Here is a 57,671-nt window from a genome sequence, read left to right on the forward strand (position 1 = left end):
GCCCTCACCGAACTGCTCGAGCAGCTCCTTGGGGATTTTTGGTAGGTCACGCAGGGGTTTCTTCTTGGTTGGCATACATGCACCTCTTGCTCATTTTATGCCCGAACACAAAATTTCTGACATACCCAAGAGTTGCAACAAAAATCCCCAATCCCCGCCCCCAATCCCCGCCCACAATCACCCCAAAAAACCCCCGAGCCCCCAGTTACCCGTAACGCCCCCCAACAGCCCACACTGTTACCAATCGCCCCGAAATAGCGCAAATCCCCCAACCCCCCCCCTCCCGACACCCCCAAAAAAAACCTTCTCCACCCCACCAACCACAAGGCCCCCAGCCACCCCACCCACCCCCCCAAAAAAACTTGGCAATCCAATTGCATATGCTTGTATGTACAAGTAAAGCCAAGCGCGCCACAGTGGACTGGCTGTCCCCCAGCGCAACAGTGACACCCCGGCCCGCCACTCTCATCGGGTTCGCCCAGATCGCTCAAGGAGCATTGTTCGTGACTGACCAAAAGCCCACCACCTTCCGTGACGTCGAGATCCGTGCCCCCCGTGGCACCCAGCTGAACGCCAAAAGCTGGCTGACCGAAGCCCCCCTGCGCATGCTGATGAACAACCTCGACCCCGAAGTGGCCGAGAACCCCAAGGAATTGGTGGTGTACGGCGGTATCGGCCGCGCAGCGCGCAACTGGGAGTGCTACGACAAGATCGTGTCCAGCCTCAAGGCACTGAACGACGACGAAACCCTCCTGGTGCAGTCCGGCAAACCCGTCGGCGTGTTCAAGACCCACCGCGACGCACCACGGGTATTGATCGCCAACTCCAACCTGGTGCCGCACTGGGCCAACTGGGAACACTTCAACGAACTCGACGCCAAGGGCCTGGCCATGTACGGCCAGATGACCGCCGGCAGCTGGATCTACATCGGCAGCCAAGGCATCGTCCAAGGCACTTATGAAACCTTCGTCGAGGCCGGTCGCCAGCACTATCAGGGCAACCTCACCGGCAAGTGGGTGCTCACCGCCGGCCTGGGCGGCATGGGCGGTGCCCAGCCGCTGGCCGCCACCCTGGCCGGCGCCTGCTCGCTGAACATCGAGTGCCAGCAGACCAGCATCGACTTCCGCCTGCGCACCCGCTACGTCGACGAACAGGCCAGCGACCTGGATGACGCCCTGGCGCGCATCGCCCGCTACACCGCCGAAGGCAAGGCCATCTCCATCGCCCTGCACGGCAACGCTGCCGACATCCTCCCCGAACTGGTCAAGCGAGGCGTGCGCCCGGACATGGTCACCGACCAGACCAGCGCCCACGACCCACTCAACGGTTACCTGCCCAGCGGCTGGACCTGGGAGCAGTACCGCGAGCAGGCCAAGCGCGATCCCGCCGGCACCGTCAAGGCCGCCAAGCGCTCGATGGCCGTGCACGTGCAGGCCATGCTCGACTTCCAGAAGGCCGGCGTGCCGACCTTCGACTACGGCAACAACATCCGTCAGATGGCCCAGGAGGAGGGCGTGAGCAACGCCTTCGACTTCCCAGGCTTCGTACCGGCCTACATCCGTCCGCTGTTCTGCCGCGGCATCGGTCCCTTCCGCTGGGCGGCGCTGTCCGGCGACGCGCAGGACATCTACAAGACCGACGCCAAGGTCAAGGAACTGATCCCCGACGACGAGCACCTGCACCGCTGGCTGGACATGGCCCGCGAGCGCATCGCCTTCCAGGGCCTGCCGGCGCGCATCTGCTGGGTCGGCCTGGGCCAGCGCGCCAAGTTGGGCCTGGCGTTCAACGAAATGGTGCGTAGCGGCGAGCTGTCGGCGCCGGTGGTGATCGGCCGCGATCACCTGGACTCCGGCTCCGTGGCCAGCCCCAACCGCGAGACCGAAGCCATGCAGGACGGCTCCGATGCCGTGTCCGACTGGCCGCTGCTCAACGCCCTGCTCAACACCGCAGGCGGCGCCACCTGGGTTTCGCTGCACCATGGCGGCGGCGTGGGCATGGGCTTCTCCCAGCATTCGGGCGTGGTGATCGTGTGTGACGGCACCGACGAAGCCGCTGCGCGTATCGCTCGGGTGTTGACCAACGACCCCGCCACCGGGGTCATGCGCCACGCCGATGCCGGGTATGAAATCGCTGTCGAATGCGCCAAAGAGCAGGGATTGAACCTGCCGATGATCACGGGTTGATCGGAAGGCCTGGGCGCGCCATGCAGCCCAGGCCATCCCACTTCTTTGCAAGGACTGCCGAATTCCACTTCTAAAGTTTGGGAGCGTCACGCAATGAAAACCAACAAGACCTTGCTTGCTTCGCTGTTCGCCGTTGGCCTGCTCGGCACCGCCGGTGCCACGCAGGCAGCGACCTGGTGCGAGTCCGGCAAACCGGTGAAGTTCGCCGGGCTGAACTGGGAAAGCGGCATGCTGCTGACCGACCTGATGCAGTTCGTGCTGGAAAAGGGCTACGGCTGCAAGACCGACAGCCTGCCGGGCAACTCCATCACCATGGAGAACGCCCTGGGCAGCAACGACATCCAGGTGTTCGCCGAAGAATGGGTCGGACGCAGCGAGGTGTGGAAGAAGGCCGAGGCGGCCGGCAAGGTGGTGGGCGTCGGCGCCCCGGTGGTCGGGGCGGTCGAGGGCTGGTACGTGCCGCGCTACGTGATCGAGGGCGATGCCAAGCGCAAGCTCGAGGCCAAGGCGCCTGACCTGAAGAGCGTCGCCGACCTGGGCAAGTACGCCAGCGTGTTCAAAGACCCTGAGGAACCGAGCAAGGGCCGCTTCTACAACTGCCCGGCCGGCTGGACCTGCGAGCTGGACAACACCCAGATGCTCAAGGACTACGGCCTGCAAGACACCTACACCAACTTCCGCCCCGGCACCGGGCCTGCGCTCGATGCTGCCGCGCTGTCGAGCTACAAGCGCGGCGAGCCGATCCTGTTCTACTACTGGACACCTACGCCGCTGATGGGCCAGGTGGACCTGGTCAAGCTCGAGGAAAAACCGGGCGTGGACAAGACCGTGTCGATCAAGGTCGGCCTGTCGAAAGCCTTCCACGACCAGGCCCCCGAATTGGTCGGCGTGCTGGAGAAGGTCAACATCCCCATCGACCTGCTCAACCAGAACCTGGGCCGCATGAGCAAGGAGCGCATCGAGTCGGCGAAACTGGCGAAGATCTTCCTCAAGGAACATCCTGAGGTGTGGCAGGCGTGGGTCAGCGAAGACGCTGCCAAGAAGATCAACGCGGCGCTGTGAGCGTCCTCACCCTGATGAGTGCAGCCTATGTTTCCTGACAACCTCACGTTCTCCATCGCCGACTGGGTCAATGGCTGGGTCGATGCGTTGGTGACCCACTACGGCGATGTGTTCCGGCACATCTCCGACACCCTGCTGTGGGCCATCGTCAACCTCGAAGGCCTGCTGCGTGCCACGCCCTGGTGGCTGATGCTGGCGCTGGTTGGCGTGCTCGCCTGGCACGCCATTCGGCGTCTACTGCCCACGCTGGTAATCGTCGGCCTGCTGTTCCTGGTCGGTGCGGTCGGGCTGTGGGACAAGCTCATGCAGACCCTGGCACTGATGCTGGTGGCCACGTTGATCTCGGTGTTGATCGGCATCCCGCTGGGCATTCTCTCGGCGCGCAGCAACCGCCTGCGGGCGGTGCTGATGCCGCTGCTGGACATCATGCAGACCATGCCCAGCTTCGTGTACCTGATTCCGGTGCTGATGCTGTTCGGCCTGGGCAAGGTGCCGGCGATCTTCGCCACCGTCATCTACGCCGCGCCACCGTTGATCCGCCTCACCGACCTGGGCATCCGCCAGGTCGACCGGGAGGTGATGGAGGCGATCAACGCCTTCGGCGCCAATCGCTGGCAGCAGCTGTTCGGCGTGCAGTTGCCGCTGGCGCTGCCGAGCATCATGGCCGGGATCAACCAGACCACCATGATGGCCCTGTCGATGGTGGTGATCGCCTCGATGATCGGCGCCCGAGGCCTGGGCGAAGACGTGCTGGTGGGCATCCAGACCCTCAACGTCGGTCGCGGCCTGGAAGCGGGCCTGGCCATCGTCATCCTCGCGGTGGTGATCGACCGCATTACCCAGGCCTATGGCCGGCCCCGTCACGAGGTGAACCCATGAGCGCCCAGCCGATCGGCAAGATCGAAGTGAAGCACGTCTTCAAGATCTTCGGCGAGCGTGCCGCCGACGCGCTGCAACTGATCCGCGACGGGCGCAGCAAGGAGCAAGTGCTGAGCCAGACCGGCTGCGTGGTCGGGGTCAACGACCTGTCGCTGTCGATCGGCAGCGGCGAGATCTTCGTCATCATGGGCCTGTCCGGCTCGGGCAAGTCGACCCTGGTGCGTCACTTCAACCGCCTGATCGATCCCACCAGCGGGCAGATCCTGGTCGATGGCCAGGACATCCTGCAGTACGACATGGACGCCCTGCGTGATTTCCGCCGGCGCAAGATCAGCATGGTGTTCCAGAGCTTCGGCCTGCTGCCGCACCGCAACGTGCTGGAGAACGTCGCCTACGGGCTGAAGGTGCGCGGCGAAAGCAAGGCGACCTGCCAGGCCCGTGCCTTGCAGTGGATCGAGACCGTGGGCCTGAAGGGCTACGAGAAGAAATACCCGCACCAACTCTCCGGCGGCATGCGCCAGCGTGTGGGCCTGGCCCGGGCATTGGCGGCCGACACCGACATCATCCTCATGGACGAGGCCTTCAGCGCCCTCGACCCGCTGATCCGTGCCGAGATGCAGGACCAACTGCTGGAGCTGCAGAAGACCCTGCACAAGACCATCGTGTTCATCACCCACGACCTGGACGAGGCGGTGCGCATCGGCAACCGCATCGCCATCCTCAAGGACGGTCGTCTGATCCAGGTGGGCACGCCGCAGGAAATCCTGCACTCGCCGGCCGACGAGTACGTCGACCGCTTCGTCCAGCGCCGCGCCGTCGCGGTATGAGGAGCCCCATGTCGAACCCTGAAGTGGTGCTGCTCGGCGACGGCCCGGTGCGCTGGCAGGACATCGCCGCCGTGGCCCGGCACGCGGCGCGCCTGGCATTGACGCCGACGGTGTGGGCACGCATCGACAAGGCCCAGGCCATCGTGCGCCGCATCGTCGACAGCGGCGAGCGCGCCTATGGTGTCAACACCGGCCTGGGGGCGCTGTGCAACGTGTCGCTAGCCGGCGAGCAATTGAGCGCGCTGTCGCGCAACACCCTGCTCAGCCACGCCTGCGGTGTCGGCCCAGCGCTGCCGGACGAACAGACCCGGGCGATCATCTGCGCGGCCATCGTCAACTACAGTCATGGCCATTCGGGCGTGCAGCGGGCGGTGGTCGAGGCGCTGCTGGCGCTGCTCGAACACGGCATCACGCCGCAGGTGCCATCCCAGGGCTCGGTGGGGTATCTCACGCACATGGCCCATGTCGGGGTGTGCCTGCTGGGGGTGGGGCAGGTCAGCTATCGCGGGCGCATTGTCGCGGCTGCCGAGGCCCTGGCCGACGCGGGCCTGGCGCCCGTGCAACTGGGCGCCAAGGACGGTTTGTGCCTGGTCAACGGCACGCCCTGCATGACCGGCCTGGCCTGCCTGGCCCTGGACGATGCCCAGCGCCTGCTGGACTGGGCCGACGTGATCGGCGCCATGAGCTTCGAGGCGCTACGCGGCCAGATCGCCGCGTTCGATCCCGAGATCATCGCGCTCAAGCCGCATCCGGGGATGCAGGTTGTGGGCGAGCACCTGCGCGCGCTGCTGGCCGGCAGCGAGGTGATCGCCGCCAGCGAAGGCATCCGCACCCAGGACGCCCTGAGCATTCGTTCGATCCCCCAGGTGCACGGCGCGGCCCGCGATCAACTGGCCCACGCGGTGCGCCAGGTCGAGGCCGAGCTCAATGGCGCCAACGACAACCCCCTGCTGCTCGGCACCCCCGATGACTTTCGCGTGGTCTCGCAGGCCAACCCCCATGGTCAGTCGGTGGCGCTGGCCAGCGACCTGCTGGCGATCGCCATGGCCGAGATCGGCGCCATCGCTGAGCGGCGCCTGGACCGGCTGGTCAACCCGCTGGTCAGCGGCCTGCCGGCGTTCCTGGTCAGCGAGCCCGGCGTCAACTCGGGGATGATGATCGCCCAGTACGTGGCCGCCTCGCTGTGCGCTCAGAACCGCCAACTGGCGCAGCCGGCGGTGCTGGACAACTTCGTCACCTCGGGGCTGCAGGAAGATCACCTGAGCCTGGGCACCAATGCCGCACTGAAGCTGCACCAGGTACTGGAGAACTGCACGCAGATCCTCGCCATCGAGTACCTGCTGGCGGCCCAGGCCTTCGAGTTCCACGCCGACCACCGCCTGGGCGCGGGCACTGGGGCCGCGTGGCGGCAACTGCGCGCGTGCGTCCCAGCCTATTGCCAGGACCGCTGGCTGGCGCCGGACATCGCCACCGCCGCGCGCCTGCTCAAAGACCCTCGACTGCCGCAGCCGCTGCTGGCGGCACGGCACTGAACACAATAACAAGGAGCTATCACATGGACGCTTTGACCCTGACCCCCGGCCAGCTCAGCCTGGCCCAACTGCGCCGCATTCACCAGGCGCCGGTGAGCCTGAGCCTGGATGCAGGCGCCGCCGAAGCCATCGACGCCAGCGTCGCCTGCGTCGAGCGCATCCTCGCCGAGGACCGCACCGCCTATGGCATCAACACCGGCTTCGGCCTGCTGGCCTCGACCCGCATCGCCAGCCACGACCTGGAAAACCTGCAGCGCTCGCTGGTGCTGTCCCACGCCGCCGGTATCGGTGCGCCGCTGGACGATGCACTGGTGCGGCTGATCATGGTGCTGAAGATCAACAGCCTGGCGCGGGGTTTCTCCGGCATCCGTCGGCAGGTCATCGACGCGCTGATCGCCTTGGTCAACGCCGAGGTCTATCCGCACATCCCGCTCAAGGGCTCGGTCGGGGCCTCGGGCGATCTGGCGCCGCTGGCGCACATGTCGCTGGTGCTGCTGGGCGAAGGCAAGGCGCGCCACCAAGGCCAGTGGCTGGACGCCCGTGAGGCGCTGGCGGTGGCGGGACTGCAGCCGCTGACGTTGGCCGCCAAGGAAGGCCTGGCGCTGCTCAATGGCACCCAGGCATCCACCGCCTATGCCCTGCGCGGGCTGTTCCAGGCCGAAGACCTGTTCGCCGCAGCCATCGCCTGCGGCGCGCTCACCGTGGAGGCGGCACTGGGCTCGCGTGCGCCGTTCGATGCCCGCGTGCATGCGGTGCGCGGCCAGCGTGGGCAGATCGACGCGGCGGCCTGCTACCGCGACCTGCTGGGCGATTCCACCGAGGTGTCGCAGTCGCACAAGCATTGCGGCAAGGTCCAGGATCCCTATTCGCTGCGCTGCCAGCCGCAGGTGATGGGCGCCTGCCTGACGCAGATGCGCCAGGCCGCGGAGGTGCTGGCCATCGAGTCCAACGCCGTGTCGGACAACCCGCTGGTGTTCGCCGCCGAGGACGAAGTGATTTCCGGCGGCAACTTCCACGCCGAGCCGGTGGCCATGGCGGCCGACAACCTGGCCCTGGCCATCGCCGAGATCGGCGCGCTGAGCGAGCGGCGCATCTCGCTGATGATGGACAAGCACATGTCGCAGTTGCCGCCCTTCCTGGTGGAGAACGGCGGGGTCAACTCCGGCTTCATGATCGCCCAGGTCACCGCTGCCGCGCTGGCCAGCGAAAACAAGGCCCTGTCGCACCCGCACAGCGTCGACAGCCTGCCCACCTCCGCCAACCAGGAGGACCACGTCTCCATGGCCCCGGCGGCGGGCAAGCGCTTGTGGGAAATGGCCGAGAACACCCGTGGGGTGCTGGCCATCGAATGGCTGGGCGCCTGCCAGGGGCTGGACCTGCGCGAAGGGCTGAAAACCTCGGCGAAGCTGGAGCAGGCGCGTGTCACCCTGCGCCGTGAAGTCCCGCACTACGACCGCGACCGCTTCTTCGCACCAGACATCGAGGTGGCGGTGGACCTGCTGGCCGAGGGGCGTCTTACCGGCTTGTTGCCGGCGGGGGTCTTGCCGAGTCTGTGACCGCTTTCCAGGCCCTTTCCAGCAGCCCAACGATAAGGACGACTCATGCAGCAGGCACAAGGACTCAAACGCGGGCTGACCGCCCGGCACATCCGCTTCATGGCCCTCGGTTCGGCCATCGGCACCGGGCTGTTCTACGGCTCGGCCTCGGCGATCCAGATGGCCGGGCCGGCGGTGCTGCTGGCCTACCTGATCGGTGGCGCGGCGGTTTTCATGGTCATGCGCGCGCTCGGTGAAATGGCCGTGCACAATCCTGTGGCCGGCTCATTTGGCCAATACGCCAGTACCTATCTCGGGCCGCTGGCCGGGTTCGTCCTGGGCTGGACCTACGCCTTCGAGATGATCATCGTCTGCATCGCCGACGTCACCGCCTTCGGCATCTACATGGGCTTCTGGTTTCCCGAGGTGCCGCGCTGGATCTGGGTGCTGGGCATCGTGTTCCTGATCGGCGCGCTGAACCTGTGCAACGTCAAGGTGTTCGGTGAGCTGGAGTTCTGGCTGTCGCTGCTGAAGGTCGGCGCCATCGTCGCGATGATCCTCGCCGGCTTCGGCATCATGGCCTTTGGCCTGGGCCAGGCGGGCGGCGACCCGGCACTCGGGGTTGGCAACCTGTTCGCCCACGGCGGTTTCCTGCCCAATGGCGTCGCCGGGCTGATCGCCTCCTTTGCGGTGGTGATGTTCGCCTTCGGCGGCATCGAGATCATCGGCATCACGGCGGGCGAGGCGCAGGACCCGCGACGCGTCATTCCCAAGGCGATCAACGCGGTGCCGCTGCGCATCCTGCTGTTCTACGTGCTCACCCTGTTCGTGCTGATGTGCCTGTACCCCTGGCCGCAGATCGGCACCCAGGGCAGTCCGTTCGTGCAGATCTTCAGCCACCTGGGCATCGGCTCGGCAGCGGCGGTGTTGAACGTGGTGGTGATTTCGGCAGCGGTGTCGGCGATCAACAGCGACATCTTCGGCGCCGGACGCATGATGTACGGGCTGGCCGAGCAGGGCCAGGCACCACGCGGCTTCGCCCGGTTGTCGCGGCACGGCGTGCCGTGGCTGACGGTGCTGGTGATGGGCGCCGCGCTGCTGCTGGGCGTGCTGCTCAATTACCTGATCCCGGAGAACGTGTTCCTGCTGATCGCCTCGATCGCCACCTTCGCCACGGTGTGGGTGTGGCTGATGATCCTGCTGACCCAGGTGGCCATGCGCCGACGCCTGGATCGCGAGCAAACCGCCGCGCTGGCCTTCCCGGTGCCGTTCTGGCCCTGGGGGCCGGCGCTGGCGATCGTATTCATGTTGTTCATTTTCGGTGTGCTCGGCTACTTCCCCGACACCCAGGCGGCGCTGCTGGTCGGCGTGGTCTGGGTGGTGTTCCTGGTGCTGTCCTACCGGCTGTGGTGCAAACCGCGCGCCGGTGGCGGCCAGGTCGCCCGGGAGCAGGCCGAGCTGCACCGCTGACGTGTGGAGCGCACTATGAGAACCCTCTGGCAGAACTGCCATGTCGCCACCATGGCGCAGGGCAACTACTCGACGATCGAGCAGGCAGCGATCGTCAGCAATGCCGGGCTGATCGAATGGATCGGCGCGCAGGCGGACGTCCCCAGCGTCGAGGCCGAGCGGGTGGTCGACCTGGGCGGCGCCTGGGTCACCCCCGGCTTGATCGATTGCCATACCCACGCCGTGTTCGGCGGCAACCGCAGCGGCGAATTCGAGCAGCGCCTGCAAGGCGTCAGCTATGCCGAGATCGCCGCCAACGGCGGTGGCATCGCCAGCACCGTGCGTGCCACCCGTGCGGCCAGCGAGGACGCCCTGCTGGCGAGCGCCCGCCAACGCGTGCAAGCGTTGCTGCGCGATGGCGTGACCACGCTTGAGATCAAGTCCGGCTACGGGCTGGACCTGGTCAACGAGCGCAAGATGCTGCGTGTGGCCCGCCGCCTCGGCGAGGAACTGCCGGTGACCGTGCGCGCCACCTGCCTGGCCGCCCACGCGCTGCCGCCGGAATACGCCGGACGCGCCGACGCCTACATCGACCTGGTCTGCGAGCAGATGCTGCCGGCCCTGGCCAGCGAAGGGCTGATCGATGCGGTGGATGCGTTCTGCGAGCACCTGGCATTCTCCCCGGCCCAGGTCGAGCGGGTGTTCATCAAGGCCCGTGAACTGGGCTTGCCGGTGAAGCTGCATGCCGAGCAGTTGTCGTCGCTGCATGGGTCGAGCCTGGCGGCGCGCTACCAGGCGCTGTCGGCCGATCACCTGGAGTTCATGACCGAAGACGACGCCATCGCCATGGCCAGGGCCGGCACCGTGGCGGTGCTGCTGCCGGGCGCGTTCTATTTCCTGCGCGAGACCCAGTTGCCACCCCTGGACGCCCTGCGTCGGCATGGCGTGAAGATCGCCCTGTCCAGCGACCTCAATCCCGGCACCTCACCGGTGCTGTCGCTGCGCTTGATGCTGAACATGGGCTGCACCCTGTTCCGTATGACGCCGGAAGAGGCGCTGGCCGGAGTGACCGTGCATGCCGCCACGGCCCTGGGGCTTGGCGCCAGTCACGGCACGCTGGAGGTCGGCAAGGTGGCCGATTTCGTCGCCTGGCAGATCGACCGTCCCGCCGACCTGGCCTACTGGCTCGGCGGCGACCTGCCCAAGCGTGTGGTGCGCCTGGGCCATGAAATTTCCCATTGAGAGGCGTCATGGACAAGGTATTGAGTTTTCACGCAGGCCGCCTGCCGTTGTTGGTCAGCATGCCCCATGCCGGTCTCGCGCTGACGCCGACGGTGCAGGCGGGTTTGGTAGAGCCAGCACGTGGCCTGCCGGACACCGACTGGCACATTCCGCAGCTCTACGATTTCGTCGGCGAACTGGGCGCCAGCGTGGTGGCGGCGCACTACTCGCGGTTCGTCATCGACCTCAACAGGCCCGACGATGACAAGCCGTTGTACGTCGGCGCCACCACCGGTCTGTATCCGGCCACGCTGTTCGAGGGCGAGCCGCTGTTCAAGGACGGTCAGGCGCCGTCGGCCGAAGAGCGCGCCGGATACCTGGCGCAGATCTGGCGTCCCTACCACGACACCCTGCGCCAGGAGCTCGAGCGCCTGCGCGCCGAGTTCGGCTATGCGCTGCTGTGGGACGCCCACTCGATCCGCTCGCACATCCCGCACCTGTTCGACGGCAAGCTGCCGGACTTCAACCTCGGCACCTTCAACGGCGCAAGCTGCGATGCGCAGTTGGCCGAGCGCTTGCAGGCGGTCTGCGCCCAGGCGCCGAGCTACAGCCATGTGCTCAACGGGCGCTTCAAGGGCGGGCACATCACCCGCCACTATGGCGATCCGGCGCAGCACATTCATGCCGTGCAACTGGAGCTGGCGCAGAGCACCTACATGAACGAAGTGGCGCCATTCGAGTACCGCGAAGACCTGGCACGGCCGACCCAGGCCGTGCTGCGGCAACTGCTGGAAACCCTGCTGGACTGGGGCAAGGCGCGCTACGGCCGGTAGCCGCAGCGCCCCGATCAGCGGCCGACGCTCAAGGTCGGTAGTCGTGCGGCAGGTACAGGTGCAAGCTTTCGGGATCTTCCAGTCGCTGCACGATATCGGCCTCCAGCGGGTTGCCCATCAGCGAGACACGCGTCCTGCCGGTGTCGACTGTGCTCACGCCGAGCACCGAGTCTGGCAAGCGGCTGATCTGGTTGTCGTCCAGGTCCAGGATCTGCCGAGGCATCACATCGAACAGCCAGTCTGCCCAGGCGGTCATTCCGGTCTTGCTCAGCGACAGGCTTTCCAGGCGTCTGGCAACTTGGAAAGGCCCGCTGAGCGCAGGACTCACGCTGTTGTCGGAAAGGTCCAGCGATTCGAGTGCAGGTAGCCTCAGCAGGGCCTGCAGGTCGTCGTTGTCGATCGTCAACCCCTGGTTCACCAGTTCGAGCTCGACCAACGAAGCCAGCTCGGTGATGGCCGTTGGCACGTGTTGCAGGGACTGGATGTTTTCGTACAGGGCCAGCGTCGAGAGCCGTGGGAAGCGCCTGAGCAGCGTGTCCAACTGCGCTGGCGTGCCATTCAGGCGCTCGAGAATCAGGTGGTCCACTTGCTGGTCGAAAGCGCTGGGCAGCACCGGCGGGAAGTGCTCCAGCGCCAGGTCGATCAAGTGCAGTGGCGTCTGTGCACCGCGAACCCGCGCTTCCCAGTAGCCGCTCAAGTCATTGGCGATCTGCCAACGCAGTTGCGTGGCACCGCCCTGCACCGACGCGCTGCTCACCCAGTTGAACAGCGCTTCGCGCAATTGAGTGCGCTGGTTGAACAGCGTCTGTAGTTCCGGCAGCAGATGCAGGGGCGCTGCCAGATTGAAATGAAACCGGCGCGCAAGGCCATCCTCGCTGAACATGAGATTGCGCATGTGCGCCTCGCTCAACGGATTGCCGCTCAGCGACACGATGGTGTGGAAGGTATCGCTTTGCTCGTTGAGGGTCAGAAACGCAGGCACCTGGTGCAGGTCGTTGTTCAGCAAGGACACCGCTTCGATCCGCTCCAGAGCGTCCAGGCTCAGCCAGGCTGGCCAGTGCGTCAGCGCCATGCGCTCCAGTCCCAGGTATTGCAGGCGCCACGGCGACAGTTGGGCATCGGCTTGCGCAATCAGGGCATTGCCGCCCAGGTCCAGGTAGGTCATGGCCTCGGGGCTGGCCAGGCGGTCGATGGCCTGCACGCTCAGTTCGATGTTCTGATTGACCAACCGCAGTTCACTGAGCCCGGCCAAGCGCTCGCTGATCGGCCCAAGGCTGTAGCGAAACGCCGAGGCTGGCGCGTCGCTGGCGTACGGGCGCTCGATTTCCAGGGCCTCCAGGGCTGGGAAATGCTGGAACAGGTTGTGCAGGTGGCCCTCTATCTGCGCCTGCGGCGCCTCCTGCTCGAGCGCATGCGCGATCCAGACGTCGCTCAGGCGCAGGCGCTTGACCCCTGAGGTGAAGCTCTCGGGCAACTGCTGGGGAAACTCGGCGATGAAGGTGCGCTCCAGCGTCAGGGTGTCGGGGGACGGACTGGATTCGGGAATGGCGCGCTCGATCCAATGCCCCCAGATCGCCATCTCGATGGAATTGCGCGCGTGGATACGGGTGATGGCATCGCTGATCTGGCCCGGCGAGGCGCGCCAGGCGGCCAGGCTGTTGTCCAGCTCCACTGCCGAGGACGATGGCAACTGTGCGATGCGCTGGGTCATCGCTTCGTGGGTGATTGGCGCATCGGCCAGGTTGCTGAGGATCCAGTTGGCGATTGCCGGCGAAAAGCCTTGGCCCTCGAGCTGGCGCAAGTGGCGGTTGATCGCGTCCAGGTTGCCGATGTCATGCAGCAAGGGGCGAGGGGTGGGGCTCAGGGGATAGCCGAAGCGCCCATCGGCCAGGCGCATGGGCGACCTGAAGCTGCGCCGCTGCAGACCCAGGTGTCGGCGCAGGGCATCACGGGGCATCACGGGTGCGTGGCGAATCTGCTCGCGCAAGGCGGTGGCGTCGACGGCTGTGCCACTGCCGAGCGCTTCGTGCAGGGCGTCGTGAAGCGTGGCATGCAGGCGCAGGGTCGGGCTGTCCGGGTAGGGTTTGGAGACGGTGTAGCCATTCGGGTAGCGGGTGATGAGTTTGCGCTGGAGGCTGTCGCCAGGGCCGACTCGATCGATGGGTTGTGGATCGATGGCGCCTTCATGAAGGTCTATCGCCAGTCCGGCCGGCCAGTCGGGCAATTGCGCGGCAGTGTGCAGGATCAGGCGGTCGCTGTCGGCGCTGTGTGCCGCGTCCAGATACAGGCCCTCGTAGGCACGGTTCAAGCGCAGTTGCTGTTGGTAGACACGGATCTCTTCGCCCACACGCAGCGGCACCTTGCCATCGATCAACTGCTGGACTTCATCGGCCGTGGCGTTGCCCAGCAGCTCTTCAGTCACGGCGTTGGGCAGGTTCGGATAGACCCGTTGGATGACGGCCGCCCCGGGCACCTCGGTACTGGGCAGTTGCCGATAACGCCGCTGGAATTCGCTGCGGCGCTGCGCCAGTGGCAGCCCGGCGCTGTCCTGGGCAATCGCCTGTTCGAGTTTGACGCGCAGCAAGGCATCCTCCAGCAAAGCCGGAAGCCGCTCTTGGTGGCTGAGCGCCCGCCGCAGCACGCTGTCTTCGACGCCGCTGAACTGGGCGAAGCGCAGTGGCAGGTCATCGCCCACGGCGGCACCCAGCGGGCCCAGTCGTCTGAACAGTTCCGGGCCTTGCCAGGCGCTGGGCCGGTCCAGGGCATGCAGCCAGGTGCCGGCGCGATTGTGGCGCAGCGGCAGGCGGTAGCTCATGGCTGGGTGTGCGGGCAGCAGGTGATACTGGTCGGTCTGCGGCGAGTGTCCGACCGCGTAGGTCTGGCCCTCCAGCGTCAGCCAGGTGCGGTCTTGATGGTGCAGCAGTCCCAGGGCATCGGGTTGCAGGCTGGTGGGCAGGGTGATGTCGTGGGCAAAGGGTTGTAGATCGGGTTTCCACAGGCGCTGTTCGCCGTTGGGCAATTCCACGGGATGAAGCGCCTCGATGAACGCCGACCTGGGCACCGCCGCCTGAGCGCCGGCCGCCGCGCCCGCGGCGCCGAGTGCGGCGGTCAGTGCCAGGTTTTCCACCACATCCATCAGGTAACCCTGCGCCTGCTCCCGCTCGCCGTCGGCCCAGCTGTCGAAGCCTTCGTAGGTTTCATAGCTGAGCTGGGCGATCGACAGACTCAGCATCAATTGATCCAGCCCCGGTACCACGAAGGCGGCCACCATCAGCGCATCGCTCGCCCATTGGCTGAAATAGGCGCGACGGCGGGCGGCGCTCTTGCGGTCTTCCTCGGCGCTGGGCACGGCATGGAACAGCGCATCCTGCCTGAGGCGCTGCTGCCACTGGCTGACGCGCTCATCGATGAGGGCCTGGGTGAAAGGCGCGAGGGTCAGGGTGATCCAGGCGTTCGGATCGGGTCTGCGCTGGGCGCTGGCCCCGCCGTGCCCAGGCTCGGGCGTGACCGTCGTCCAGTCGATGGGCTGCAGCACATCGCGCAGTCGGGCGAGGAAGGCTGCGCTGTCGGCGGCGGCGACCGCGCGCGACAGGGCGCCCAGGTCCATGATCGACAGTTGTTCGCGCAGGTAGCGCTGCGCCTGCTGGCTGGTGGCGTGGACTTGAAGCGGCGACGGCGCGCCCGGCAGATAGGTCAGCAGCAGGCCTTTGTAAGGCAGTAGCAGCGGGTCATAGACCAGCAGACGTTCCGGGCTGGGGACCAGGCCGATGACCACGGCGCCGGTCAGCTCGAAGCCCAGCAGCCTCATGCGCGCACAGCGTAGCGGGCTGTCGAGGTACTGCGCCTGGCCGCTGTCGGCCAGGGTCAGCAGGGCTTCGAACAGCCCGTGTTCGAGCATTCCACTCAGGTAGGCGCGGTGCACCTCCAGGTGCCATTGGCCGCGTTGGGCCTGGGTGAAGAGGGCGGTGGCCGACCCGTCGTTGCACAGGCCTTCGACCTGCTTCAGGTAGTTCCCACCGATGTCGAGTTCGCGGCACAGGGCGGCGAAGGCGTGGGGCGCGATGTCGATCACCTGGCCGCTGGTAATCACAGACTCGAAGCGGTCGCTGTCCAGCACCAACGCGCTGAGGCCCGCCGCATCGAGACCGCCCTCGCAGGCTTCGTCGGCCTCGAAGTTCTGCAATGCGCAGTGCAGCAGCGATTGGGTCGCCAGTTTGAAGGCCCGGGCGGCGCCCTGGATCGGGTCGCCGTTGACCTCCTGCTGGTAGGCGACGGCCTTGTTGGCGTTGAACAGGTAAATGCGGTCGACATCCAGCGCCAGGCCGAAGCGGGCCTTCAGCGCAGGGACCAGCAATGTTCTGGCGAACTGCAGCAGGTCCGGCAGCGCTTCCAGTCGCTTGCCGACGGCCGCATCGGCCGCGCGGCTGACGGCGTAGGCACTGGCAAGCGCGCGGGCGGCGTCAGGGCGGGCCAAGCGGCAGTCCTGGAACCAGGCGGGCACAGCGCGCTGTGCGGCGCGCAGGCGTGAATGGACGTCGGCGGGCGCCGCGACCATCCAAGCGGGCGTATGGCAGGCGATCAACTGTTGTTGGGAAGCAGGGGGCGTTGCGCAGGACGTCGACGGTGGCGTCGCGGCAGTCGAGTTCATCGGGAGGACCTCGCGTGATGGAGGGCCCATGCTAGGGACAGGGCTGTGCGCTGCCCCCATAACATGATCTGGCAGATACGCGTGGCGCAGGGGCTATCGTCAGGCCGCCGCTTCGCGTACCGATGTCGATGGAGACAGGCATGCTCTTGGCGCGATTCAGGTTTATGATGGCCTTCGGCCGACTAATCCCACACGGAGTGCGCAATGCAGACCCTCTACCCGCAGATCAAACCCTACGCCCGGCACGATCTGGCCGTGGAAGCGCCGCATGTGTTGTATGTCGACGAAAGCGGCTCGCCCGAAGGGCTGCCGGTGGTGTTCATCCACGGTGGGCCGGGTGCCGGTTGCGATGCCCAGAGCCGTTGCTACTTCGATCCCAACCTGTACCGCATCATCACCTTCGACCAGCGCGGTTGCGGGCGCTCCACGCCCCACGCCAGCCTGGAGAACAACACCACCTGGCATCTGGTCGAAGACCTGGAGCGTATCCGCGAGCACCTGGGCATCGACAAGTGGGTGCTGTTCGGCGGCTCCTGGGGTTCCACGCTGGCGCTGGCCTACGCCCAGACCCACCCCGAGCGCGTCCATGGTTTGATCCTGCGGGGCATCTTCCTGTGCCGCCCGCAGGAGATCGAGTGGTTCTACCAGGCCGGCGCCAGCCGCCTGTTCCCCGACTACTGGCAGGATTACATTGCGCCGATTCCGCAGGACGAGCGTGGTGACCTGGTCAAGGCGTTCCACAAACGCCTCACCGGACATGACCAGATCGCCCAGATGCAGGCGGCCAAGGCCTGGTCCACCTGGGAAGGACGCACCGCCACGCTGCGGCCCAACCCGTTGGTGGTCGATCGCTTCTCCGAGCCGCAGCGTGCCTTGTCGATCGCCCGCATCGAATGCCACTACTTCATGAACAATGCCTTCCTCGAACCGGATCAGCTGATTCGCGACATGCCGAAGATCGCCCACCTGCCGGCGGTCATCGTGCATGGCCGCTACGACGTGATCTGTCCGCTGGACAACGCCTGGGAACTGCATCAGGCCTGGCCGAACAGCGAGCTGAAGGTGATTCGCGACGCCGGCCACGCCGCCTCCGAGCCAGGCATCACCGACGCCTTGGTGCGCGCCGCCGACCAAATGGCCCGGCGCCTGCTGGACCTGCCGTTGGAAGAAGCATGAAAGGTTTGCTGCAGCGCGTGCGCAGTGCGCGGGTGGAAGTCGAGGGGCAGGTGGTGGGCGCGGTGGACCAGGGCCTGCTGGTGCTGGTGGCGGTCGAGCCTGAAGACACCCGCGAGCACGCCGACAAGCTCTTGCACAAACTGCTGAATTACCGGGTATTCAGCGACCCACAGGGCAAGATGAACCTGTCGCTCAAGGACATCGGTGGCGGCCTGCTGCTGGTGTCGCAGTTCACCCTGGCGGCAGACACCCGCAGCGGCCTGCGGCCGGGCTTTTCCACCGCCGCGCCCCCTGCGCTCGGTGCCGAACTCTTCGACTACCTTGTGCAACAAGCCCGAGGCCAGCATTCGGTGGTGGAAACCGGCCAATTCGGGGCTGACATGCAAGTGCACCTGGTCAATGATGGCCCCGTGACTTTTATGTTACAAATTTGAAGCACTGGCGCGTGTAGGATCAGGCTTGCAGCCAAGGTGCGGCGTTGCCTGTCACGGACAGGCACGCGGCTACAGATTTTGCAGATTTGGCTGATAAATAGTTTGTTAAGCATGATGCGTTGTCACGCAGCCTGCTGGATAATCGCGCGCTGCGTGAGCCTGCGTTCGCAGGTTCGTTTCACCCTGACTCGAGCATTGTCTGGATCCGCCTAGGGAATCATTGCCCGGTTGCGGGGTCCGAACAGTGCTCGCCAACCCGGCATTGGTCGCTGGCCGTTGGTTTCATGATCTGTTTACGGCGAGGGTTGCTCGTGATTGTAAGTCCCTGTAATGCACCAAGAATCCCCGGCAATCGGCTGCGCAAGGCCGTGTTGGCAGGCGCAGCGCTGGTTGGCCTGATGAGCGCTGGCCAGTTGTGGGCATTCAATCTTGACGATGTTGCAGCCAAGGCGAAGGATCTGGCCGGCCAGAAGTTCGAAGCACCCAAGAGCAATCTGCCGCCGGTGTTCCGCGACATGAAGTACGCCGACTACCAGAAGATCCGCTTCATCCAGTCCAAGGCCGAGTGGGCCAACGACAAGACCCCCTTCAAGCTGTCCTTCTATCATCAGGGCATGCACTTCGACACGCCGGTGACCATCAACGAGATCACCGCCAACAAGGTCGAAGAGATCAAGTACGACCCGAGCCGCTTCGAGTTCGGTGACGTGCCCCACGATGCCGACGCCACCAAGAACCTGGGCTATGCCGGGTTCCGCGTGCTCTACCCGATCAACAAGGCCGACAAGCAGGACGAGATCATGACCCTGCTTGGCGCCAGCTACTTCCGCGTGGTCGGCCGTGGCCACGCCTATGGCCTGTCGGCCCGTGGCCTGGCCATCGACACCGCGCTGCCGTCGGGCGAAGAATTCCCGCGCTTCCGTGAGTTCTGGATCGAGAAGCCCAAGCCCAACGACAAGCACCTGGTGATCTACGCCCTGCTGGACTCGCCGCGCTCCACCGGCGCCTACAAGATGATCCTGCGTCCGGGCGACGACACCATCGTCGACGTCAAGTCCAAGGTGTTCCTGCGCGACCACGTCAGCCGCCTGGGCATCGCGCCGCTGACCAGCATGTTCCTGTTCGGCCCGAACCAGCCGTCGAAGGTGCAGAACTACCGTCCGGCGCTGCATGACTCCGAAGGCCTGTCGATCCACGCCGGCAACGGCGAGTGGCTGTGGCGTCCGCTGAACAACCCGAAACACCTGGCGGTGAGCAACTTCAGCGTCGAGAACCCGCGTGGTTTCGGCCTCATGCAGCGTCAGCGCGCCTTCAGCGACTTCGAAGACCTGGACGACAACTACCAGAAGCGTCCGAGCGCCTGGATCGAGCCCAAGGGCGACTGGGGCAAGGGCACCGTCGACCTGGTCGAGATTCCGACCGCCGACGAGACCAACGACAACATCGTTGCCTTCTGGAGCCCGGAAACCCTGCCGGAGCCCGGCAAGCCTTTCGAGTACAACTACCGTCTGCACTGGACCATCGACGAGGCCAAGTACCAGCCTCAGGACCTGGGCTGGGTCAAGCAGACCCTGCGTTCGACCGGTGACGTCAAGCAGGCCAACCTGATCCGTCAACCTGACGGCAGCATTGCCTTCCTGGTCGACTTCAATGGCCCGGCCCTGGCCGCACTGCCTGAAGACACCGCTGTGCGCAGCCAGGTCAGCGTTGGCGACAACGCCGACCTGGTCGAGAACAACCTGCGCTACAACCCGGAGACCAAGGGCTGGCGTTTGACCCTGCGTCTGAAGGTGAAGGATCCGAAGAAGTCCACCGAAATGCGCGCTGCGCTGCTGCGTGACGTGCCGGTCGAGGCACCGAAGGCCGAGAAAGCCGCCGAGACCAAGCAGGACAAGGCCGCTGCCAAGCATGCCAAGGCTCAGCACGGCAAGGTCGAGAAGGCCGAGAAGCCGGCCGAGCAGCCAGCCGCCGATGCGGCGTCCACCCCCGAGGCCCCGGCCACCACCGAGAAGGTGCTGACCGAGACCTGGAGCTACCAGTTGCCTGCCGATGAGTAATCCCAACGCAAGGCTGGAATCGCTTGGCGAGTATCTGGCCCACCTCCCCCTGAGCGACGAGCAGCGCGCCGAACTGGCCAGTTGCGCCTCGTTCAGCGAGCTGCACCAACGCCTGTCGGCCCAGCCGGATGCCCGCGAGGCCGCGCAGGCCTCGGTGGGCTCGCGCCTGACCGTCGGCAGCGCCGCCGAGCTCGAAGAGGCCGAGATGCTCGGCGTCGATGCGGGCGGGCGTCTGAGCCTGAAGATCGCACCGCCCATCAAGCGTACCCGCGTGCTGCCCGAACCCTGGCGCACCAACGTGCTGGTGCGCATCTGGCGTCGCCTGACCGGCCGCAGCAATGCCCCGCAGCCGCCCAAGCGCGAGCTGCCGCCGGCTCGCTGGCGTTGGGTCGGCTCGATGCGCCGCTACATCCTGCTGCTGCTGATGATCGGCCAGACCTTGGTCGCCGGCTGGTACATGAAAGGCATCCTGCCGTACCAGGGCTGGTCGTTCGTCGACTTCAACGAGGTGGTCAACCAACCGCTGTGGGACACCGTGGTGCAGGTCTGGCCGTATGCCCTGCAGACCTCCATCCTGATCCTGTTCGGCATCCTCTTCTGCTGGGTGTCGGCTGGGTTCTGGACCGCGCTGATGGGCTTCCTGGAACTGCTCACCGGTCGCGACAAGTACAAGATTTCCGGCAGCAGTGCCGGCAACGAACCGATTGCCGCCGAGGCGCGTACCGCGATCGTCATGCCGATCTGCAACGAGGACGTGCCACGGGTGTTCGCCGGCTTGCGCGCGACCTTCGAGTCGGTGGCCGCCACCGGCAACCTGGACCGCTTCGACTTCTTCGTGCTCAGCGACACCAACGACACCGACATCGCCGTGGCCGAGCAGCAGGCGTGGCTGGAAGTGTGCCGCGAAGCCAAGGGCTTCGGGCGCATCTTCTACCGCCGCCGTCGCCGTCGGGTGAAGCGCAAGAGCGGTAACCTCGACGACTTCTGCCGTCGCTGGGGTGGCGAATACAAGTACATGGTGGTGCTCGACGCCGACAGCGTGATGAGCGGTGAATGCCTGAGCAGCCTGGTGCGCCTGATGGAGGCCAACCCGGACGCCGGCATCATCCAGACCGGGCCGCGCGCCTCGGGCATGGACACCCTCTATGCCCGCATGCAGCAGTTCGCCACCCGTGTCTACGGTCCGCTGTTCACTGCGGGCCTGCACTTCTGGCAGTTGGGCGAGTCGCACTACTGGGGCCACAACGCGATCATCCGCATGAAGCCGTTCATCGAGCACTGCGCCCTGGCGCCGTTGCCGGGCAAGGGCGCGTTCGCCGGTGCGATCCTCTCCCACGACTTCGTCGAAGCCGCGCTGATGCGCCGTGCCGGCTGGGGCGTGTGGATCGCCTACGACCTGCCGGGCAGCTATGAAGAGCTGCCGCCGAACCTGCTCGACGAGCTCAAGCGCGACCGCCGCTGGTGCCACGGCAACCTGATGAACTTCCGCCTGTTCCTGGTCAAGGGCATGCACCCGGTGCACCGCGCGGTGTTCCTCACCGGGGTGATGTCGTACCTGTCGGCGCCGTTGTGGTTCCTGTTCCTGGTGCTGTCCACGGCGCTGCTGGCCACCAACACGCTGATGGAGCCGCAGTACTTCATCGAGCCGTTCCAGCTCTATCCGCTGTGGCCGCAGTGGCACCCGGAGAAGGCCATCGCGCTGTTCTCCACCACCATCGTGCTGCTGTTCCTGCCCAAGCTGCTCAGCGTCATCCTGATCTGGGCCAAGGGCGCCACCGAATTCGGCGGACGCATCAAGGTCACCCTGTCGATGCTGCTGGAGATGCTGTTCTCCATGCTGCTGGCGCCGGTGCGGATGATCTTCCACACCCGCTTCGTGCTGGCCGCGTTCCTGGGCTGGGCCGCGACCTGGAACTCGCCGCAGCGTGACGACGACTCCACGCCGTGGAGCGAGGCGGTGCGTCGGCATGGCCCGCAAACCCTGCTGGGCATCGCCTGGGCCGGGCTGGTGGCGTGGCTGAACCCGAGCTTCCTGTGGTGGCTGGCGCCGATCGTCGGTTCGCTGGTGCTGTCGATCCCGGTGTCGGTGATTTCCAGCCGCGTGCGCCTGGGCCTGGCAGCCAAGGACGAGCAGCTGTTCCTGATTCCCGAGGAATACGCCACGCCGCCGGAGCTGCTGTCGACCGACCAGTACACCCACGAGAACCGCTGGCATGCCCTGCGCGACGGTTTCGTCCGGGCGGTGGTGGACCCGCGTCAGAACGCCCTGGCCTGCGCCATGGGCACTGCTCGCCACGGTCAGGCCGAGGCCATCGAGACGCTGCGCGCCGAGCGCATCGCCAAGGCGCTGGAAGCCGGTCCCAAGGGCATCGACCTCAACACCCGCCTGGCGCTGCTGAGCGACCCGGTGGCGCTGTCGCGGTTGCACGAACGGGTCTGGGCCGAACAGCACGAGGCCTGGATCAAGGCCTGGCGCGGCTCGATCGCCAACGATCCGCATGCGCCGTTGTTGCCGTTGCAGCCTGAGGGCGAGGGGCAGCCGACGCTGGTGGGCGCCTGATCGGTCTTCTCGCGGGTGAATCGCTACGGCGGTTCACCCGCGCTGCTTTCAAGCTCCAGCGCTAATTTGGCCAATAAAGTCCCTTTCCGGCCCTAGGTCCCAGGCTGTGCATGCGTTAGCATCCGTCCCGACATAACGCCGCGGCCGGCACGGCCGTGCACACAACAAGATTCTGCGAACTTCCTGCTAGGGGACTTGGTGATGATGAAGAAATACCTGTCGCGCATGCTGCTGGGCGTCACGGCACTGGTGGCGGTGTCCGCCGCCCAGGCCGGCGCCATCGACGATGCGGTCAAGCGCGGCACCCTGCGTGTGGGCATGGACCCGACCTACATGCCGTTCGAAATGACCAACAAGCGTGGCGAGATCATCGGCTTCGAGGTGGACATCCTCAAGGCCATGGCCAAGTCCATGGGCGTGAAGCTGGAGACCGTGTCCACGGCCTATGACGGCATCATCCCGGCGCTGCTCACCGACAAGTTCGACATGATCGGCAGCGGCATGACCCTGACCCAGGAACGCAACCTGCGCCTGAACTTCAGCGAGCCCTTCATCGTGGTCGGCCAGACCCTGCTGATCCGCAAGGAACTGCAAGGCGAGATCAAGTCGTACAAGGACCTGAACGACGAGAAGTACCGCCTGACCTCCAAGCTCGGCACCACCGGCGAGATGGTGGCCAAGAAGCTGATCAGCAAGGCCAAGTACCACGGTTACGACAACGAGCAGGAAGCGGTGATGGACGTGGTCAACGGCAAGGCCGACGCCTTCGTCTACGACGCGCCCTACAACGTGGTCGCGGTGAACAAGGCCGGCGCCGGCAAGCTGGTGTACCTGGAAGAGCCCTTCACCTACGAGCCGCTGGCGTTCGGCCTGAAGAAGGGCGACTACGACAGCATCAACTTCATCAACAATTTCCTGCACCAGATCAAGCACGACGGCACCTACGATCGTATCCACGACAAGTGGTTCAAGAAGACCGACTGGCTCAAGGAAATGGAATAAACCCAGACGCGCGCGGCAAGCGACACGCGGCCCGCTACGAGAACGCGCGACACCTGATGACGGTGCGCGTCTGCTCGTAGCGGACCGCGTGTGGCTTGCCGCGCGGCGCTGTGCGGAGTACCCCCGTGATCAAACACAACAAACCCCAGTGGCCCTGGCACGCGCTCACCGCGCTGGTGCTGGTGGGGCTGGCGTGCAGCCTGTACCTGGCCACGTCGATGATTTCCTATGAGTGGCGCTGGAACCGCGTCCCTCAATACTTCGCCTTCCAGGCCGAAGACGTGCAACGTGCGGCCAGCTACGGCAGCGTCGAAGAGATCGTGGTCTCCGGCGATCAGGCGCGCGTGACCCTCAAGGGCGAGGACGGCGACACGCAGGTGCTGGACGTGGCCAAGGACAGCCTGCAACTGAGCCGTGGCGATGACGTCTCCGAGGGCGATGCAGTCGGCGTGACCCGCCACTGGACGGCCGGACCGCTGGCCTGGGGGTTGTGGACCACCTTGTGGATTTCCGTGCTGTCCGGCGCCTTCGGTCTGCTGATCGGCCTGTTCGCCGGGCTGTGCCGGTTGTCGAACAACCCGACCCTGCGCGACCTGTCCACGGTGTACGTCGAACTGGTGCGCGGCACGCCGCTGCTGGTGCAGATCTTCATCTTCTACTTCTTCATCGGCACCGTGCTCAACCTGTCCCGGGAGTTTGCCGGGGTGGCGGCGCTGGCGCTGTTCACCGGCGCCTACGTGGCCGAAATCGTGCGCGCGGGCGTGCAGTCGATCGCCAAGGGGCAGAACGAGGCGGCGCGCTCGCTGGGCCTCAATGCCGGGCAGTCGATGCGCCACGTGATCCTGCCCCAGGCCTTCAAGCGTGTGCTGCCGCCGCTGGCCGGTCAGTTCATCAGCCTGGTCAAGGACACCTCGCTGGTGTCGGTGATCGCCATCACCGAGCTGACCAAGAGCGGTCGCGAGGCTATTACCACGTCCTTCTCGACTTTCGAAATCTGGTTCTGCGTGGCGGGCCTGTACCTGCTGATCAACCTGCCGCTGTCGCACATCGCCAGCCGGCTCGAGCGGAGGCTTGCGCAAAGTGATTGAAGTTCGTGACCTGCTGAAAGTCTTCGACACCCGGGGACAGGTGGTGCGTGCGGTGGACCAGGTGAGCACGCAGGTGGCCAAGGGCGAAGTGGTGGTGGTGCTGGGCCCGTCGGGCTCGGGCAAGTCGACGTTCCTGCGCTGCCTGAACGGCCTGGAGCATTTCGACCAGGGCCATGTGGCCATTGACGGCTTGCGCCTGGAAGACCCCAAGACCGACATCAACGCCTACCGCCGCGAAGTGGGCATGGTGTTCCAGCACTTCAACCTGTTCCCGCACATGACCGTGCTGGAGAACCTGTGCCTGGCACAGAAAGTGGTGCGCAAGCGCAGCAAGGCCGAGCGCGAGGCCAAGGCGCGGGCATTGCTGCTAAAGGTGGGCATCGCTGAGAAAGCCAACGAATACCCCTCGCGCCTCTCCGGTGGCCAGCAGCAGCGGGTGGCCATCGCCCGTGCGCTGGCGATGGACCCCAAGGTCATGCTGTTCGACGAGCCCACCTCGGCGCTGGACCCGGAAATGGTCGGCGAGGTCCTGGACGTGATGAAGACCCTGGCCCAGGAAGGCATGACCATGGTCTGCGTCACCCACGAAATGGGCTTCGCCCGTGAAGTGGCCGACCGCGTGCTGTTCTTCGACCATGGCAAGTTGCTGGAGGATGCGGCACCGGCCGCGTTCTTCGCCGCACCCACCGATCCGCGCGCCCAGGCGTTCCTGCGCCAGGTGCTGTGAGCGGGGATGCCAATTGCGGCGGCAGAGCTGGAAAGCGGGGACCGCTACGCGGTCCAATCGCGACGCAAGGCCGCTCCCACCGAGATTGCGCTTGCGTCACCTCCTGGGGACCGTAGGCGACACCGGGTGATCATGCGTATGTTGTTCATCTGCAGCGCATGATTTCCAGAATCCAGCGCGGCTTTTGTGGGAGCGGCCTTGGGTCGCGATTGGACCGCAAAGCGGTCCCGGCAATGGCAGAGGGGAAGCTGAAAACCTGGGACCGCTACGCGGTCCAATCGCGACGCAAGGCCGCTCCCACGAGATCCCGCAGCCCCCAAGAAGTTGAGCAAGACCGCGGGTCGGTGGTAGGTGAAAGACAGTTGGCTTGCATCGCGATTGGACCGCAGAGCGGTCCCTGTATCAGGTGATCGTTTGGCACGGCTACAAGCTGAAGCGCCCGACCATTCCCCTTAGCTGTTGCCCCAACTGCTCCAGTTCGCCGCTGGAGCTGGCGGTCTGCTCGCTGGCAGTGCTGGTGTGGTCGGACGCCTCGCGTACGCTGATCACGCTGCGGTTGATCTGTTCGGCCACCACGCTCTGCTGTTCGCTGGCGGTGGCGATCTGCTGATTCATGCCCTGGATGTTCGACACCGTGCGGGTGATCTGGCTCAGTGCGTCGCCTGCGCGGCGGCTGAGTTCGACGCTCTGCTCGGTGAGGGTGCGGCTGCTGTCGAGCAACGAGGTCACTTCGTCGGTGCCTTGGTGCAGGCTTTCGATCAGGTGCTCGATTTCCTCGGTGGACTGCTGCGTGCGCTGGGCCAGGCCGCGCACTTCGTCGGCGACCACGGCGAAACCGCGTCCGGCTTCACCGGCGCGCGCCGCTTCGATGGCGGCGTTGAGCGCCAGCAGGTTGGTCTGCTCGGACACCGACTTGATCACATCGAGAATGCTGCCGATGCGCTGGCTTTCCCCGGCCAGGTGCTGCATCGAACTCAGGCAGCGGTCCATCTGCATCGCCAACTGCTCGATGCGGGCGATGGCCTCGCCCACCACCTGGTCGCCCATCTGCGCCTGGTGGTCGGCGTCGGTGGCGGCCAGCGAGGCATGCTCGGCGTTCTGTGCCACCTCCTGTACCGTGGCGCTCATCTGGTTCATCGCCGTGGCCACCTGGTCGGTTTCCTCGCGCTGCTGGGTGATGCGCTCCAGGGTGTCGGCGCTGGCACCGGCCAGTTGCGTGGCCGCCTGTGACAGATGGCCCACGCTCTGGTCGATGCCGCCGATCAACTGGCGCAGGCTCAGGGTCATCTCCTGCATGCTGGTCTGCAACTGGCCCATCTCGTCGCGACGCGCCACGCTGTGCACCAGGCTGAGGTCGCCACGGGCGATGCGCGCGGCCTGGGCCAGGGTCTGGCGCAAGGGCAGGGTGATCTGCCGGGTGATCAGCCAGGCCGCCAGCACGCCCACCAACAATGCCAGCAACGCGACGCTGGTGAGCAGCGAGTGGGCGGCCAGGGCCTCGCGGTCACGCTGCTCGACCTTGTGCTCGGCCAAGGTCACGCTGGTCGCGCGCAGTTGGTTACCGATGCTCTCCATGCTGTTCTGCAGGCGCTCTGCACGGATCGCCACCTGGCGGTACTGCTCCAGGCTGGCCCGGTACTGCGCCAGGGCCAGCTTGGGCCGTCCCATCAGATCGGCCGGCAGGCCCAGGGGCGCCAATGCCGTGAGCATCTGTTCCAAGCTGACCTGCGCGGCGTCCAGCGCCTGGTCGCCGACCTTGGCGAAGTCTTCCACCGGCGAAAAGGTATAGGCCGGGACCAGGCTCTGCTGCTCGGCGCTGTCGACCTGGCGGGTGAGCGTATCCATGACCCCGAGCAGCCCGTTCTGCTGACCGTCGGCCGGCAGCTTGAGCAGGGCCTGGGTCTGCACCTCGTCGATGGCTTCAGCCAGGGTGCGCACCCGGGCCTGCATGGTGCTGCGCAACTCGGCGCGGTTGAGCACCACCCCCAGCAGCTCGCTGAAGTTCTGCCGCAGGCGCTGCAACTGTTGCAGGCTTTCGGTGAGCAATTGGCGTGAGTCTTCGACGCTGCTGCGCTGTTGGAGCAGGGTGAGCATGCCCTGCAACTGTTCGAGAATCTGCTCGATGCGGGCCTTGCTGGCGTCATCGGAAAGCACGCGATAGGTGATGCGCTCAGCGCGCAGGTCCTTGGTCAGGTCGTTGATGCGCACGATCTCGCTGAGCTGCTGCGAGCGGTTGATGGCGCCGTCCAGGGCCCGCCAACCGGTGACCGTGGTGGCGAGGGTGAGTAGCAGGACCACGGCGAAACCGAGGGTGAGCTTGAGCCGGACACTGAGGTTGTCCAGGCGGCGAGTGAAGGGTCCGAACATGGCGAGTCTCCGTCCAATTGAGAGAAAGGCCATGCTGGTAAGTTGCCAGTATGGCTCTTCTGCTCATCGGCACGGACCTCGTGGGACTCGACCTGTAAATGCTGTGGGAAACGTCCTCTACATGAGAGTGAAGATTCCGTGGGTGCGGCGCTTCACAAGCGGAAGCGCGCGACCAGGCTCTGCAAATGGGTGCCCAGGCGTGCCAACTCGACGCTGGAACTGGCGGTTTCTTCGCTGGCCGCCGAGGTCTGGTCGGAAATGTCGCGCACGTTCATCACGCTGCGGTTGATCTCTTCGGCCACCGCGCTCTGCTGCTCGGCGGCCGTGGCGATCTGTTGGTTCATCGACTGGATCGACGACACGGTGCGGGTGATGGTCGCCAGTGAACTGCCCGCGCGACGGGTCAGTTCGACGCTGCTGTCGGTGAGTGCACGGCTGCCGTCCATGACGCTGGACGCCCGCTGGGTGCCGCTCTGCAGCCTGGCGATCAACTCTTCGATTTCTTCGGTGGACTGCTGGGTGCGCTGGGCCAGACTGCGGACCTCGTCGGCGACCACGGCGAACCCGCGACCGGCTTCCCCGGCGCGGGCCGCTTCGATGGCGGCGTTGAGCGCCAGCAAGTTGGTCTGCTGGGCCACGGCCTTGATCACGTCCAGCACGCTGCCGATCTTGTCGCTTTCGCCGCGCAACTGGGTCATGGCCTCGCTGGAGTGCCCCACCTCGGCGGCCAGGCGCTCGATCTGGGCGATGGCCTCGGCGACCACTCGATCGCCCTCGCGGGCTTGCTGGTCAGCCATCAGCGCCGCTTCCGAGGCCTGCTCGGCATTGCGCGCCACGTCCTGCACGGTGGCGGTCATCTCGTTCATGGCGGTGGCCACCTGGTCGGTCTCCACCTTCTGATTGTTGACCCCCGCACTGGTCTGCTCGGTGACCGCCGAGAGCTCCTCGGCGGCGCTGGCGATCTGCGTGACACCGTCACCGATGCCGCCGATCAGCTCGCGCAGGCTCTGGGTCATGCGCTGCATGCTGGCCTGCAACTGGCCGAGTTCGTCGCGGCGCTGCACCGGTGCATCCAGGCTGAGGTCGCCACTGGCCACGCGTTGCGCCGTCGAGAGGGTCTGGCGCAACGGCGCGACGATCTGCCGGGTGATGGCCAGCGCAGCGAGCATGCCCAACAGTAGCGCCAGGGCAGTGGCACCGCCGAGCAAGGTCTTGGCCTGGCGGGCGCCGCTGTCGCGCACCTGGGTTTGCGAGGCGGTCATCTGCTGGCCCAGGTCGTTGATCAGCCGGTCCTGGCTGACCATGCGCTGCAAGGCCTGATTGGCGGCGTCCTGCGCGACCCCGACCTGCTCGACGGCATCACGGTAGGCGGCCATGGCCGTCGCCGCATCGTCGAGGCTGCTGGCGTATTCAGCCGGAACCTGGGTGGGCAGGGCCTTGAGCACCGTCACCGACTGGTCGATGGCCTGCAGGGCGGTTTGCTGGAATTCCGCCTTGCCGCTGTAGGTGTAGCCGCGCACCTGGAAGCGCGCCTGCTGCAGCAGCGTGCTGGCCTGCACGATGGACTGGTACTGATTGATATCGCCGCCTTGCAGCAGACGCTGCTGGACCTGGGCAATGAGTGCGGCGGCTTTGTCGGCGCTGTCGCCGAGCACCCCGCGGGCAGCCTGGCGGCGCTGTTCGGCCTGGGTCAGGTCGGCCAGGGCCTGGCGGTACGCTTCCAGCGCCTTGCGCTGCTGCTCCAGGCGCTGGTGGTCCTCAGGCTGCTCGATTTGTCCGGTCATTTTCTCGACCTGCGCGGCGAGCTGGTCGATGGCCTGCTGCAGTTGGCCTGCCGATGCCTCGTCGCGCTCACGCTCGAAGCGCTGGCGGGCGATACGCAGGTCCTGGGCGTTGGCCAGAATGACCGAGATGTTGCCGAGCTTGTCGCCGCGGCTGGTGATGCTGTCCATGCCTCGCCAGCCGGTGGCAGCGATGGCCAGTGTCAGCAACAGCACCAGACCGAAACCGACCGCAAGCTTGCGGCTGACACTGATGTTTCCCAGTGATTGGGCAACCTTTGCGAACATGACGTCCTCCCCCTGGACACGCGGCGATGCCTGGATTTGTTATGGGCATTGTCTAGCCCATCGGCCAGTGGGGGAGAAACTTGACTCTTTATTTCTGATCGATCGGTCAGAAAATTCGCGATAGTAGCGCGGTAACGGCGGTTTCCACGCGCAGGATGCGCTCGCCGAGTTGCACCGGTGCCAGTCCGGCTTCGGCCAACAGGTCCACTTCATAGGGAATCCAGCCGCCCTCGGGGCCGATGGCCAGCGTCACCGGCCTGTCCACCGCCCGCGGGCAGGCTGGGTACGGTCCCGGATGCCCCACCAAGCCCAGGGTGTCGGCGGCGATGGCTGGCAGGCGGTCTTCGACGAAGGGCTTGAAGCGCTTTTCGATGATCACCTCCGGCAGCACCGTGTCGCGGGCCTGTTCCAGACCCAGGATCAGGTTCTCGCGGATGCTATCGGGGTGCAGGAAGGGAGTCTGCCAGAAGCTTTTCTCGACCTTGTAGCTGTTGACCAGGATCAGCCGAGGCACGCCGAGGGTGGCGATGGTCTGGAACAGACGCCGCAGCATTTTCGGCCGGGGCACCGCCAGCACCAGGGTCAACGGCAGTTTGGCCGGTGGCGGCTGATCGAAGCTGACGCGCAACTCGGCCTGGTGAGCGGCCAGGCTGAGCACTTCGGCCTGGCCCATGAGGCCGCCGATGCGACCGACGCGCAGGCGGTCACCCACCGCGACGCGGTGGATGTCCTGCATGTGGGTGAAGCGCCGGTCGGCCAGCACCACACGGTCGGCCGCGACGAAGTCGGCCTCCTCGAGCAGCAGCAGGTTCACGGTTGGGTCGCAGGCGGCTGGTCGTCGGAATCGTTCGCCGCCTCGTCCGCCTCTTGGCCGCGCTTGCGGATCAGGCCGCCGCACAGCACGCCGATCTCGAACAGCAGCCACATGGGCACGGCCAGCAAGGTCTGGGAGAAGATGTCCGGCGGGGTGAGGATCATGCCGACCACGAAGCAGCCGATGATCACATAGGGGCGGATTTTCTTCAGGTACTTCACGTCGACCACGCCGATCCACACCAGCAGCACCACCGCCACCGGGATTTCGAAGGCCACGCCGAAGGCGAAGAACAGGGTCATAACGAAATCGAGGTAGCTGGCAATGTCGGTCATCATCGACACGCCTTCGGGGGTGGCGCTGGCGAAGAAGCCGAAGATCAGCGGGAACACCAGGAAGTAAGCGAAGGCCATGCCGGCGTAGAACAGGATGATGCTGGAGATCAGCAGCGGGATGGCGATGCGCTTTTCATGGCGATACAGCCCAGGCGCGATGAAACCCCAGATTTGCTGGAGGATGAACGGAATGGCCAGGAACAGCGAGACGATCATGGTCAGCTTGAACGGCGTGAGGAACGGCGAGGCCACGTCGGTGGCGATCATCGTCGCGTTGGCCGGCAAATGTTCGCGCAGCGGCGCCGAGACCAGGGTGTAGATCTGCTGGGCGAAGGAGAACAGCCCGGCGAAGATCAGGAAGATGACCGCGACGCAGCGCAGCAGGCGCGTGCGCAGTTCGGTCAGGTGCGAAACCAGCGGCATCGGCTGGTCGTGGTCCGGGATCTGGCTCATGGGGCTTTGGGGGGCTGCGGCGGCTCAGGGTGGGTGGGCACCGCTGGCGCGGCGGGGGCATCGGTCGGGACGACCGGTGGGATGCCGGTCGGCGGCGTGTCCACGGTGGGCGCCGCCGGTGCCTTGTACGGGTCGAGAATGCGCTTGGCTTCTTCTTCCATGCGCAGGATGTGCTCGTTGTGCAACTGACGGCGGATGTCGTCGGCACCGATCTCGCGCTCGACCTCCATCTTGATGCTGTTGAAGCTGCGCTTGAGCCGCCCGATCCACAGGCCTGCGGTGCGCGCGGCACCCGGCAGGCGCTCGGGGCCGAGCACCAGCAGGGCGACCAGGCCGACGAGCAACAGCTCGCTGAAGCTGATACCGAACATGGGTCAGTCTTTGCGCTGCGGCTCTTGGACCGGCTGAGCCTGGCCCTCGAGGGTGTGTGGCGTGGTCAGCGGCGCGGTGCTGTGCGGCTGCTGGGTGGGCTGGACGGTCGGTTGCACGGGCTGAACGGGTGGAGGTGTCGGCTCGGCCGGCTTGTGCTCCTCCTCGTTCATGGCCTTGCGAAAGCCCTTGATCGATTCGCCCAGGTCGCTGCCAAAGTTCTTCAGCTTCTTGGTGCCGAACACCAGCACCACCACGACCAGCAGGACGATCCAGTGTTTCCAGTCAAAAATACCCATGTTCGTACTCCTGAAAATGTGTGTCGGCCAAGCGACGCTGCGGGGGGGCGGTGAACGTCAGGCCGACGGTTGGCGCGCGGCTTTCTCGTCGTGCCCGGACAGCCCGAAGCGGCGGTCCAGTTCGTCCAGCACCGCTTGCGGATGCTGGCCCAGTGCGCTGAGCATCACCAGGCTATGGAACCACAGGTCTGCGGTCTCGTAGATGACATCGCTGCAATCGTTGCTCACGGCAGCGTCCTTGGCAGCGATGATGGTCTCGATCGATTCCTCGCCGAGCTTCTCCAGAATCTTGTTCAAGCCCTTGTGGTACAGGCTGGCCACGTAGGAGCTGTCGGGTGCCGCCTGCTTGCGCTGTTCCAGCACCTCGGCGAGGCGGTCAAGGGTGTCGCTCATGTTCAGTGCCCTGCGTGGTAGATGGCGTCCGGGTCTTTGAGCACCGGATCGACGGATTTCCATTGGCCGTCTTCGAAGACGCGATAGAAGCAGCTTTCGCGGCCGGTATGGCAGGCGATATGGCCCAGTTGCTCGACCATCAGGATGACCACGTCGGCATCGCAGTCCAGGCGCAGCTCATGCAGCGTCTGCACATGGCCGGACTCTTCGCCCTTGCGCCACAGCTTGCCACGCGAGCGCGACCAGTAGATGGCGCGATGCTCGGCGACGGTGAGGGCGAGCGATTCACGGTTCATCCAGGCCATCATCAGTACGCGCCCGGTCTTGTGGTCCTGGGCGATCGCCGGTACCAGGCCATCGCTGTTCCACTTGATCTCGTCCAGCCAGTCTTTCATCGTCGACTCCAACTCAGGCCCGCTCCCGTACCGGGCCGATTGCCGCTAGTGTGCCAGCCAGCCGCGCGGCTGGCTATCGGCGCACGATCAGGTACAGCCCAGCGGCGAGCATCAGCCAGGCCGGCCAGGCGGCGGGTGCGCTGAGGCTGGCAGCGCCAGCGGCGAGGGTCGCGCCGCCGGTCAGCAGACCGGCACCGAGCAGGCGCAGTGCCCAGCGGTCAGCGGGCGCTTGGCGCTCGGGCAGATGCGCATTGTGCAGGTGCGGCTGCGACAGGCGTTCGAGCACATCGCGGGTCATGTCGGCCAGGTGCGGCAGTTGCTCGGCCTGGCTGTAGAGGTTGCCCAGCACCGCCTTGGGGCTCATGCGCTCGCGCATCCAGCGTTCCAGGTACGGTTTGGCAGTGCTCCACAGGTCCAGCTCCGGGTACAACTGGCGGCCCAGGCCTTCGATGTTGAGCAGGGTTTTTTGCAGCAACACCAGTTGCGGCTGCACTTCCATGTTGAAGCGCCGTGCGGTCTGGAACAGGCGCATCAGCACCTGGCCGAAGGAAATATCCTTTAACGGTTTTTCGAAGATCGGCTCGCATACGGTACGAATCGCCGCCTCGAACTCGTTGACCTTGGTCGTGGCTGGCACCCAGCCCGAGTCGATGTGCAACTGTGCCACGCGGCGGTAATCGCGCTTGAAGAAGGCGATCAGGTTACGCGCCAAGTAGTCCTGGTCCTCATCGGTGAGGCTGCCGACGATGCCGCAGTCGATGGCGATGTACTGCGGGCTCCAGGGCTTGACCGTGCTGACGAAGATGTTGCCCGGGTGCATGTCGGCGTGGAAGAAGCTGTCGCGGAACACCTGGGTGAAGAATACCTCGACACCGCGCTCGGCCAGCGCCTTCATGTCGGTGCGCTGGTCGGCGAGGGTGGCCATGTCGGTCACCGGCACGCCGTAGATGCGCTCCATCACCAGCACTTTCGGGCGGCAGAAGTCCCAGTAGACCTGCGGCACGTACATCAGCTCGGAGCCTTCGAAGTTGCGCCGCAGTTGGCTGGCGTTGGCCGCCTCGCGCAGCAGGTCGAGCTCGTCGTAGATGGTCTTCTCGTAATCGCCGACCACCTCCACCGGGTGCAGGCGGCGCGCGTCGGCCGAAAGCCGTTCGGCGCCCTTGGCGATCAGGAACAGCCACGCCAGGTCCTGGGCGATGATCGGCTTCAGGCCGGGGCGCACTACCTTGACCACCACTTCCTCACCACTCTTGAGGCGTGCGGCATGCACCTGGGCCACCGAGGCGGACGCCAGCGGCTCGACGTCGAAGCGGCTGAACACTTCACCGACCTTGGCCCCCAGTTGCGCTTCGATCAGCGCCACGGCCTGCTGCGGGTCGAACGGCGGCACGCGGTCCTGCAGCAGCATCAGCTCATCGGCGACGTCGGCCGGCAGCAGATCGCGGCGGGTGGACAGCAGTTGGCCGAACTTGATGAAGATCGGGCCGAGATCCTGCAAGGCCAGGCGCACCCGCGCACCACGGCTGAGCGCGCTGCGCTTGCGCGGCAGCCAGCGCCAGGGCAGCAGCAGGCGCAGGCTCAGCAGCCACCAGGGCAGGGGCAGGTCGAACAGCAGGTCATCGAGGCGGTAGCGGATCACGACGCGCTGGATGCGCAACAGACGGCGGACGGCGAGCAGCTTCATGCGTTATCGCTGGAATCAGGGGGGAGGGAAAGGCGGCGGATACGCGCCTCGAGACGTTCGATGTCGACTTTCAGCGCGTCGAGCTCGCTGAACGCGGCCTCGGCTTCGCGCTGGCCGACCAGGGTGCGCGATTCCTCGGCCAGGTACTCGGACAGGTTCTGGCCGAAGCGCGCCAAACCCTGGCGGGTCCACTGCGCGCGCTGGCGCACATGACCTGCGAGCAGCGCGGTGGGCACCGGGCCCAGCCAGCGCGCCAGCTCGTACTCCCAGTCCAGTTCCAGGTCCTGGAGCACACCGACCAGGTCCAGCAGCACGGCGCTGTCGCCATGCAGTTGCACCTGCGGGCTGTGCAGCACGGCAGTCTTGTCCTTGGCCAGCGCCAAGTGGGCGAGGCTGGCGGCGGGGGCGCGCAAGGTGCAGTGCACGTCGCCTTCCCAATGCGCGGCCAGCATCAGGCCTTGCTCGTCAGGCAGGATGAACAGTTGCAGGGCCGGCTGGCGACAGTCGATGGCGATCACCTTGCCTTCGAGCGCGCCCAGGCGCGGCAGCGCCGTGCTGTCCAGGCGCAGCACGCGGTTGAGCCCGTGCTCGACGCTGGCGAGCAGGCCGGCCATGAGCATCAGGGCTTGATCCCGCGGTGCACGGCGACGATGCCGCTGGTCATGTTGTGGTAGGTGACGCGGTCGAAGCCGGCGGCGACCATCATGCTCTTGAGGGTTTCCTGGTCGGGGTGCATGCGGATCGATTCGGCCAGGTAGCGGTAGCTTTCCGAGTCGTTGGTGATCAGCTTGCCGGCCAGCGGCATGAAGGCGAACGAATAGGCGTCGTAGGCCTTGGACATGAGCTTGTTGGTGGGCTTGGAGAACTCCAGCACCAGCAGGCGACCGCCCGGCTTGAGCACGCGCAGCATCGAGCGGATGGCGTCGTCCTTGTGGGTGACGTTGCGCAGGCCGAAGGCGATGGTCACGCAGTCGAAGTGGTTGTCGGGGAAGGGCAGCTTCTCGGCGTCGGCCTGGACGAACTCGATGTTGCCGGCCACGCCACGGTCGAGCAGGCGGTCGCGACCGACCTTGAGCATCGATTCGTTGATGTCGGCCAGCACCACCTGGCCGGTGGGGCCGACCAGGCGCGAGAACTTGGCGGCCAGGTCGCCCGTGCCGCCGGCGATGTCGAGCACGCGATTGCCGGGGCGTACGCCGGACAGCTCGATGGTGAAGCGCTTCCACAGGCGGTGCATGCCGCCGGAGAGCACGTCGTTCATCAGGTCGTATTTGGCGGCCACGGAGTGGAAGACCTCGGCGACCTTCTTGGCTTTCTGGCTTGCAGGCACGTCCTGATAGCCGAAATGAGTGGTGGGTTCGGCGGAGTCGCCTTTGCGCTGGTCGTTCATATCGCTTCACCGGGAAAAAGTACCGCCATTCTAGGGTGAACGGGCGGATTTGTCTTGGCGGGGTGTACCCTCTGGCGGGCGCGGGCATAATGCCGATTATGTCTTCATTGCCTGGATACCCCGCATGACTCAGATCAGCGTCGAACGCAAACATTCCCTCGGCCGCGAGGCCGCCCGCGCCAAGGCCGAGGCCCTGGTCGAGCGACTGTCGCGCGAGTACGACCTGAAAGCCACCTGGGACGGCGACCGCGTCGATGTGGCGCGCAGCGGCGCCAAGGGCAGTGTGCACATCGGCGAGGACAGCATCCGCGTCGATCTGAAGCTGGGCATGATGCTGTCGATGATGAGCGGGACCATCAAGGGCGAGATCGAGCGGGCGTTGGACAAGAGCCTGGTGTGAGCGCCTGGCCTGCCCGCCAAGCCGATGCGCTATAGGGTGAGCATTCTAATTTCTACTTCTACAGTGTGAGCAGACTTCGGCGCGCAAGCGTTCTGCGCCTTGAATCGCGTCGGCTTAGCGTCTACACCTGACGTTGATGCAGTGTCCATCACGCTCGAACAGCTCACCGGGTTGCTCGAGCCTGTCGCGCATACCATGAGGAGAGCAGGATGGCTGGCAAGAAAAACACCGAGAAAGCAGGCAGTTCGTGGATCGGCGGGGTCGAGAAGTACTCGCGCAAGATCTGGCTGGCGGGCCTGGGGATCTACTCGAAGATCGACCAGGACGGCGCCAAGCTGTTCGATTCGCTGGTCAAGGATGGCGAGAAGGCCGAGAAACAGGCCAAGAAAGAGGCTGGCGCGGCCAAGTCGGCTACGACCTCGCGCGTATCGGACGTCAAGGACCGTGCCTTGGGCAAGTGGGGCGAACTCGAAGAAGCCTTCGACAAGCGCCTCAACGGCGCGATCTCGCGTCTTGGCGTGCCGAGCCGCAATGAGATCAAGGCCCTGCACCAGCAGGTCGAGCACCTCACCCAGCAGATCGAGAAGCTGACGGGCACCTCGACCGCTTCGGCCTCCAAGGCGACGGTTAGCAAGAGCGCGGCCAAGCCGCTGACCAAGGCGGCGGCCAAACCTGCGGCGAAAACCCCAGCGGCCAAGCCGGCGAGCAAAGCGGCTGCGCAGAAACCGGCGGCCAGCAAAGCGGCTGCCAAGCCCGCCGCTAAACCCGCCGCCAAGCCAGCCGCTGCCAGGAAGCCTGCTGCGAAAAAGGCACCGGCCAAGTCGACAGCGACCCCAACCGCCGCGTCGGCCTCCAGCAGCGACACGTCCGCCGCGTCCAGCTCCTCGACCCAGGCCTGATCGTCCGCCCAGGCGACCGCGATGTCCGCGTGGTCGCCTGGCGCCGGGCTCATCTGGGCAGGTACTTCCCCGCCAAGCGCTGCACCGCGCTCCGTGCCGGCTCCGCCAGGTGCGGCGCCACCAGCATCATTGCCTGGTACACCACCACGGCTTCCTCGCCCAGGTGCCCCAGCACCCGTTGATAATCCAGCGAAAACAGCAACGTCAGGGTGATCTGCTCCACCAGCAGCCCCAGTGCCTGGGTGTCGCTGAGCACCAGCCCCTGGGCCTGGAGGCTGGCCAGCAGCGCCGCCAGCGTGCGCTTGAGTGCGTCGATCAGGCGGCGCATGCCGCGCGCCAGCTTGGGCAAGCGGCCCGCCAGGTTGGACAAGTCCTGGAACAGGAAGCGGTAGCGCGCCATGTGCTCGACGATCAGGTGCAGGAACAGGCCGTAGTCCTCGGCCTGCAGTCGCGCGTCCAGCGGCGGTTCGAGCAGCGGCATCAGCTCGTCTTCGAAGCGTTCCAGCAGGCCCAGCACCAACGGCTCCTTGCCGTGGAAGTGGTAGTACAGGTTGCCGGGGCTGATGCCCAGTTCGGTGGCGATCTGCAGGGTCGAGACGTTCGGCTCGCCGTGCTGGTTGAACAGGTCCAGGGCGCAGGCGAGGATGCGTTCGCGGGTCTTGATGGCCATCTAGCGCTTGCCGTTGCCCGGCGCTGCCGGCCGTGGGTGCATGACCGCGCGCTGGCGTTCCTGCTGGAGGAATTTCATGATGATCGGCGCCACCGCTTCGGCCCGGGTGATCAGGAACAGGTGGCCGTCATCGATGACGTGCAATTGGGCGTTGGGAATGCGCCAGGCCAGCAGGCGCATGTTGATCAACGGAATCAGGGGGTCGTCGTCACCGGCCAGCACCAGGGTGGGCTGATGGATCTTGTGCAGCCAGTGGATGCTGGTCCAGCCAAGCCCCGCGAACAGTTGCCAGTAGTAGCCGGTCTTGCCGCCGGAGCGCACCTTCGAGGCATGGTGCAACGCCAGGTCCGGGTCGCGGCGGAAGGCCCCGCCGTAGATCATCGGCGCGATGCGGATCACATGGGAAGGCTGCACGTAGCGCCGGGGGCTGGCCATCATCCACAGGACCTTGGGCTTGCCGGGCACCATGAAGGCGCCGGCGGCGGTGGCGGCCAGCACCAGCTTGCGGCAGCGTTCGGGATAGTCGTGGGCGAACTGCTGGGCCAGCGCGCCGCCCCAGGACACCCCGATGACATTGACCTGGCCGTAGTCCAGGTAGTCGAGCATGCGCGCGGTGAGCTTGGCCAGGCCGGGGAAGCGGTAGGGATGGCGTGGCGTCGAGGAGCCACCGACACCGGGCACGTCGAAGGCGATCACTTCCAGGTCCGGGTCCAGCGCCTCGATGAACGGGAACACCAGCTCCAGGTTGGCGCCGATGCCGTTGAAGATCAGCAACGGCGTGAGGTGCGGCTTGCCGGGGCGGACCGCGGTGCGGATCGACTGGTCGTCCAGCTCGACGGTCCTGAACACGTAGGGTTGCGACATGCGCCTGACTCTGAGGTGGATGAAACGCCGTGTCCTGCCAAGGGCGGGAGCGCGGCGGAGCTCAACGCTCGTGAACGTAGGTGCCGGGGGCGGCCTCCCCCGGGCTGTAGGCACGATTGCCCAGGCGTGTAGGCGCTTTCTTGAGATCGCCGGCGCGCTCGCCCAGCCATTTCTGCCAATGCAGCCACCAGGAATCGGCATGCTTGATGGCATTCTCCTGCCAGGCCAGCGGGTCGTCGGGACGGTCTTCGCCGGTCTGGAAGCGTGCCTTGGGGTTGCCCGGGGGATTGAGGATGCTCTGGATGTGGCCGCTGTTGGACAGCACGAACTCGATGTGGCCGCCGAACAGGTGCGCCGAGCGGTAGCACGACTGCCACGGGGTGATGTGGTCGGCGGTGCCGGCAACGGCGTAGATGTCGCACTGCACCTGCTTGAGGTCGATGGCGGTGCCACAGACCTCCAGGCCGCCGGGGCGGGTCAGCGGGTTGTTCTTGAACATCTCGATCAGGTCGCCATGGAAGGCGGCGGGCAGGCGCGTGGTGTCGTTGTTCCAGAACAGGATGTCGAACACCGGTGGCTCGTTGCCCAGCAGGTAATTGTTGACCCAATAGTTCCAGATCAGGTCGTTGGGGCGCATCCAGGCGAAGACCTTGGCCATGTCGCTGCCTTCGAGCACCCCGGCCTGGTAGGAATGGCGCTTGGCCGCCTCCAGCGTGGTTTCATCGACGAACAGCGCCACCTGGGTATCGACCGTGGTGTCGAGCACGCTCACCAGCAGCGTCAGCCCCTTCACCTTGGTTTCGCCCAGTGCCGCGTAGTGGCCCAGCAATGCGGTGCAGGTGATGCCGCCGGAGCAGGCGCCGAGCATGTTCAAGTCCTTGCTGCCGGTGATCGCCAGCACCGCGTCGACCGCTTCCTTGAGTGCTTCGATGTAGGTGGACAGCCCCCACTCGCGCTGGGCCTTGGTCGGGTTGCGCCAACTGATGATGAAGGTCTGCTGGTTGGAGCGTAGGCAGAAACGCGCCAGGCTCTTCTCCGGGCTGAGGTCGAACACGTAGAACTTGTTGATCTGCGGGGGCACCACTAAAAGCGGGCGGCTGTGCACCTGCTCGGTGATCGGCCGGTACTGGATCAGCTCCAGCACGTCGTTGCGAAACACCACCGCGCCCTCGCTGGTGGCGATGTTGCGCCCCACTTCGAAGGCCGCCATGTTCACCTGGCTGGGCATGCCGCCATTGTTGACCATGTCCTTGGCCAGGTTGGCCATACCGTCGAGCAGGCTCTTGCCGCCGGTCTCGAAGAAGCGCTTGACGGCCTGCGGGTTGGCCAAGGTGTTGGTGGGCGCCATGGCCTCGGTCATCAGGTTGATGACGAACTGGCCTCGGCTGATGTCCTGGGGCGACAGGTCGCTGTCGGCGATCCAGTCGTTGAGCTCCTTGCGCCAGGCCAGGTAGGTCTGCAGGTAGCGGCGGTACAGTGGGTTCTGGCTCCAGGTCGGGTCGCTGAAGCGGCGGTCGTCGCTGGCCGGTAGCAACTGCGAATTGCCCAGCACCACGTTCTTCAGTTCCAGTGCGAAATGGGCGACGTGCTTGGCGCTGTGCAGCGGTTGGCGCACGGCCTGGCGCAACACGGTGCGCGCCGAGCTGAGCAGGTCCTTGCGGCGGATGCCAATGACCGGATTGAGCCCCAGCGTGCTTTCCGAGGCCTGCTTCTGCAGTTCATCGTTGTTCTTGTTACTCATCTAGACGCTCCGTTGTCTCGAGACGAATACCGACTGCCTGTGGCGGGCTCGCAGGCGACCGCCCGGTACCCCCACTCGGGTGACCAGTGATGACGAGCAGGTGCTGAAACTTGCCAGACCCCTTGGTTACCCGAGTTTCATGTAATGCGCAAGACAGGCCAGTCATTGGCTGTCCATAGGGCATTCAAGCAGAGTTGGTTAGAAAGTGCGTTCCAACGATGTCGAGCCTTGACCTAGAGCATCAGCTTGACCGCAGACACGGCCGGATCACGCGATTTGCCGGCCTTGTGCAGTTCGTCGAGGTACTCGGCCCACAACTGCGTCTGGCGCAAGCACAGTTGTTCCAGGTACTCCCAAGTGAACAGCCCGCTGTCGTGGCCGTCATCGAAGGTGAGCTTGAGCGCGTACTGCCCGGCAGGCTCCAGGCCACTGAGCCCGACGTCGATCTTGCCGAACTGCAGGATGGGATTGCCGTGCCCCTGCACCTCGGCCGAAGGCGAGTGCACGCGCAGAAACTCGGCAGGCAGGTGATAGACCTCGCCAGGCGAGTACGTAAGCGAAAGGGTTTTCGAGGCTTTGTGCAGGTTGATGGCGGTAGGTAGGCGGGCCATGACACATCTCTTTTTTAAGCTACAAGCTGCAAGCTACAAGCTACAAGAGGTGAGATTCAAGCTATCGCGGATGTATCTGAAGAAAAGCGCTGCTGCAAGCGACACACATGAGCTTGTCGCTTGCAGCTTATCGCTTGAAGCTTAAAGGATGTAACGGGAGAGGTCTTCGTTCTGTGCCAGTTCGCCCAGGTGGCCGTTGACGTAGGTGGCGTCGATGTTGACCGGGGTTTCGTCGTGGCCGCTGGCCAGGTCGCCGGCGCTGAACGACAGCTCTTCGAGCAGGCGTTCGAGCAGCGTGTGCAGGCGGCGGGCGCCGATGTTTTCGGTCTTTTCGTTGACCTGGTAGGCGATCTCGGCCAGGCGCTTGATGCCGTCTTCGGCGAAGGCGATGTTCAGGCCTTCGGTCTTGAGCAACTCGCGGTATTGCTCGGTCAACGATGCATGCGGCTCGGTGAGGATGCGCTCGAAGTCCTGCGGGGTCAGGGCCTTGAGTTCGACGCGGATCGGCAGACGGCCCTGCAGCTCAGGCACCAGGTCGCTCGGCTTGCTCAGGTGGAAGGCGCCGGAGGCGATGAACAGGATGTGGTCGGTCTTGACCATGCCCAGCTTGGTGTTCACGGTGCAGCCCTCGATCAGCGGCAGCAGGTCGCGTTGCACGCCTTCGCGGGACACATCGGCGCCGCCGACGTTGCCGCGCTTGGCCACCTTGTCGATCTCGTCGATGAACACGATGCCATGCTGCTCCACCGCTTCCAGGGCCTTGGCCTTGAGCTCTTCCTCGTTGACCAGGCGGCTGGCTTCCTCGTCACGGACCATCTTCAGCGCTTCCTTGACCTTGAGCTTGCGGCTCTTGCGCTTGCCCTTGCCCATGTTGGCGAACAGGCTCTGCAACTGGTTGGTCATCTCTTCCATGCCGGGCGGCGCGGCGATTTCCACGCCCACCGCGTCGGCGACCTCGATGTCGATTTCCTTGTCGTCCAACTCGCCCTGGCGCAGGCGCTTGCGGAACAGTTGGCGGGTGTTGGAGTCGCTGCTCGACTGCTGGGCTTCCTCGCTGAAGCTGCTGACCCGAGCCTGCGGCAGCAGGGCGTCGAGGATGCGGTCTTCGGCGGCGTCTTCGGCGCGGTGGCGCACGCGGACGATTTCCTGCTCGCGCAGCATTTTCAGGGCCGCATCGGCCAGGTCGCGGATGATCGACTCGACGTCACGGCCGACATAGCCCACTTCGGTGAACTTGGTCGCTTCGACCTTGATGAACGGCGCATTGGCCAGCTTGGCCAGGCGCCGGGCGATTTCGGTCTTGCCCACGCCCGTGGGGCCGATCATGAGGATGTTCTTGGGCGTGACTTCGGCGCGCAGTTCCAGCGGCAGTTGCATGCGCCGCCAGCGGTTGCGCAGGGCGATGGCCACGGCGCGCTTGGCGTCGTCCTGGCCGATGATGTGGCGGTTGAGTTCGTGGACGATCTCGCGGGGGGTCATGGACATGATGAATTGGGGCCTCGGATGGAGTGGATCAGCGTGGGAAAAAGTCCCGCAGCGCGCGGGACACCAGAACAGCTGATCACTCGGCCAGGTCCTGCTCCTCGATGGTCAGGTTGTGGTTGGTGAACACGCAGATGTCGCCGGCGATGTTCAACGCGGTCTCGGCGATTTCGCGGGCCGAGAGGTCGGTTTTGTTCAGCAGGGCGCGTGCAGCGGCCTGGGCGTAGGCGCCGCCGGAACCCATGGCGATCAGGCCGTCTTCGGGTTCGACCACGTCGCCGTTGCCGGTGATGATCAGCGAGGCGTCCTTGTTGGCCACGGCCAGCATGGCCTCCAGGCGGCTCAAGGTGCGGTCGGTACGCCATTCCTTGGCCAGCTCGACGGCAGCGCGCACCAGATGGCCGGAATGCTTCTGCAGCTGCGACTCGAAGCGCTCGAACAGGGTGAAGGCGTCGGCGGTAGCGCCGGCAAAGCCTGCGATGACCTCGCCGTTGTACAGGCGCCGGACTTTCTTGGCGTTGCCTTTCATCACGGTGTTGCCCAGGGATACCTGGCCGTCGCCGCCCATGACGACTTTGCCGTTACGGCGGACTGAAACGATGGTGGTCAAGAGAGAGTCTCCACGCAGCGGGGCGAAAATGCCTGTTGCAGACTCATATGGGGGTGGGGGGAAGAATTTCAACCGGTGCGGATGAATGGTCGTACCTGGCCGGAGCAGGCGGGCGGGCCTGCTCACGGTTGAATCGCCGCGATTCAACTGCGACCGGGCGGGCTCAGGCCTCGTGGCACACCCGCCCGTCGACCAGGGTGTAGCGTACCGCGCCCGGCAGGCAGTGGCCGATGAACGGGCAGTTCTCGCCCCGCGAGAACCAGTGTTCGCCGGCGACCGTCGAGGCGTTGGGGTCGAACAGCACCAGGTCGGCGGCGGCACTCACCTTCAGCTCGCCGGCTGGCAGGCGCAGGGCCTGGGCCGGGCCGCTGGACAGGCGCGCCAGCAGGGTCGGCAGGTCGAGCAGGCCGTCTTCCACCAGGGTCATGGCCAGCGGCAGCAGCAGTTCGACGCTGCTGATGCCCGGTTCAGTAGCGCCGAACGGCGCCAGCTTGGCATCACGCTCATGGGGCTGGTGATGGCTGGAAATGGCCTGGATCACCCCGGACTTCACCGCTTCGCGCAGGCCATCGCGGTCGGCGGCGGTGCGCAGCGGTGGTTGCACGTGGTAGAGGCTGGAGAAGTCGCGCAGGGCGTCGTCGGTGAGGATCAACTGGTACAGCGCCACATCGGCGGTGACCGGCAGCCCCAACTGCTGGGCCTGGGCGATCAGGCGCGCGCCACGGGCGCTGGTGATCTGGGTGAAGTGCGCGCGTACGCCGCTCTGCTCGACCAGCAGCAGGTTACGCGCCAGGGCCACGGTCTCGGCGCTTTCGGGAATGCCTGGCAGGCCGAGGAAGCTCGCCATGGCGCCTTCGTGGGCCAGGCCGCCGGCCGACAGGTCGCGGTCCTGGGAATGGAACACCACGGTCAGGTCGAAGGTGGCGGCATACTCAAGGGCCCGGGCCAGGGTGCGGTTGTTGGGGATTTCCTTGAGGCCGTTGCCGAAGGCCACGCAGCCGGTGTCGCGCAAGGCCACCAGTTCGGCCAGTTGCTCGCCGTCCAGGCCTTTGGTGAGTGCGCCGATCGGGTAGACCTTGCTGTTGCCCGCGTCACGGGCGCGGTCGAGGATCAGTTCGGCCACTGCCGAGGTGTCGAGCACGGGTTTGGTCTGCGGTGGGCAGCACAGGCTGGTGACGCCGCCGGCCACCGCCGCGCGGGTTTCGCTGGCGATGTTGCCCTTGCGGCTGAAGCCTGGCTCGCGCAGGGCGACGTCGAGGTCGACCAGGCCGGGCGCGGCCACCAGGCCCTCGGCCTGGAGCGTGCGGCGGGGGCTGAAGCCGGCCGGGGCTGCGCCGATGGCGACGATCCGCCCGCCTTCGAGGTGCAGGTCGCTGACCTGGTCCAGGCCGCTGCTGGGATCGATGACCCGTGCGCCGATGATGCTGATGGTCACAGGGCGTTCTCCTGGTCGAGTTGACGTTGCGCGTTCTGGCCGCTCATGGCCATCGACAGCACGGCCATGCGTACGGCGATGCCGTAGGTGACCTGGTTGAGGATCACCGAATGCTTGCCGTCGGCCACCGCCGATTCGATTTCCACGCCGCGGTTGATCGGGCCTGGGTGCATCACGATGGCGTCCGGCTTGGCCTTGGCCAGGCGCGCGGTGGTCAGGCCGAACAGGCGGTAGAACTCGCCTTCGCTGGGCAGCAGGCCGCCGGCCATGCGTTCGCGTTGCAGGCGCAGCATGATCACCACGTCGACGTCCTTGAGCCCCTCGGCCAGGTCGGTGTAGACCTTCACCCCGTACTGCTCGATACCGATCGGGATCAGGGTCTTCGGCCCGATCACGCGGATGTCCGGGCAACCCAGGGCCTTGAGCGCGAGCATGTCGGAGCGGGCCACGCGCGAATGCAGGATGTCGCCGACGATGGCCACCGACAGGTTCTCGAAGCTGCCTTTGTGGCGACGGATGGTGAGCATGTCGAGCATGCCCTGGGTGGGGTGCGCATGGCGGCCGTCACCACCGTTGATCACGGCCACCTCCGGGCAGACGTGCTCGGCGATGAAGTGCGCGGCGCCGGAGTCCGAATGGCGCACGACGAACATGTCGGCGGCCATGGCTTCGAGGTTGCGCAGGGTGTCGAACAGGGTTTCGCCCTTGCTGGTGGACGAGGTGGACACGTTCAGGCTGATGACGTCGGCCGACAGGCGCTGGGCGGCCAGTTCGAAGGTGGTGCGGGTCCGTGTGGAGTTCTCGAAGAACACGTTGCACACGGTCTTGCCGCGCAGCAGCGGGACTTTCTTCACGGCGCGGGCGCCGACTTCGAGGAAGGAGTCGGCGGTGTCGAGGATTTCGGTGAGCAGTTCGCGGGGCAAACCGTCGAGCGAGAGGAAATGGCGTAGCTGGCCCTGGTCGTTGAGCTGCAGCGGGCGCTTGGCGTCGAATGGCGTCATCGCGGGGGACTCTTAAAGGGCGGATGCGGAGGCGAGGTCCTGGCGCTCGAGCGCGAGCGGCGCGGGACCGGTCAATTTTACCCGCTCATGGGCTGCCAGGGACAGCGTCGCGCCCAGTACGTTGGGACGGATCGGCAACTCGCCGGCGTCCAGGTCGAGCAGGCACACCAGGGTCACGCTGGCCGGGCGGCCGTAGTCGAACAGCTCGTTGAGCGCCGCGCGGATGGTGCGACCGCTCATCAGCACGTCATCGACCAGCACCAGGTGCTGGCCTTCGATCTCGAACGGCAGCTCGGAGGGGCGCACTTGCGGGTGCAGGCCGTTCTGGCTGAAATCGTCGCGGTAGAACGACACGTCGAGGGTGCCCAGCGGGCTGTGGTCGTCGAGTGCCTCTTGCAGGGCCTGGGCAACCCACACGCCACCGGTGCGGATACCGATGAAGCGGGGCTCGGCGATGGCGCGGCGCGCCAGGTGGGCGCGAAGGTCGACGGCCATCTGCCGGATCAGTGCGGCGGGATCGGGTAGGCTCATTGCGTGCTCCTTGGGGCGCCAGCAGGGCCGGCGGCAAAGCGGATGGTCAGGTATTGGCCTCCAGCCAGCCTTGCAGCAGCAGTGCCGCGGCGATGGCGTCGACCGGGTTGTCGCGGTAGCTGCCACGTGGCCCGCCGCGGGCCATTTGCTCGCCCTTGGCTTCGAAGGTGGTCAGGCGCTCGTCGTGGGTGTGTACCGGCAGGTTGTAGCGCCCGTTGAGGCGGCGGGCGAATTTCTCCGCACGCTCGCTCATTTCGCTCGGCGTGCCGTCCATGTTCAGCGGCAGGCCAACGACGATGGCATCGGGTTTCCATTCCTTGATCAGCTTTTCCACCTGGTTCCAGTCCGGCACGCCGTTCTGCGCCTTGAGCGTGCACAGCTCGCGGGCCTGACCGGTGATGACCTGGCCGACGGCGACGCCGATCTGGCGGGTGCCGTAGTCGAAGCCCAGCAGCAGGCGCAGCTCGGCCATCAGGCGTGTCCTGCCTGGCTGGTCAGCAGGGCGAGGTTGATGCCCAGGCTTTGCGCGGCCGCTTGCAGGCGTTGTTCGCAGGCCATGCCGAACAGGATGTTGGCGTCGAACGGGCAGTTGAGCCAGGCGTTGTCGGCCAGCTCTGCCTCCAGCTGTCCGGCTTCCCAGCCGGCGTAGCCCAGGGTGATCAGGCTCTGTTTCGGCCCGACGCCTTCGGCGATGGCGAACAGCACGTCCTGTGAGGTGGACAGCGACACACCTTGCAGCTCGACGGTGGCCTGGTAGCTGCATTCCGGGCTGTGCAGCACGAAGCCGCGGTCGGTCTGCACCGGGCCGCCCTGGTAGATGGGGATCTGCAGGGTGCTGGGTGCGGGCTCCTCGTCCGGGCGCAGTTGCTCGAGGATGTCGGCCAGGTACAGATCCTGCGGGCGGTTGACCACCAGCCCCATGGCACCGTTGGCATTGTGCTCGACGATGTAGGTGAGGGTCTGGGCAAAGTTCGGATCGGCCATGTGCGGCATGGCGATCAGGAACTGGTGCTTGAGGTAGCTGGGGGCGAGGGTTTTCATGAGGGGTAGTGTGGCGTCAGGTGGCGAGGCTGACAAGCTGGCCGTGCGGTGTCCGTACCGGTCAGTTGCTCGACAGCCGGTCGCCACGGGCGAAGCGCCAGGTGCGGATGATCTCCAGGCGGTCGTACTCGGCCAGGTCGCCGGTGAACGGTGCGAACGGTGCAGCCAGGCGCACGATGCGCTGGGCGGCCTGGTCGAGCAGCTTCTGGCCGGACGATTCGAGCACCAGCACCTCGTACAGCGAGCCATCGCGGTTGATCGACACCAGCAGGCGCAGGCTGCCGTAGAGCTGCTGACGGCGGGCTTCCTCCGGGTAGTTGAGGTTGCCGATGCGCTCGACTTTCTTGCGCCATTCCTCTTTGTACCAGGCGCCTTTGTCGCGCATGGTCGAGGCGGCGTTCAGGCGATGGATGCGCGGCCGCTTGGCGTACAACTGCTGCTCGTTGGACAGCTCGGCTTCCAGGCTGGCGATCTGGCTCGACAGCTGCGAGCTGTCGAAGGTCGGCGCCGCCTGCGCCGGTTTAGGCTGCGGCTTGCTCTCCTTGGGCGCGGTCTCGGCCTTCTGCGGCTTGCTCGCCTTGGTGGTCACTGCGGTTTTGGCCGGGGGCGGCGGCGTTTCCGCGCGGGCGGCCGGCGGCGGGGTGATTTTGTTGACCTTGCTGTCCTGGAACGGCGCCACCTCGGTGGTGGTGGGCACCGCCTTCTTGTCCAGTGTGCCGCTGCCTTGCTGGTTGTCCTGTGCCTGGAAGTCGGCCTTCTCGGGCGCTTTCTCGCTCTTGAAGGTGGCCAGGGTGATGTCCATGGTCTGGCGAATTTCGGCGGGCTTGATGACGTTGAAGCTCACGCCGAGGATCAACGCCAGGTGTACCAACGCCGCCAGGAACAAGGTAAAGCCAAGCCGATCCACCGGGCGTACGCGCGGTGGCAGCAGGTCGGCGGGAATATCGGCGGGCGATGTCATCTTGTGTCCCAGAGAAGCAGCTTCAAGCTTCAAGTTTCAAGCGGCAAGTAGAGGCGGTTCGGCGCTGGATCGCGCTTTTTCTTGCCGCTTGTAGCTTACCGCTTGCCGCTGAGCGCCAGCTTAGCGCTGAGCGCTCAGCTGGCGCTCGATGGCGTCCATCAGTTGGCCGCCGATGTCGGTGTTGTAGGCCGCGTCGATTTCGCGGATGCAGGTCGGGCTGGTGACGTTGATTTCGGTAAGCGAGTCGCCGATCACGTCCAGGCCCACGAACAGCAAGCCTTTTTCGCGCAGGGTCGGACCGACCTGGGCGGCGATCCAGCGGTCGCGCTCGGTCAGCGGGCGGGCTTCGCCGCGACCGCCTGCGGCCAGGTTGCCGCGGGTTTCGCCGCTGGCCGGGATGCGCGCCAGGCAGTAGGGCACCGGCTCGCCGTCGATCATCAGGATACGCTTGTCGCCATCGACGATCTGCGGCAGGTAGGCCTGCGCCATGATCTGCTGGTGACCGTGCTGGGTCAGGGTTTCCAGGATCACCGACAGGTTCGGGTCACCCTGGCGGTGGCGGAATACCGACGCCCCGCCCATGCCGTCGAGCGGCTTGAGGATCACGTCGCCGTGGGTGGCGGCGAACTCGCGCAGGATGTCGGCGCGGCGGCTGACCAGCGTCGGCGCCATGCACTGCGGGAACTGCGTGGCGAACAGCTTCTCGTTGCAGTCGCGCAGGCTCTGCGGCTTGTTGACGATCAACACGCCGTCGCGCTCGGCCTGCTCCAGCAGGTAGGTGCTGTAGACGAACTCCATGTCGAACGGCGGATCCTTGCGCATCAGGATCACGTCCAGCTCGCCCAGCGCGCTGTCCTGTTCCTCGCCCAGCTCGAACCAGCGCGTGGCATCGGCGAACACCTTCAGCGGTCGCATGCGCGCGCGCGCCTGCCCGGTGCCCTGGTACAGGTCGCGCTGCTCCATGTAGAACAGGCTCCAGCCGCGCGCCTGCGCCGCCAGCAGCATGGCCAGCGAACTGTCCTTCTTATAGGAAATGGACGCGATGGGGTCCATGACAATCCCGAGGCGAACGCTCATGGGGTAAATCCTCTTGGCGACCGGCGGCCGCGATGGCACGAAAGAAAAGTGGCTCAGGGTGGCGCCGCAAACGCGGCGGGTCAAGGGGCAGGCAGATGCAATGGCCCTGCGGACTGTGTTAAAAAAGCAGCTTCGAGCGTGTAGCGGCAAGCGGCGAATGGACGCGGATCGGCTCGGTCTGCGCTTCTGCTGTGGCTTGCGCGCCTGCACTCACCTGCGCACGGGTAGACGTCTATGGAACAACCTCTGAAGGTGATGGTGATCGACGACTCGCGCACCATCCGCCGGACCGCCCAGACGCTGCTAGGGGAGGTGGGTTGCGAGGTGATCACCGCCAGCGACGGTTTCGATGCCCTGGCCAAGATCGTCGATCATGCGCCGCGGATCATCTTCGTCGATGTGCTGATGCCGCGCCTGGACGGCTACCAGACCTGCGCGATCATCAAGCACAACGCGCTGTTCAAGGACACCCCGGTGGTGCTGCTGTCCTCGCGCGATGGCTTGTTCGACAAGGCCCGCGGGCGGGTGGTCGGCTCCGACCAGTTCCTGACCAAGCCGTTCACCAAGGAAGAATTGCTCGAAGCGATCCGCGTGCATGTGCCCGGATTCGCCGAACATGCACACCACGCACCCTGACCGCGCCGCGCCGGCGCGGTCTTCATGTTTCTGATGGGGAAACCGCATGGCCCGAGTTCTGATCGTCGACGACTCGCAGACAGAGATGCAAAAACTCACCGGATGGCTGCAACAGCACGGCTACGAGGTGCTCAAGGCCGAAACCGGTGCAGACGGCGTGGCCCTGGCGCGCCAGGAAAAACCCGACGCGGTGCTCATGGACATCGTCATGCCGGGCATGAACGGCTTCCAGGCCACCCGGCAGTTGAGCAAAGACCCCGAGACCTGCGCCATTCCGGTGATCATGGTCACCACCAAGGACCAGGACACCGACCGCATCTGGGCCACGCGCCAGGGCGCGCGCGACTTCCTCACCAAACCCGTGGAAGAACACGCGCTGATCGCCAAGCTGGCCGAAGTGCTGGGCACTTGACCACCCGCCCCCAGGGCGCGTCGCTGACCGCGTTCGAGCTGCTGCTGGACATCGACCGCCGCTGCCGCCTGCTGGTGGCCGACCAGCCGCCGCAGGACACGCGCCTGCAGCACTGGAGCGGCATCGGTTTTCGCATCGCCGGGCAGTGGTTCGTCGCGCCCATGGGGGAAATCGCCGAAGTGCTGCGCGAACCGCGCAGCAGCCGCGTGCCGGGCGTGCAGCCCTGGGTGCGCGGGGTGGCCAACCTGCGCGGCAGATTGCTGCCGGTGATGGACCTGTCGGCCTTTCTTGGCCTAGGCCCGGCAGCGGCGGGCAAGCAGCGGCGGGTGCTGGTGCTGGACCACGACGACCTGTTCGTCGGCCTGCTGGTCGACGAAGTGGTCGGCCTGCAGCATTTCGCCCTCGACAGCCTTGCGCTGTCGCCGCCGCAGCCGCTGATTCGCGCGGCGGCGCCGTTCGTACAGGGGCATTTCCCCCGCGAGCACAACTGGGCGATCTTCAGCCCTTTCGCCCTGGCCCAGGCGCCAGGCTTTCTCGATGTGGCGTTGTGAGGCCCCTGCGACAGTGAACCCTTCGATCCCCAGCAAGCCCACCCCGACCGTCGTTCCGGAAGCGGTGGCCCAGCGTCCACGCAGCACCGCGCAGATCACCGTGCTGTTCGTGGTGCTGATCCTGTCGATCGTGCTGCTGTTCGCCAACTTCGCCTACCTCAACACCCAGTCCAGCCACGACAAGCAGTACATCGGTCATGCCGGCGAGCTGCGCGTGCTGTCCCAGCGCATCGCCAAGAACGCCACCGAAGCGGCGGCGGGCAAGGCCTTGGCGTTCCGTCTGCTGTCCGATGCACGCAACGACTTCGAGCGGCGCTGGAAGTACCTGCGCGAGGGCGACAAGACCACCGGGCTGCCACCGGCGCCGGCCACCGTGCGCGACGAGATGGACGCGGTGCGCCAGGACTGGGAAAACCTGCGCCGCAACACCGACACCATCCTGGCCAGCGAACAGACCGTGTTGTCGTTGCATCAAGTGGCGGCGACCCTGGCCGAGACCGTGCCGCAGTTGCAGGTCGAGTACGAGAAAGTGGTGGAAATCCTGCTGCAAAGCGGCGCACCGGCCAGCCAAGTGGCCGTGGCCCAGCGCCAGTTGCTGCTGGCCGAGCGGATTCTCGGCTCGGTCAACACCGTGCTTGGCGGCGACGAGGCGGCGGTGCAGGCCGCCGACACCTTCGGCCGCGATGCCAGCCGCTTCGGCCAGGTGCTGCAGGGCATGCTCGACGGCAATGCCGCGATCCAGGTGACCCGCGTCGAAGATCCCGACGCCCGTGCGCGCCTGGCTGAAATCGCCGAGCTGTTCCAGTTCGTCTCCGGTTCGGTGGACGAAATTCTCGAAACCTCCCCAGAGCTGCAGCGCGTGCGCGAGGCGGCGAGCAACATCTTCAGCCTGTCGCAGACCTTGCTCGACGAAGCCTCGCACCTGGCCACCGGCTTCGAGAACCTGGCCGGACGCACCCTGGATACCGTGGGCGGCTACGTGCTGGGCCTGCTGGCGCTGACCTCGATCATCCTCATCGGCCTGGTGATGGTGCGCGCCACCAATCGCCAGTTGCGCGACACGGCGCAGAAGAACGAACGCAACCAGCAGGCGATCATGCGCCTGCTCGACGAGATCGAAGAATTGGCCGACGGCGACCTGACCGTGAATGTCTCGGTCACCGAAGACTTCACCGGGGCCATCGCCGATTCCATCAACTATTCGGTGGACCAGTTGCGCGACCTGGTGGCGACCATCAACCACAGTGCCGAGCAGGTCGCCGCCGCCGTGCAGGATACCCAGAACACCGCGCGCCAGTTGGCCAAGGCCTCGGAGCACCAGGCCGATCAGATCAGCGAGGCGTCGCTGGCGGTGGGCGACATGGTCGAGTCGATCGACCGCGTGTCGGCCCACGCCTACGAGTCGGCCAAGGTGGCCGAGCGCTCGGTGGCCATCGCCAACAAAGGCAACGAAGTGGTGCACAACACCATCGACGGCATGGACAACATCCGTGAGCAGATCCAGGACACCGCCAAGCGCATCAAGCGCCTGGGCGAGTCGTCCCAGGAGATCGGCGATATCGTCAGCCTGATCGACGACATTGCCGAGCAGACCAACATCCTGGCGCTCAACGCGGCGATCCAGGCGTCGCTGGCGGGCGAGGCCGGTCGCGGTTTCGCGGTGGTCGCCGATGAAGTCCAGCGCCTGGCCGAGCGCTCGTCGTCGGCCACCCGGCAGATCGAGGCGTTGGTGCGCACCATCCAGGCCGACACCAACGAAGCGGTGATCTCCATGGAGCAGACCACCGCCGAAGTGGTGCGCGGCGCGCGCCTGGCCCAGGACGCCGGCGTGGCCCTGGCCGAGATCGAAGGCGTGTCGCAGACCCTGGCCGACCTGATCCACAGCATTTCCGATGCCGCGCAATTGCAGACCTCGTCGGCCGGGCAGATTTCCCACACCATGGCGGTGATCCAGCAGATCACCGCACAGACTTCCCACGGCTCCGGCGCCACCGCCGACAGCATCCGCCACCTGGCGAAGATGGCCAGCGAGATGCGTCGCTCAGTCTCGGGGTTCACCCTGCCGCCGCCGGCCGAGCCGAGCTGAGGCGCCGTCGATGGCCATCACCCCCATGAACCCCGCACGCCACGACACCGTCGCCCTGAGCTGGAGCAAACCGGCCATCGCCGGATGCCTGGCCCAGGCCCGCCAAGCCCTCGAACGCTTCGCCAGCGAACCGGGCGAGCCTGCCCACCTGGCGCCGATGGTGGACAACCTGCACCAGGTCCATGGCTGCCTGGCGCTGCTCGAACTCAAGGGGGCCGCGCGCCTGGCCGAAGAGCTCGAACAGCTCGGGCGGGCGCTGCTCGACGGCCAGGTCAGCCCGCGCGGCGACTGCCTGGGCGCGCTGTTCCGTGGCCTGGAGCAACTGCCGTCCTACCTCGAGCGCCTGCGCGGCGCGCGCCACGACCTGCCGCTGGTGGTGCTGCCGCTGCTCAACCAGTTGCGCCTGTGCCGTGGCGCCGAGGCGCTGGCCCAGGACAGCCTGATGGGCGAGGCCGCGCAGCGCCTGGCCGGGGCCAGTGACCTGGCCAATCTCGACCTGTCGCTGGGCAGTTGGCGCGACCAGTTGCAGGCCGGTCAGGGGCGCGATGCCCTGCGCTCGGTGATCACTGCCCTGTGCGACGACCTGGTGCGCATCAAGGAGCGCCTCGACCCGTTCATGGCCGGTGGCCAAGCCCCGCGCGAGCCGCTGCAACGCTTGCTGGCGCCGCTGCGGCACGTGGCCGACACCCTGGCGGTGCTCGGCTTCCAGCAGCCACGGCGGGTGATCATCGACCAGGTGCTGGCGTTGCAGGCGCTGGTCGAGGGTGAGAAGGCGGTCAGCGATGCGCTGCTGATGGACGTGGCCGGCGCCTTGCTGTACGTCGAGGCGACGCTCAACGGTATGGTCGGCGGCCTGGCCGAAGGGCTGGAAGGCGGCATGCCCGGCGCCGAGCTGGGCGAAATCCGCCAGCGGGTGTTCGAAGAATCGCTGTCGGTGCTGCAACAGGCCAAGGACCTGTTGAGCGACTGCCTGGAGTGCGACTGGTCGCGTCAGCGCCTGTTACCGTTGCCGGGCCTGTTGCAGCAAGTACGCGGCGCGCTGGCCATGCTCATGTTGGCGAACGCGTCCGAGTTGTTCGGCCTGTGCGCGGCCCATGTGCAGGACGCGCTGCTGCCGCTGGAACAGGTGCCGCCCGAGGCGCAGCTCACACCGCTGGCCGAGGCCCTGAGTGCGCTGGAGTGTTACCTGCAATGGCAAGTGGCGGACCCGCTGGCCGATGCCGGGCATTTTCTCGACCTGGCCGGCACCCGCCTGGCCTCGCTGGGGCTGCGCGGCAGCGGCGAGACCGAGGCGGGTGAACTGCCCGCCGCACAGGACGGCGTTGACGAGACCCTGCGCGAGGTGTTCCTCGAAGAAGCCGGCGAGCTGCTGCCGGAAATCGAGCGCCAGTGGTTGCGCTGGCGCGCCGACGATCACCCGCGCGAGGCGTTGATCGCCTTGCGCCGCGCCCTGCACACGCTCAAGGGCAGCGGGCGGATGGTCGAGGCGCGGGCCGTGGCCGAACTGGCCTGGGCGGCCGAACATCTGCTCAATCGCGCCCTCGAAGGGCGCGTCGCGCTGGGCGGCGAGGGCCTGGTGGCCTTGCAGCAAGCCTTCGTGCATCTACCCGACCTGCTCGCCGATTTCGCCGTCGGTCAGCCGCCACGCCTGGCGGAGCTTGAGCGGCTGGGCGATCACTTGCATGCCCTGGCGGTGCGCGATAAGCCGCCGCCCAGCACCGTCGAAGGGCTCGACCCGCAGTTGCTGGAGATCTTCCGCAACGAAGCCCAGGGCCACCTGGCCAGCCTCGACGCGTTTCTGCTTGCTGCCCAGGGTCAGGATGCAGCGGTCACCGACGCCCTGCAACGTGCCCTGCACACGCTCAAAGGCAGCGCGGCCATGGCCGGGGTGATGCCCATCGCCGAGTTGGCCACTGCCTTCGACCGTCTGGCGCGCGAGTACAAAGTGCATCAATTGCCGGTGCAGGTAAGCGATCTGGACGCGCTGACTGCGGCTGGCACGCTGTTCCGGCAGGGCCTGGCGCAGCTCGACAGTGCGCCACTGGCGGCCATCCCCGGCGCCGCCGCCCTGATCGAACAGGTGGGCGAGGCGGTGGATGCGCGCCTGGCTGCATTGCAGCACGAGCCGGCGCACGCGCGCCGCGTACGCCGCGACCCACAGATCATCGCCAGCTTCCTGGCCCAAGGCATGGACAGCCTGCTCGATGCCGAATCGCTGCTGTCGCGCTGGCAGGAGCACCCTCGCGAGGGCCAGGCGCTGGAGACCTTGCTGGACGAATTGACCACCCTGGGCCACGCCGCCCACCTGGCCGATTTCTGGCAGGTGGACGCGCTCTGCGAAGCCTTGCTCGACCTGTACGGGGCCGTGGAGGAAGGGCGTCTGGTGGCCGATGCGCGCTTTTTCGCCCAGGCGCGCCAGGCCCACGAACGGCTGCTCGACATGTTCGACGAGATCGCTGCCGGGCAGGACATCACGCCAGCCGACGACTGCCAGCACGCCTTGCGCGCGCTGCTCGACGGTGCGCTCGACCCGGCCACCAGCGGTGTGGTTCGTGCCGACGGCGTGACGCCGCTGGCGGCGGCCGTGGACCTGCCGGAACCGGCGGTGGTGCAACTGTTCCTCGACGAAGCCAGCGATATCCTCGACAGCGCCCAGCAGGCCCTGCAGCGCTGGCAGCAGGCGCCGGAGGGCGTCTCGGCGCTGTCGGCCCTGCAGCAGGACGTGCAGACCCTGCGCGGCGGCGCGCAACTGGCGGCGATCGGCCCGGTCGAAGTGCTGGCCCAGGAGCTGGCACGGGTCTACGAGGGCCTGGTCGACCGCCGCCTGCGCGCCGACAGCACGCTGGCCGAGTTGCTGCAGCGCAGCCATGCGGCGCTGGCGCAGATGCTCGACGACCTGCGCCAGGGCCAACTGCCCGCCTCGGCGGTGGCGCTGCTGGGAGAACTGCGCGAGTTTCGCCATGCCCCGCCGTCGCAGTTGCCCCTGGACGCGCCGGTCGATGACGAACAGGCACCGGCCGACAAGGAACTGCTGGAGGTTTTCCTCGAGGAAAGCTCCGACATCGTCGAGAGCGCCGCCGCCGCGTTGGCCCGTTGGCAGGCCGACCCGCGCAATCGCGCCGAAGCGGAGAACCTGCTGCGCGACCTGCACACCCTCAAGGGCGGCGCGCGCATGGTGCAGATCGCCGCCATCGGCGATCTGGCCCACGAGCTCGAGTTTCTCTACGAACTGCTCGCCGCCGGTCGCCTACCGCCGACCCCGGCCTTGTTCAGCCTGTTGCAGAACTGCCACGACCGTGTGGCGCAAATGATCGATGCCGTGCGCCTGGGCCAACCGCTGCATGCGGCGACCGCGCTGATCGACTACATCCGCAACTTCTCCAGCGCTGCCCTCACCGACAGCGCAGCGGGCCAGGCGACGGTTCAGGCCGAACCTGCCGAGGCGCCGGCACTGGCACCGGAGCGCACGCCTGCAGACCTGGTCAAGGTCGATGCCGAACTGCTCGACGACCTCGGCAACCTGGCCAGCGAGCACGCGATCATTCGCGGGCGCATCGAGCAGCAGGTCAACGATGCGCAGTTCGCCTTGAGCGAAATGGAAACCACGTTGGAGCGCATGCGCGACCAACTGCTGCGCCTGGACACCGAGACCCAGGGGCGCATGGCCGGTCGCTGGCAGGCCGAGGGCGATGTCTACGATGACTTCGACCCGCTGGAGATGGACCGTCACTCGCAGTTGCAGCAGTTGTCCCAGGCCCTGTTCGAGTCGGCCTCCGACCTGCTCGACCTGAAGGAAACCCTGGCGCTCAAGACCCAGGAGGCGCAGGGCCTGTTGCAGCAGCAGGCGCGGATCAACAGCCAGTTGCAGGAGGGCCTGACCGCCACCCTGATGGTGCCCTTCGAGCGCCTGGTGCCGCGCTTGCAACGCGTGGTGCGACAAGTGGCCAGCGAGCTGGGCAAGCAGGTGGAACTGGTGGTCGGCAACGCCGAGGGCGAGCTCGATCGCAGCGTGCTCGAACGCATGGTTGCGCCGCTGGAGCACATGCTGCGCAACGCCGTGGACCATGGCCTGGAGCCGCGCGAGGTGCGCCTGGCGGCCGGCAAGCCGGAGCAGGGCACCATTCACCTGGACCTGCTCCACGAAGGCGCCGACATCGTCATCGAGATGAGCGACGATGGCGCCGGTGTGCCGCTGGAGGCGGTGCGCAACAAGGCCATCAAGCGCGGCCTGCTGGCGCCACAGGCGCAGTTGAGCGATCACGAGATTTTGCAGTTCATCCTGCGCCCTGGCTTTTCCACCGCCGAGAAGATCACCCAGATTTCCGGTCGCGGCCTGGGCATGGACGTGGTGCATGAAGAGGTCAAGCAGCTCGGCGGCTCGATGAGCATCGAGTCCAGTGCCGGCAAGGGCGCGCGCTTCCAGATCCGCCTGCCGTTCACGGTGTCGCTGAATCGGGCGCTGATGGTGCACCTGGGCGAGGAGCAGTACGCGATCCCGCTCAACACCATCGAAGGCATCGTCCGGGTGCCGCCCGCCGAGCTCGAAGCCTGTTACCAGCAGGACCCGCCGCGCTACCGCTACGGTGGCCAGGACTATGCCCTGCGCTATCTCGGTGAGCTGCTCCAGGCGGTCGCGCGTCCGCGTCTGTTGGGGCAGCGCGTGCCGTTGCCGGTGCTGCTGGTGCATGCCCAGGAGCAGTCGTTCGCGATCCAGGCCGATGGCCTGTCACCCAGCCGCGAGATCGTGGTCAAGAGCCTGGGGCCGCAGTTCGCTGCGGTGCCGGGGCTGTCGGGCGCGACCTTGCTGGGCGATGGCCGGGTAGTGCTGATTCTCGACGTGCTCGGGCAACTGCGCGGCCAGCAACGGCGCCTGGCACGGCTG

Annotated in this window: 48 protein-coding genes and 1 pseudogene (1 of these 49 running past the window's edge); 23 read left to right on the forward strand and 26 right to left on the reverse strand. The window is 66.1% G+C overall.

Features of this window, described 5'->3' with window-relative positions; genetic code table 11:
* Nucleotides 1-503 precede the first annotated feature (503 nt).
* From hutU to hutG, 9 genes are all read left to right on the forward strand, one after another.
* The gene (gene hutU, locus Q6A47_RS11705; RefSeq protein WP_039582696.1) at nt 504-2,183 is read left to right on the forward strand and encodes a urocanate hydratase; all 1,680 of its coding nucleotides are present in this window, start codon (nt 504-506) and stop codon (nt 2,181-2,183) included.
* Nucleotides 2,184-2,276: 93 nt separating this feature from the next.
* Complete coding sequence (locus Q6A47_RS11710; protein ID WP_304484396.1) at nt 2,277-3,245, forward strand: ABC transporter substrate-binding protein; 969 nt, start codon at nt 2,277-2,279, stop codon at nt 3,243-3,245.
* Nucleotides 3,246-3,272: 27 nt separating this feature from the next.
* Nucleotides 3,273-4,124 (forward strand): ABC transporter permease, encoded by an 852-nt coding sequence (locus Q6A47_RS11715; RefSeq protein ID WP_304484397.1) that lies wholly within the window; start codon nt 3,273-3,275, stop codon nt 4,122-4,124.
* A complete protein-coding gene (locus Q6A47_RS11720) occupies nt 4,121-4,951 on the forward strand; it encodes a quaternary amine ABC transporter ATP-binding protein (protein WP_304484398.1) in 831 nt (276 codons plus the stop codon). The genes Q6A47_RS11715 and Q6A47_RS11720 overlap by 4 nt, the downstream gene beginning before the upstream one ends.
* An 8-nt stretch (nt 4,952-4,959) precedes the next feature.
* Nucleotides 4,960-6,483 carry an HAL/PAL/TAL family ammonia-lyase gene (locus Q6A47_RS11725; protein WP_304484399.1) on the forward strand — a complete coding sequence of 508 codons (1,524 nt, stop codon included), beginning with the start codon at nt 4,960-4,962 and terminating at the stop codon, nt 6,481-6,483.
* 23 nt (nt 6,484-6,506) lie between these two features.
* The gene (gene hutH, locus Q6A47_RS11730) at nt 6,507-8,039 is read left to right on the forward strand and encodes a histidine ammonia-lyase (protein WP_304484400.1); all 1,533 of its coding nucleotides are present in this window, start codon (nt 6,507-6,509) and stop codon (nt 8,037-8,039) included.
* A 45-nt stretch (nt 8,040-8,084) separates the two neighbouring features.
* A complete protein-coding gene (locus Q6A47_RS11735) occupies nt 8,085-9,488 on the forward strand; it encodes an amino acid permease (protein ID WP_304484401.1) in 1,404 nt (467 codons plus the stop codon).
* A 15-nt stretch (nt 9,489-9,503) separates the two neighbouring features.
* On the forward strand, nt 9,504-10,709 hold the full coding sequence (gene hutI / locus Q6A47_RS11740; RefSeq protein ID WP_304484402.1) for an imidazolonepropionase: 1,206 nt from the start codon (nt 9,504-9,506) through the stop codon (nt 10,707-10,709).
* Nucleotides 10,710-10,717: 8 nt separating this feature from the next.
* The gene (gene hutG, locus Q6A47_RS11745) at nt 10,718-11,521 is read left to right on the forward strand and encodes an N-formylglutamate deformylase (protein WP_304484403.1); all 804 of its coding nucleotides are present in this window, start codon (nt 10,718-10,720) and stop codon (nt 11,519-11,521) included.
* Between the two features lie 28 nt (nt 11,522-11,549).
* Here the strand turns inward: hutG and Q6A47_RS11750 are convergent, their stop codons facing one another.
* Nucleotides 11,550-16,169 (reverse strand): dermonecrotic toxin domain-containing protein, encoded by a 4,620-nt coding sequence (locus Q6A47_RS11750; RefSeq protein WP_304484404.1) that lies wholly within the window; start codon nt 16,167-16,169, stop codon nt 11,550-11,552.
* A 204-nt stretch (nt 16,170-16,373) separates the two neighbouring features.
* Between Q6A47_RS11750 and pip the strand changes: the two genes are divergently transcribed.
* From pip to Q6A47_RS11785, 7 genes are all read left to right on the forward strand, one after another.
* On the forward strand, nt 16,374-17,345 hold the full coding sequence (pip, locus tag Q6A47_RS11755; RefSeq protein ID WP_116887406.1) for a prolyl aminopeptidase: 972 nt from the start codon (nt 16,374-16,376) through the stop codon (nt 17,343-17,345).
* Nucleotides 17,342-17,779, forward strand: a complete 438-nt coding sequence (gene dtd, locus Q6A47_RS11760; RefSeq protein WP_116887407.1) for a D-aminoacyl-tRNA deacylase — start codon at nt 17,342-17,344, stop codon at nt 17,777-17,779. The genes pip and dtd overlap by 4 nt, the downstream gene beginning before the upstream one ends.
* A 311-nt stretch (nt 17,780-18,090) precedes the next feature.
* Nucleotides 18,091-19,836, forward strand: coding sequence for a glucan biosynthesis protein G (locus tag Q6A47_RS11765; RefSeq protein ID WP_275898075.1), 1,746 nt, complete (start codon nt 18,091-18,093; stop codon nt 19,834-19,836).
* Nucleotides 19,829-22,396, forward strand: coding sequence for a glucans biosynthesis glucosyltransferase MdoH (gene mdoH, locus Q6A47_RS11770; protein WP_304484405.1), 2,568 nt, complete (start codon nt 19,829-19,831; stop codon nt 22,394-22,396). Before Q6A47_RS11765 ends, mdoH begins: the two co-directional genes overlap by 8 nt.
* A 204-nt stretch (nt 22,397-22,600) precedes the next feature.
* Nucleotides 22,601-23,398, forward strand: a complete 798-nt coding sequence (locus Q6A47_RS11775) for a transporter substrate-binding domain-containing protein (RefSeq protein WP_029612516.1) — start codon at nt 22,601-22,603, stop codon at nt 23,396-23,398.
* A 125-nt stretch (nt 23,399-23,523) separates the two neighbouring features.
* A complete protein-coding gene (locus tag Q6A47_RS11780) occupies nt 23,524-24,486 on the forward strand; it encodes an amino acid ABC transporter permease (RefSeq protein ID WP_039582714.1) in 963 nt (320 codons plus the stop codon).
* On the forward strand, nt 24,479-25,213 hold the full coding sequence (locus Q6A47_RS11785; protein WP_039582716.1) for an amino acid ABC transporter ATP-binding protein: 735 nt from the start codon (nt 24,479-24,481) through the stop codon (nt 25,211-25,213). Before Q6A47_RS11780 ends, Q6A47_RS11785 begins: the two co-directional genes overlap by 8 nt.
* Nucleotides 25,214-25,636: 423 nt before the next feature.
* Here the strand turns inward: Q6A47_RS11785 and Q6A47_RS23190 are convergent, their stop codons facing one another.
* The 12 genes and pseudogenes from Q6A47_RS23190 to ubiE form a co-directional block, all read right to left on the reverse strand.
* Nucleotides 25,637-27,580, reverse strand: coding sequence for a methyl-accepting chemotaxis protein (locus Q6A47_RS23190; RefSeq protein WP_304484406.1), 1,944 nt, complete (start codon nt 27,578-27,580; stop codon nt 25,637-25,639).
* A 152-nt stretch (nt 27,581-27,732) separates the two neighbouring features.
* Nucleotides 27,733-28,605, reverse strand: coding sequence for a methyl-accepting chemotaxis protein (locus Q6A47_RS22995; RefSeq protein WP_369811488.1), 873 nt, complete (start codon nt 28,603-28,605; stop codon nt 27,733-27,735).
* Nucleotides 28,588-29,649, reverse strand: a pseudogene (locus tag Q6A47_RS23000) (methyl-accepting chemotaxis protein); the annotation flags it as partial. The pseudogene Q6A47_RS23000 and the gene Q6A47_RS22995, both read right to left, overlap by 18 nt.
* A gap of 106 nt (nt 29,650-29,755) precedes the next feature.
* A complete protein-coding gene (locus tag Q6A47_RS11800; protein ID WP_029614273.1) occupies nt 29,756-30,463 on the reverse strand; it encodes a 16S rRNA (uracil(1498)-N(3))-methyltransferase in 708 nt (235 codons plus the stop codon).
* Nucleotides 30,460-31,251, reverse strand: a complete 792-nt coding sequence (gene tatC / locus Q6A47_RS11805) for a twin-arginine translocase subunit TatC (protein ID WP_295486600.1) — start codon at nt 31,249-31,251, stop codon at nt 30,460-30,462. The genes Q6A47_RS11800 and tatC overlap by 4 nt, the downstream gene beginning before the upstream one ends.
* The gene (tatB, locus tag Q6A47_RS11810; RefSeq protein ID WP_304484407.1) at nt 31,248-31,622 is read right to left on the reverse strand and encodes a Sec-independent protein translocase protein TatB; all 375 of its coding nucleotides are present in this window, start codon (nt 31,620-31,622) and stop codon (nt 31,248-31,250) included. The genes tatC and tatB overlap by 4 nt, the downstream gene beginning before the upstream one ends.
* Before the next feature lie 3 nt (nt 31,623-31,625).
* Nucleotides 31,626-31,919, reverse strand: a complete 294-nt coding sequence (locus tag Q6A47_RS11815) for a twin-arginine translocase TatA/TatE family subunit (RefSeq protein ID WP_029614272.1) — start codon at nt 31,917-31,919, stop codon at nt 31,626-31,628.
* Nucleotides 31,920-31,976: 57 nt separating this feature from the next.
* Nucleotides 31,977-32,312: a phosphoribosyl-ATP diphosphatase gene (locus Q6A47_RS11820; protein WP_029614271.1), complete on the reverse strand. Its 336-nt coding sequence runs from the start codon at nt 32,310-32,312 to the stop codon at nt 31,977-31,979.
* Between the two features lie 2 nt (nt 32,313-32,314).
* Nucleotides 32,315-32,707, reverse strand: coding sequence for a phosphoribosyl-AMP cyclohydrolase (hisI, locus tag Q6A47_RS11825; RefSeq protein WP_304484408.1), 393 nt, complete (start codon nt 32,705-32,707; stop codon nt 32,315-32,317).
* Between the two features lie 73 nt (nt 32,708-32,780).
* The gene (gene ubiB, locus Q6A47_RS11830) at nt 32,781-34,391 is read right to left on the reverse strand and encodes a ubiquinone biosynthesis regulatory protein kinase UbiB (RefSeq protein WP_295486611.1); all 1,611 of its coding nucleotides are present in this window, start codon (nt 34,389-34,391) and stop codon (nt 32,781-32,783) included.
* Nucleotides 34,388-35,011 carry a ubiquinone biosynthesis accessory factor UbiJ gene (locus tag Q6A47_RS11835; protein ID WP_304484409.1) on the reverse strand — a complete coding sequence of 208 codons (624 nt, stop codon included), beginning with the start codon at nt 35,009-35,011 and terminating at the stop codon, nt 34,388-34,390. The genes ubiB and Q6A47_RS11835 overlap by 4 nt, the downstream gene beginning before the upstream one ends.
* Nucleotides 35,011-35,781 carry a bifunctional demethylmenaquinone methyltransferase/2-methoxy-6-polyprenyl-1,4-benzoquinol methylase UbiE gene (gene ubiE / locus Q6A47_RS11840; protein ID WP_304484410.1) on the reverse strand — a complete coding sequence of 257 codons (771 nt, stop codon included), beginning with the start codon at nt 35,779-35,781 and terminating at the stop codon, nt 35,011-35,013. Before ubiE ends, Q6A47_RS11835 begins: the two co-directional genes overlap by 1 nt.
* 124 nt (nt 35,782-35,905) lie before the next feature.
* Here ubiE and Q6A47_RS11845 point away from each other — a divergent pair, with 124 nt between their 5' ends.
* A complete protein-coding gene (locus Q6A47_RS11845; protein WP_039582732.1) occupies nt 35,906-36,181 on the forward strand; it encodes a polyhydroxyalkanoic acid system family protein in 276 nt (91 codons plus the stop codon).
* A 209-nt stretch (nt 36,182-36,390) separates the two neighbouring features.
* The gene (locus tag Q6A47_RS11850; protein ID WP_304484411.1) at nt 36,391-37,080 is read left to right on the forward strand and encodes a phasin family protein; all 690 of its coding nucleotides are present in this window, start codon (nt 36,391-36,393) and stop codon (nt 37,078-37,080) included.
* A gap of 49 nt (nt 37,081-37,129) precedes the next feature.
* Here the strand turns inward: Q6A47_RS11850 and Q6A47_RS11855 are convergent, their stop codons facing one another.
* The 13 genes from Q6A47_RS11855 to gshB form a co-directional block, all read right to left on the reverse strand.
* Nucleotides 37,130-37,744, reverse strand: a complete 615-nt coding sequence (locus Q6A47_RS11855; RefSeq protein ID WP_029614268.1) for a TetR/AcrR family transcriptional regulator — start codon at nt 37,742-37,744, stop codon at nt 37,130-37,132.
* Between the two features lie 6 nt (nt 37,745-37,750).
* Complete coding sequence (gene phaZ / locus Q6A47_RS11860) at nt 37,751-38,614, reverse strand: poly(3-hydroxyalkanoate) depolymerase (RefSeq protein WP_029614267.1); 864 nt, start codon at nt 38,612-38,614, stop codon at nt 37,751-37,753.
* Between the two features lie 61 nt (nt 38,615-38,675).
* Nucleotides 38,676-40,355 (reverse strand): class II poly(R)-hydroxyalkanoic acid synthase, encoded by a 1,680-nt coding sequence (phaC, locus tag Q6A47_RS11865; protein ID WP_039582735.1) that lies wholly within the window; start codon nt 40,353-40,355, stop codon nt 38,676-38,678.
* A 233-nt stretch (nt 40,356-40,588) separates the two neighbouring features.
* The gene (locus Q6A47_RS11870) at nt 40,589-40,966 is read right to left on the reverse strand and encodes a gamma-butyrobetaine hydroxylase family protein (RefSeq protein ID WP_295486628.1); all 378 of its coding nucleotides are present in this window, start codon (nt 40,964-40,966) and stop codon (nt 40,589-40,591) included.
* Between the two features lie 141 nt (nt 40,967-41,107).
* Nucleotides 41,108-42,451: an ATP-dependent protease ATPase subunit HslU gene (gene hslU / locus Q6A47_RS11875; RefSeq protein WP_039582738.1), complete on the reverse strand. Its 1,344-nt coding sequence runs from the start codon at nt 42,449-42,451 to the stop codon at nt 41,108-41,110.
* Nucleotides 42,452-42,527: 76 nt separating this feature from the next.
* Nucleotides 42,528-43,058 (reverse strand): ATP-dependent protease subunit HslV, encoded by a 531-nt coding sequence (gene hslV / locus Q6A47_RS11880; RefSeq protein ID WP_039582739.1) that lies wholly within the window; start codon nt 43,056-43,058, stop codon nt 42,528-42,530.
* 163 nt (nt 43,059-43,221) lie between these two features.
* Nucleotides 43,222-44,493 carry a dihydroorotase gene (locus tag Q6A47_RS11885; RefSeq protein ID WP_304484412.1) on the reverse strand — a complete coding sequence of 424 codons (1,272 nt, stop codon included), beginning with the start codon at nt 44,491-44,493 and terminating at the stop codon, nt 43,222-43,224.
* Complete coding sequence (locus tag Q6A47_RS11890; protein WP_029614263.1) at nt 44,490-45,494, reverse strand: aspartate carbamoyltransferase catalytic subunit; 1,005 nt, start codon at nt 45,492-45,494, stop codon at nt 44,490-44,492. Before Q6A47_RS11890 ends, Q6A47_RS11885 begins: the two co-directional genes overlap by 4 nt.
* 12 nt (nt 45,495-45,506) lie before the next feature.
* Entirely contained in the window at nt 45,507-46,025 is a 519-nt protein-coding gene (gene pyrR / locus Q6A47_RS11895) for a bifunctional pyr operon transcriptional regulator/uracil phosphoribosyltransferase PyrR (protein WP_039582744.1), read from the reverse strand.
* Between the two features lie 46 nt (nt 46,026-46,071).
* Nucleotides 46,072-46,497, reverse strand: a complete 426-nt coding sequence (gene ruvX / locus Q6A47_RS11900; protein ID WP_116887414.1) for a Holliday junction resolvase RuvX — start codon at nt 46,495-46,497, stop codon at nt 46,072-46,074.
* The gene (locus Q6A47_RS11905; RefSeq protein WP_039582746.1) at nt 46,497-47,066 is read right to left on the reverse strand and encodes a YqgE/AlgH family protein; all 570 of its coding nucleotides are present in this window, start codon (nt 47,064-47,066) and stop codon (nt 46,497-46,499) included. Before Q6A47_RS11905 ends, ruvX begins: the two co-directional genes overlap by 1 nt.
* Nucleotides 47,067-47,127: 61 nt before the next feature.
* Entirely contained in the window at nt 47,128-48,027 is a 900-nt protein-coding gene (locus Q6A47_RS11910) for an energy transducer TonB (protein WP_304484413.1), read from the reverse strand.
* 120 nt (nt 48,028-48,147) lie between these two features.
* Nucleotides 48,148-49,104, reverse strand: coding sequence for a glutathione synthase (gene gshB, locus Q6A47_RS11915; protein WP_029614260.1), 957 nt, complete (start codon nt 49,102-49,104; stop codon nt 48,148-48,150).
* Nucleotides 49,105-49,338: 234 nt separating this feature from the next.
* Here gshB and Q6A47_RS11920 point away from each other — a divergent pair, with 234 nt between their 5' ends.
* The 5 genes from Q6A47_RS11920 to Q6A47_RS11940 all read left to right on the forward strand — a co-directional run.
* Complete coding sequence (locus tag Q6A47_RS11920; protein ID WP_029614259.1) at nt 49,339-49,740, forward strand: response regulator; 402 nt, start codon at nt 49,339-49,341, stop codon at nt 49,738-49,740.
* A 46-nt stretch (nt 49,741-49,786) separates the two neighbouring features.
* Nucleotides 49,787-50,152, forward strand: coding sequence for a twitching motility response regulator PilH (pilH, locus tag Q6A47_RS11925; RefSeq protein WP_029614258.1), 366 nt, complete (start codon nt 49,787-49,789; stop codon nt 50,150-50,152).
* Complete coding sequence (locus tag Q6A47_RS11930) at nt 50,149-50,703, forward strand: chemotaxis protein CheW (protein ID WP_039582750.1); 555 nt, start codon at nt 50,149-50,151, stop codon at nt 50,701-50,703. The genes pilH and Q6A47_RS11930 overlap by 4 nt, the downstream gene beginning before the upstream one ends.
* Nucleotides 50,704-50,767: 64 nt before the next feature.
* On the forward strand, nt 50,768-52,789 hold the full coding sequence (locus tag Q6A47_RS11935) for a methyl-accepting chemotaxis protein (protein ID WP_116890006.1): 2,022 nt from the start codon (nt 50,768-50,770) through the stop codon (nt 52,787-52,789).
* Between the two features lie 10 nt (nt 52,790-52,799).
* Nucleotides 52,800-57,671: the 5' portion of a hybrid sensor histidine kinase/response regulator gene (locus Q6A47_RS11940; protein WP_304484414.1), read on the forward strand. Its footprint extends 423 nt past the window's final position; the window shows 4,872 of its 5,295 coding nt (coding positions 1-4,872); its start codon is at nt 52,800-52,802; the stop codon falls past the right edge of the window.

The sequence above is a fragment of the Pseudomonas boreofloridensis genome, from assembly GCF_030580795.1.
In the GTDB taxonomy this organism is placed as follows: domain Bacteria; phylum Pseudomonadota; class Gammaproteobacteria; order Pseudomonadales; family Pseudomonadaceae; genus Aquipseudomonas; species Aquipseudomonas boreofloridensis.

Coding starts and splice junctions, on each gene's coding strand:
- Q6A47_RS11710 (WP_304484396.1), top strand. CDS start 2,277: ATGAAAACCAACAAGACCTTGCTTGCTTCGCTGTTCGCCGTTGGCCTG.
- Q6A47_RS11715 (WP_304484397.1), top strand. CDS start 3,273: ATGTTTCCTGACAACCTCACGTTCTCCATCGCCGACTGGGTCAATGGC.
- Q6A47_RS11720 (WP_304484398.1), top strand. CDS start 4,121: ATGAGCGCCCAGCCGATCGGCAAGATCGAAGTGAAGCACGTCTTCAAG.
- Q6A47_RS11725 (WP_304484399.1), top strand. CDS start 4,960: ATGTCGAACCCTGAAGTGGTGCTGCTCGGCGACGGCCCGGTGCGCTGG.
- hutH (WP_304484400.1), top strand. CDS start 6,507: ATGGACGCTTTGACCCTGACCCCCGGCCAGCTCAGCCTGGCCCAACTG.
- Q6A47_RS11735 (WP_304484401.1), top strand. CDS start 8,085: ATGCAGCAGGCACAAGGACTCAAACGCGGGCTGACCGCCCGGCACATC.
- hutI (WP_304484402.1), top strand. CDS start 9,504: ATGAGAACCCTCTGGCAGAACTGCCATGTCGCCACCATGGCGCAGGGC.
- hutG (WP_304484403.1), top strand. CDS start 10,718: ATGGACAAGGTATTGAGTTTTCACGCAGGCCGCCTGCCGTTGTTGGTC.
- Q6A47_RS11750 (WP_304484404.1), bottom strand. CDS start 16,169: ATGAACTCGACTGCCGCGACGCCACCGTCGACGTCCTGCGCAACGCCC.
- pip (WP_116887406.1), top strand. CDS start 16,374: ATGCAGACCCTCTACCCGCAGATCAAACCCTACGCCCGGCACGATCTG.
- dtd (WP_116887407.1), top strand. CDS start 17,342: ATGAAAGGTTTGCTGCAGCGCGTGCGCAGTGCGCGGGTGGAAGTCGAG.
- mdoH (WP_304484405.1), top strand. CDS start 19,829: ATGAGTAATCCCAACGCAAGGCTGGAATCGCTTGGCGAGTATCTGGCC.
- Q6A47_RS11775 (WP_029612516.1), top strand. CDS start 22,601: ATGAAGAAATACCTGTCGCGCATGCTGCTGGGCGTCACGGCACTGGTG.
- Q6A47_RS23190 (WP_304484406.1), bottom strand. CDS start 27,580: ATGTTCGGACCCTTCACTCGCCGCCTGGACAACCTCAGTGTCCGGCTC.
- Q6A47_RS22995 (WP_369811488.1), bottom strand. CDS start 28,605: ATGCAGCGCATGACCCAGAGCCTGCGCGAGCTGATCGGCGGCATCGGT.
- tatC (WP_295486600.1), bottom strand. CDS start 31,251: ATGAGCCAGATCCCGGACCACGACCAGCCGATGCCGCTGGTTTCGCAC.
- tatB (WP_304484407.1), bottom strand. CDS start 31,622: ATGTTCGGTATCAGCTTCAGCGAGCTGTTGCTCGTCGGCCTGGTCGCC.
- Q6A47_RS11815 (WP_029614272.1), bottom strand. CDS start 31,919: ATGGGTATTTTTGACTGGAAACACTGGATCGTCCTGCTGGTCGTGGTG.
- Q6A47_RS11820 (WP_029614271.1), bottom strand. CDS start 32,312: ATGAGCGACACCCTTGACCGCCTCGCCGAGGTGCTGGAACAGCGCAAG.
- hisI (WP_304484408.1), bottom strand. CDS start 32,707: ATGAAAGACTGGCTGGACGAGATCAAGTGGAACAGCGATGGCCTGGTA.
- ubiB (WP_295486611.1), bottom strand. CDS start 34,391: ATGAAGCTGCTCGCCGTCCGCCGTCTGTTGCGCATCCAGCGCGTCGTG.
- Q6A47_RS11835 (WP_304484409.1), bottom strand. CDS start 35,011: ATGCTCATGGCCGGCCTGCTCGCCAGCGTCGAGCACGGGCTCAACCGC.
- ubiE (WP_304484410.1), bottom strand. CDS start 35,781: ATGAACGACCAGCGCAAAGGCGACTCCGCCGAACCCACCACTCATTTC.
- Q6A47_RS11845 (WP_039582732.1), top strand. CDS start 35,906: ATGACTCAGATCAGCGTCGAACGCAAACATTCCCTCGGCCGCGAGGCC.
- Q6A47_RS11850 (WP_304484411.1), top strand. CDS start 36,391: ATGGCTGGCAAGAAAAACACCGAGAAAGCAGGCAGTTCGTGGATCGGC.
- phaZ (WP_029614267.1), bottom strand. CDS start 38,614: ATGTCGCAACCCTACGTGTTCAGGACCGTCGAGCTGGACGACCAGTCG.
- phaC (WP_039582735.1), bottom strand. CDS start 40,355: ATGAGTAACAAGAACAACGATGAACTGCAGAAGCAGGCCTCGGAAAGC.
- Q6A47_RS11870 (WP_295486628.1), bottom strand. CDS start 40,966: ATGGCCCGCCTACCTACCGCCATCAACCTGCACAAAGCCTCGAAAACC.
- hslU (WP_039582738.1), bottom strand. CDS start 42,451: ATGTCCATGACCCCCCGCGAGATCGTCCACGAACTCAACCGCCACATC.
- Q6A47_RS11890 (WP_029614263.1), bottom strand. CDS start 45,494: ATGACGCCATTCGACGCCAAGCGCCCGCTGCAGCTCAACGACCAGGGC.
- pyrR (WP_039582744.1), bottom strand. CDS start 46,025: ATGAGCCTACCCGATCCCGCCGCACTGATCCGGCAGATGGCCGTCGAC.
- ruvX (WP_116887414.1), bottom strand. CDS start 46,497: ATGGCCGAGCTGCGCCTGCTGCTGGGCTTCGACTACGGCACCCGCCAG.
- Q6A47_RS11905 (WP_039582746.1), bottom strand. CDS start 47,066: ATGAAAACCCTCGCCCCCAGCTACCTCAAGCACCAGTTCCTGATCGCC.
- Q6A47_RS11910 (WP_304484413.1), bottom strand. CDS start 48,027: ATGACATCGCCCGCCGATATTCCCGCCGACCTGCTGCCACCGCGCGTA.
- gshB (WP_029614260.1), bottom strand. CDS start 49,104: ATGAGCGTTCGCCTCGGGATTGTCATGGACCCCATCGCGTCCATTTCC.
- Q6A47_RS11920 (WP_029614259.1), top strand. CDS start 49,339: ATGGAACAACCTCTGAAGGTGATGGTGATCGACGACTCGCGCACCATC.
- pilH (WP_029614258.1), top strand. CDS start 49,787: ATGGCCCGAGTTCTGATCGTCGACGACTCGCAGACAGAGATGCAAAAA.